This window comes from Streptomyces sp. NPDC001380 (assembly GCF_042895785.1).
In the GTDB taxonomy this organism is placed as follows: Bacteria; Actinomycetota; Actinomycetes; order Streptomycetales; family Streptomycetaceae; genus Peterkaempfera.
In genome coordinates, this window is sequence record NZ_JBIAWP010000025.1 from 4,694 (window position 1) to 62,364 (window position 57,671).

At 75.9% G+C, this 57,671-nt stretch carries 43 protein-coding genes and 3 pseudogenes (1 of these 46 cut by a window edge); 29 read left to right on the forward strand and 17 right to left on the reverse strand.

The features are described 5' to 3' along the window. Nucleotides 1-138: 138 nt before the first annotated feature. A complete protein-coding gene (locus tag ACFY07_RS24560) occupies nt 139-843 on the reverse strand; it encodes a hypothetical protein (protein WP_390871677.1) in 705 nt (234 codons plus the stop codon). 174 nt (nt 844-1,017) lie between these two features. Between ACFY07_RS24560 and ACFY07_RS24565 the strand changes: the two genes are divergently transcribed. Beyond that, nucleotides 1,018-1,314, forward strand: a complete 297-nt coding sequence (locus ACFY07_RS24565) for a hypothetical protein (RefSeq protein ID WP_390871678.1) — start codon at nt 1,018-1,020, stop codon at nt 1,312-1,314. Beyond that, complete coding sequence (locus ACFY07_RS24570; protein WP_390871679.1) at nt 1,311-1,940, forward strand: hypothetical protein; 630 nt, start codon at nt 1,311-1,313, stop codon at nt 1,938-1,940. Before ACFY07_RS24565 ends, ACFY07_RS24570 begins: the two co-directional genes overlap by 4 nt. A gap of 132 nt (nt 1,941-2,072) precedes the next feature. Here ACFY07_RS24570 and ACFY07_RS24575 read toward each other — a convergent pair whose 3' ends face one another. The 3 genes from ACFY07_RS24575 to ACFY07_RS24585 form a co-directional block, all read right to left on the reverse strand. Beyond that, nucleotides 2,073-6,479, reverse strand: coding sequence for an FtsK/SpoIIIE domain-containing protein (locus ACFY07_RS24575; protein WP_390871770.1), 4,407 nt, complete (start codon nt 6,477-6,479; stop codon nt 2,073-2,075). A 78-nt stretch (nt 6,480-6,557) separates the two neighbouring features. After that, nucleotides 6,558-6,851 carry a WXG100 family type VII secretion target gene (locus ACFY07_RS24580; RefSeq protein ID WP_390871680.1) on the reverse strand — a complete coding sequence of 98 codons (294 nt, stop codon included), beginning with the start codon at nt 6,849-6,851 and terminating at the stop codon, nt 6,558-6,560. Between the two features lie 113 nt (nt 6,852-6,964). Continuing rightward, nucleotides 6,965-8,788 (reverse strand): hypothetical protein, encoded by a 1,824-nt coding sequence (locus ACFY07_RS24585; RefSeq protein ID WP_390871681.1) that lies wholly within the window; start codon nt 8,786-8,788, stop codon nt 6,965-6,967. 212 nt (nt 8,789-9,000) lie between these two features. Between ACFY07_RS24585 and ACFY07_RS24590 the strand changes: the two genes are divergently transcribed. From ACFY07_RS24590 to ACFY07_RS24600, 3 genes are all read left to right on the forward strand, one after another. Continuing rightward, nucleotides 9,001-10,431, forward strand: a complete 1,431-nt coding sequence (locus tag ACFY07_RS24590; RefSeq protein WP_390871682.1) for a hypothetical protein — start codon at nt 9,001-9,003, stop codon at nt 10,429-10,431. A 579-nt stretch (nt 10,432-11,010) separates the two neighbouring features. Next, entirely contained in the window at nt 11,011-13,233 is a 2,223-nt protein-coding gene (locus tag ACFY07_RS24595) for a SpoIIE family protein phosphatase (protein ID WP_390871683.1), read from the forward strand. An 806-nt stretch (nt 13,234-14,039) separates the two neighbouring features. Beyond that, entirely contained in the window at nt 14,040-14,462 is a 423-nt protein-coding gene (locus ACFY07_RS24600; RefSeq protein ID WP_390871684.1) for a nuclear transport factor 2 family protein, read from the forward strand. Between the two features lie 172 nt (nt 14,463-14,634). On the opposite strand, the gene ACFY07_RS24605 is transcribed toward ACFY07_RS24600, so the two are convergent. Further along, nucleotides 14,635-15,558 (reverse strand): SDR family NAD(P)-dependent oxidoreductase, encoded by a 924-nt coding sequence (locus ACFY07_RS24605; protein ID WP_390871685.1) that lies wholly within the window; start codon nt 15,556-15,558, stop codon nt 14,635-14,637. Between the two features lie 129 nt (nt 15,559-15,687). On the opposite strand from ACFY07_RS24605, the gene ACFY07_RS24610 reads away from it, so the two are divergent. Next, nucleotides 15,688-16,578 (forward strand): helix-turn-helix transcriptional regulator, encoded by an 891-nt coding sequence (locus tag ACFY07_RS24610; protein ID WP_390871686.1) that lies wholly within the window; start codon nt 15,688-15,690, stop codon nt 16,576-16,578. A 289-nt stretch (nt 16,579-16,867) separates the two neighbouring features. Here ACFY07_RS24610 and gap read toward each other — a convergent pair whose 3' ends face one another. After that, complete coding sequence (gap, locus tag ACFY07_RS24615) at nt 16,868-17,866, reverse strand: type I glyceraldehyde-3-phosphate dehydrogenase (protein WP_390871687.1); 999 nt, start codon at nt 17,864-17,866, stop codon at nt 16,868-16,870. 103 nt (nt 17,867-17,969) lie between these two features. Further along, a complete protein-coding gene (locus tag ACFY07_RS24620; protein WP_390871688.1) occupies nt 17,970-18,926 on the reverse strand; it encodes a GlxA family transcriptional regulator in 957 nt (318 codons plus the stop codon). 253 nt (nt 18,927-19,179) lie between these two features. Between ACFY07_RS24620 and ACFY07_RS24625 the strand changes: the two genes are divergently transcribed. Together ACFY07_RS24625 and ACFY07_RS24630 are read left to right on the forward strand one after the other, a co-directional pair. Then, nucleotides 19,180-19,380, forward strand: a complete 201-nt coding sequence (locus tag ACFY07_RS24625) for a hypothetical protein (protein WP_390871689.1) — start codon at nt 19,180-19,182, stop codon at nt 19,378-19,380. A 134-nt stretch (nt 19,381-19,514) separates the two neighbouring features. Beyond that, entirely contained in the window at nt 19,515-20,417 is a 903-nt protein-coding gene (locus ACFY07_RS24630) for a PP2C family protein-serine/threonine phosphatase (protein ID WP_390871690.1), read from the forward strand. Between the two features lie 123 nt (nt 20,418-20,540). Here the strand turns inward: ACFY07_RS24630 and ACFY07_RS24635 are convergent, their stop codons facing one another. Then, nucleotides 20,541-21,281 carry an SDR family oxidoreductase gene (locus ACFY07_RS24635; protein WP_390871691.1) on the reverse strand — a complete coding sequence of 247 codons (741 nt, stop codon included), beginning with the start codon at nt 21,279-21,281 and terminating at the stop codon, nt 20,541-20,543. A gap of 449 nt (nt 21,282-21,730) precedes the next feature. Between ACFY07_RS24635 and ACFY07_RS24640 the strand changes: the two genes are divergently transcribed. The 8 genes and pseudogenes from ACFY07_RS24640 (at nt 21,731) to ACFY07_RS24675 (ending at nt 29,099) form a co-directional block, all read left to right on the forward strand. Next, the gene (locus ACFY07_RS24640) at nt 21,731-22,558 is read left to right on the forward strand and encodes a helix-turn-helix transcriptional regulator (RefSeq protein WP_390871692.1); all 828 of its coding nucleotides are present in this window, start codon (nt 21,731-21,733) and stop codon (nt 22,556-22,558) included. A 230-nt stretch (nt 22,559-22,788) separates the two neighbouring features. Further along, on the forward strand, nt 22,789-23,085 hold the full coding sequence (locus ACFY07_RS24645) for a hypothetical protein (protein ID WP_390871693.1): 297 nt from the start codon (nt 22,789-22,791) through the stop codon (nt 23,083-23,085). A gap of 348 nt (nt 23,086-23,433) precedes the next feature. Further along, entirely contained in the window at nt 23,434-24,420 is a 987-nt protein-coding gene (locus tag ACFY07_RS24650) for a zinc-dependent alcohol dehydrogenase family protein (RefSeq protein ID WP_390871695.1), read from the forward strand. Between the two features lie 411 nt (nt 24,421-24,831). Next, nucleotides 24,832-25,431 (forward strand): TetR/AcrR family transcriptional regulator, encoded by a 600-nt coding sequence (locus ACFY07_RS24655; RefSeq protein ID WP_390871697.1) that lies wholly within the window; start codon nt 24,832-24,834, stop codon nt 25,429-25,431. A gap of 203 nt (nt 25,432-25,634) precedes the next feature. Further along, nucleotides 25,635-25,889, forward strand: a pseudogene (locus tag ACFY07_RS24660) (Rrf2 family transcriptional regulator); the annotation flags it as partial. A 195-nt stretch (nt 25,890-26,084) separates the two neighbouring features. Then, nucleotides 26,085-26,618 (forward strand): chloramphenicol phosphotransferase CPT, encoded by a 534-nt coding sequence (gene cpt, locus ACFY07_RS24665; RefSeq protein ID WP_390871772.1) that lies wholly within the window; start codon nt 26,085-26,087, stop codon nt 26,616-26,618. A gap of 476 nt (nt 26,619-27,094) precedes the next feature. Beyond that, nucleotides 27,095-27,448: a hypothetical protein gene (locus ACFY07_RS24670; RefSeq protein ID WP_390871699.1), complete on the forward strand. Its 354-nt coding sequence runs from the start codon at nt 27,095-27,097 to the stop codon at nt 27,446-27,448. A 739-nt stretch (nt 27,449-28,187) separates the two neighbouring features. Then, the gene (locus ACFY07_RS24675; protein WP_390871701.1) at nt 28,188-29,099 is read left to right on the forward strand and encodes a 2-dehydropantoate 2-reductase; all 912 of its coding nucleotides are present in this window, start codon (nt 28,188-28,190) and stop codon (nt 29,097-29,099) included. Nucleotides 29,100-29,231: 132 nt separating this feature from the next. On the opposite strand, the gene ACFY07_RS24680 is transcribed toward ACFY07_RS24675, so the two are convergent. Further along, the gene (locus tag ACFY07_RS24680; protein ID WP_390871703.1) at nt 29,232-31,169 is read right to left on the reverse strand and encodes an FHA domain-containing protein; all 1,938 of its coding nucleotides are present in this window, start codon (nt 31,167-31,169) and stop codon (nt 29,232-29,234) included. A gap of 220 nt (nt 31,170-31,389) precedes the next feature. Next, a complete protein-coding gene (locus ACFY07_RS24685) occupies nt 31,390-33,432 on the reverse strand; it encodes a protein kinase (RefSeq protein ID WP_390871705.1) in 2,043 nt (680 codons plus the stop codon). 595 nt (nt 33,433-34,027) lie between these two features. On the opposite strand from ACFY07_RS24685, the gene ACFY07_RS24690 reads away from it, so the two are divergent. From ACFY07_RS24690 to ACFY07_RS24700, 3 genes are all read left to right on the forward strand, one after another. Beyond that, nucleotides 34,028-34,819, forward strand: a complete 792-nt coding sequence (locus ACFY07_RS24690) for an inositol monophosphatase family protein (protein ID WP_390871707.1) — start codon at nt 34,028-34,030, stop codon at nt 34,817-34,819. A 21-nt stretch (nt 34,820-34,840) separates the two neighbouring features. Then, complete coding sequence (locus tag ACFY07_RS24695) at nt 34,841-35,821, forward strand: Lrp/AsnC family transcriptional regulator (protein ID WP_390871709.1); 981 nt, start codon at nt 34,841-34,843, stop codon at nt 35,819-35,821. A gap of 179 nt (nt 35,822-36,000) precedes the next feature. Beyond that, nucleotides 36,001-36,987 (forward strand): zinc-dependent alcohol dehydrogenase family protein, encoded by a 987-nt coding sequence (locus tag ACFY07_RS24700; protein WP_390871711.1) that lies wholly within the window; start codon nt 36,001-36,003, stop codon nt 36,985-36,987. Nucleotides 36,988-37,259: 272 nt separating this feature from the next. Here the strand turns inward: ACFY07_RS24700 and ACFY07_RS24705 are convergent, their stop codons facing one another. Then, entirely contained in the window at nt 37,260-37,901 is a 642-nt protein-coding gene (locus ACFY07_RS24705) for a TetR/AcrR family transcriptional regulator (RefSeq protein ID WP_390871713.1), read from the reverse strand. A 323-nt stretch (nt 37,902-38,224) separates the two neighbouring features. On the opposite strand from ACFY07_RS24705, the gene ACFY07_RS24710 reads away from it, so the two are divergent. The 4 genes from ACFY07_RS24710 (at nt 38,225) to ACFY07_RS24725 (ending at nt 43,531) form a co-directional block, all read left to right on the forward strand. Continuing rightward, on the forward strand, nt 38,225-38,914 hold the full coding sequence (locus ACFY07_RS24710) for an alpha/beta fold hydrolase (protein ID WP_390871715.1): 690 nt from the start codon (nt 38,225-38,227) through the stop codon (nt 38,912-38,914). Between the two features lie 121 nt (nt 38,915-39,035). Beyond that, a complete protein-coding gene (locus tag ACFY07_RS24715; RefSeq protein WP_390871717.1) occupies nt 39,036-40,250 on the forward strand; it encodes an acyl-CoA dehydrogenase family protein in 1,215 nt (404 codons plus the stop codon). A 223-nt stretch (nt 40,251-40,473) separates the two neighbouring features. Beyond that, the gene (locus ACFY07_RS24720) at nt 40,474-41,460 is read left to right on the forward strand and encodes an NADPH:quinone oxidoreductase family protein (RefSeq protein ID WP_390871719.1); all 987 of its coding nucleotides are present in this window, start codon (nt 40,474-40,476) and stop codon (nt 41,458-41,460) included. 283 nt (nt 41,461-41,743) lie between these two features. Further along, the gene (locus ACFY07_RS24725; protein WP_390871774.1) at nt 41,744-43,531 is read left to right on the forward strand and encodes an amidohydrolase; all 1,788 of its coding nucleotides are present in this window, start codon (nt 41,744-41,746) and stop codon (nt 43,529-43,531) included. 95 nt (nt 43,532-43,626) lie between these two features. Here the strand turns inward: ACFY07_RS24725 and ACFY07_RS24730 are convergent. Beyond that, nucleotides 43,627-43,782, reverse strand: a pseudogene (locus ACFY07_RS24730) (TetR family transcriptional regulator); the annotation flags it as partial. Between the two features lie 137 nt (nt 43,783-43,919). Between ACFY07_RS24730 and ACFY07_RS24735 the strand changes: the two are divergent. After that, nucleotides 43,920-45,136: pseudogene (locus ACFY07_RS24735) on the forward strand (aldehyde dehydrogenase family protein). 256 nt (nt 45,137-45,392) lie between these two features. Here the strand turns inward: ACFY07_RS24735 and ACFY07_RS24740 are convergent. Beyond that, entirely contained in the window at nt 45,393-47,621 is a 2,229-nt protein-coding gene (locus ACFY07_RS24740) for a SpoIIE family protein phosphatase (RefSeq protein WP_390871721.1), read from the reverse strand. A gap of 341 nt (nt 47,622-47,962) precedes the next feature. After that, a complete protein-coding gene (locus ACFY07_RS24745) occupies nt 47,963-48,541 on the reverse strand; it encodes a TetR/AcrR family transcriptional regulator (protein ID WP_390871723.1) in 579 nt (192 codons plus the stop codon). Nucleotides 48,542-48,710: 169 nt separating this feature from the next. Between ACFY07_RS24745 and ACFY07_RS24750 the strand changes: the two genes are divergently transcribed. Continuing rightward, nucleotides 48,711-50,093: a dihydrolipoyl dehydrogenase family protein gene (locus ACFY07_RS24750; protein WP_390871725.1), complete on the forward strand. Its 1,383-nt coding sequence runs from the start codon at nt 48,711-48,713 to the stop codon at nt 50,091-50,093. A 224-nt stretch (nt 50,094-50,317) separates the two neighbouring features. Here ACFY07_RS24750 and ACFY07_RS24755 read toward each other — a convergent pair whose 3' ends face one another. Then, the gene (locus tag ACFY07_RS24755; RefSeq protein ID WP_390871727.1) at nt 50,318-50,791 is read right to left on the reverse strand and encodes an SRPBCC family protein; all 474 of its coding nucleotides are present in this window, start codon (nt 50,789-50,791) and stop codon (nt 50,318-50,320) included. 420 nt (nt 50,792-51,211) lie between these two features. Between ACFY07_RS24755 and ACFY07_RS24760 the strand changes: the two genes are divergently transcribed. The 3 genes from ACFY07_RS24760 (at nt 51,212) to ACFY07_RS24770 (ending at nt 53,678) form a co-directional block, all read left to right on the forward strand. Continuing rightward, on the forward strand, nt 51,212-52,186 hold the full coding sequence (locus ACFY07_RS24760; protein ID WP_390871729.1) for a hypothetical protein: 975 nt from the start codon (nt 51,212-51,214) through the stop codon (nt 52,184-52,186). 312 nt (nt 52,187-52,498) lie between these two features. Then, entirely contained in the window at nt 52,499-52,966 is a 468-nt protein-coding gene (locus ACFY07_RS24765) for a DUF1348 family protein (RefSeq protein ID WP_390871730.1), read from the forward strand. Between the two features lie 292 nt (nt 52,967-53,258). Beyond that, nucleotides 53,259-53,678: a CBS domain-containing protein gene (locus tag ACFY07_RS24770; protein ID WP_390871732.1), complete on the forward strand. Its 420-nt coding sequence runs from the start codon at nt 53,259-53,261 to the stop codon at nt 53,676-53,678. A 213-nt stretch (nt 53,679-53,891) separates the two neighbouring features. On the opposite strand, the gene ACFY07_RS24775 is transcribed toward ACFY07_RS24770, so the two are convergent. Then, nucleotides 53,892-55,094 (reverse strand): PucR family transcriptional regulator, encoded by a 1,203-nt coding sequence (locus ACFY07_RS24775; protein ID WP_390871734.1) that lies wholly within the window; start codon nt 55,092-55,094, stop codon nt 53,892-53,894. Between the two features lie 147 nt (nt 55,095-55,241). Here ACFY07_RS24775 and ACFY07_RS24780 point away from each other — a divergent pair, with 147 nt between their 5' ends. Then, nucleotides 55,242-56,798 (forward strand): GMC family oxidoreductase, encoded by a 1,557-nt coding sequence (locus tag ACFY07_RS24780; RefSeq protein ID WP_390871736.1) that lies wholly within the window; start codon nt 55,242-55,244, stop codon nt 56,796-56,798. 707 nt (nt 56,799-57,505) lie between these two features. Here ACFY07_RS24780 and ACFY07_RS24785 read toward each other — a convergent pair. Beyond that, nucleotides 57,506-57,671, reverse strand: the 3' portion of a protein-coding gene (locus ACFY07_RS24785) for a hypothetical protein (RefSeq protein WP_390871738.1). Its footprint extends 137 nt past the window's final position; 166 of the gene's 303 nt are visible here — the last part of the coding sequence; its start codon lies off the right edge, out of view — the gene reads right to left on this strand; it ends in the stop codon at nt 57,506-57,508.

Genomic DNA, 57,671 nt, shown 5'->3' on the forward strand with positions numbered 1-57,671 from the left:
CGGGCGGGCGGGGGGGGGGGGGGGGCCGCGCCCCCCCCCCGGGGGGCCCGCCGCCCGCGCGGGGGGGGGGGGGGGGCGCCCCCGGCCGGGGGGGGGGGGCGCCCCCGGGGGCCGCGTCCCCCGGCCCCGGTGGCCCCCTCAGCCCCCGGCCCTGCCCCCCGCCGGTCCGACGGCGAACCACGTGCCCCCCAGCCCCTGGCCGTTCAGGTCGCCGGGCCGGCTGTCGCCCGCGTACCGGTAGACGGGCCGCCCGCCCACGGTCACCTGCACGCCGCCGTCCTGACGGCGGATCGCCCCGACCTGCCGCGGGTCCACCCCCGACAGGTAGACGTTGCCGCCCTGCCGGACGGTCACGGGGGGCCACTGCACGGCGCAGGCGTCGTTGCACTGCGACCGGCCCGGGGTGGCGGCGTCCCCCTCGAAGCGGTACAGCGTCGAGCCGTTGACGTCGACGAGGTGGGGGGACGGGAGCGCGCGCGAGGTCACCGCCGTCAGCTGGGCCCACTGCGGCGGGTTCACCTGGAGGGCGGCTCCGACGACGGTGCCGCCGGTCCCCGTGAGACCGGCCGCGGCCGCGGTGGTGTCGACGACCTGGAGGCCCGTGTTGCCCGCCGGCGCGCCGCTGCCCGGCGCGGCGCTGCCCGGCGCGGCAGTGCCCGGGGCGGCGCCCCCGGGCGGCGGTGCCGACGCCGCGGTGGCGGCGGGCGGAGCGGCCGCCTGGCGCGGTCCGTCGCTGATCGTGATGGTCCTGCCGCAGGAGGCCAGGGCCGCGGTGCCGCAGACCGCGAGGACGAGGGCGGCGGCGGCACGGCGCGCCCGCCCGCCCGCAGGAACGGTGCGCACGCGTGTGCGAGGGAGAACAGCTGTCACTCCTGGTACACGGACCGGGGAGCCCGGCGGTTCAACGCACCCGGGGATCCGTCCGCCGCCGCGCCCTCCGGCCCGCCGGACTGAACGCCGCGGCCGGTTCGTCCGTGTGACGGGAGGGGGAGTGGGAGCACAGCACGAGGAGGCGGCATGGCCGAGGACATCCAGATACCCGGGGACGAGTTGCAGGAGGCCCAGCGCACGCTGAGCTTCGTCCACGACTTCATCGACATCGGGCACCACACGTTCGACTTCGACGCGGCGTTCGGCCGCGAACTGTCCCGGGGTGCGGCCCAGCACTTCGAGAACAGGTGGGAGGACGGCAGGCACCAGCTCCAGAAGCAGGTGAAGGGGGTCTCGGACGCCATCGGCAGCATCCTCGACGCGTTCGACCGGACGGACCAGGACGCCGTCAGCAACCTCAGCGACGGGAAGGGGGGCCGGTGAACGCCGCGGAGCGCTTCCTGCTCGACGTCCCCGACCTGTGGCGCGAGGTCGACCTGAGCGGGGAGGAGCTGGCCGCCGTCCGCGCGAAGGCGCTGGCCGCCACCTCCGACCCGCGCGAGAAGGCCCGGATCAACGACATGGTCCGCCAGGGCCGCGAGGTGGCCCGCGCCGCCCGCAGGCACGGGGCGCTGCTCGCCACGGGCACGGCCACCCTGTACGACGACGGGCTCTTCCTGGCGTACGGCATGGTCTTCGCCGTGAGCACGCCGCAGGGCTCGGAGCTGACGCTGCCGGTGCTGTCCGCGCAGCTCGGCGCCGGGGGCGACGCTGCCCCGAAGGACCGGGTCGTGACCGCGGTGGAGCTGCCCCACGCGGGGACGGCCGCGCGCGTCACCGGTACCGAGACCGTCCGGCTGACCGCCGACGTCGAGACCCGGCTGCTGACGATGCACACGATGGTGCCCGTGCCGGAGAGGCCCGGCGACTTCCTGGCCGTGACCCTCGCCAGCCCCAACCTGCCGCTCCGGGCCGAGGTCTACGACCTCTTCGACGCGATCACCTCCACGTTCCGCTTCGTGTCCGCCGACGGCGGGGCGGCACCGGAGGGCACCGCCCCCGGCCGCTGAGGCCGGCCGGGGGCACGACGGGGGCAGGAAGGGCCCGCAGGCCGCGACGGCTGCAGCGGCCGCGACGGCCGCGACGGACAGGACGGAGGGCGGCACCGGGACGGGGAGTCCCGGTGCCGCCCTCCGCCGTTGTCAGAACCCGGTCCCGGTCAGCGGCACCTGGACCGACAGCAGCGTCCCGTCGCCCAGGTGCAGCAGCCCCCGGCCCGGCTGGGGGGCCTGTCCGACGACCCCGCGCGTCAGCCGCACCCCGATGACCTCGCCCTCGCCCAGGCCCTGCGGCGAGAGCAGCATGCCGGTGCGGTTGCGCTTGACCTGGCCCATCCACCCGGCCAGCGACAGCGACAGCGACTCCGCGTTGCCGGCCGCCAGCACCCCCCAGCCGTTGCCGGCGCCGCCCCGGGCGAGCAGGGCGAGGTCGGCGTCGATCTCGGCGCCCATGAACAGCTCGGCGTCGTCCACCACGACGACCGCGTTCGCCTCGGGGACGTTCCCCAGCACCTCCCGGAACTCGGCCACCGGGACCTGCGGGTCGGTGAGGACGGCGGCCACACCGGGCCGCCCCTCCAGCTCCCGCAGCGGCGACCGCCGCGGCGCGAGCACCACCAGGCCCGTCCCGACGGCGAGCAGCGAACGGGCCGCCGTGAGCAGCGCCGTGCTCCGGCCGGTCCGCGGCGGCCCCGCGACCACGAACGTCGGGACGTCCGCGAGGTCCGGGCCGAGCGAGGAGAGGGTGTCGCCGCCGACCGCGACCAGCGGCCGCATCGGCCCGCCCTGCGTGTGCAGGGCGGCGGCGTCGTCGTAGGCGATCCGGTCGGGCAGCACGTCCAGCCGCAGCGCCCGGCGCTCCGCCGGGACTCCGGCCTCACGCTCCGCCAGCCGCGCGCCCAGCTCGGTGAGGGCCTGCGCCTGGGCCGTGCCGGACAGGTCGGAGCCGAGCACCGCGATCTGGACCTCGCTGAGGTCCTGCGTCCGCACACCGCGCCCCGGGGCGGGGTCGGCGGGCGCGGACCTGCTCGGGATGCCCACGGAGGAGTAGTCCTGGCGGTCGTTCAGCCGCAGGACGACCTTGTCCTCGGTGGTGCCGGAGAACCGGCTGCCGCCCAGCACGCGGTCACCCGCCGGCACGACGTGGATGCCGACGCCGGCCCCGTCCCGCAGCAGCCGGACCATCCGCTCCATGAAGCTGCCGTTGTCGTAGGAGGTGAACTCCCGCTCGAAGACCTCGAAGCGGTCCACCATCAGCACGATGTGGGGCAGGCGCTCCCCCGGGGCCTGGGCCCTCCGCAGTTCGGCGAGGTCCGCGGTGCCCCGGGTGCCCAGGGCGGCCTGACGGGAGGTCAGCTCCGTGTTGAGCCGGTCCAGCAGCCGGCCCAGCCGCTCCACCTGGTTGCGGTCGACCACCGCGCCGCAGTGCGGCAGCGAGGCCAGCGCGTTGAGCGCGCCGTTGCCGCAGTCGATCCCGTACAGGTGGACGTCGTCGGCGCCGTGCGCCTGCGCCAGGGCGGCGGCCAGGGTGCGCAGCGTCTGCGAGCGCCCGCTGCGGGGCGAGCCGACGACGTGCAGGTGGCCGGCGCGGTCGAGGTCGAACAGCAGGGGGGACCGGCTCTGCTGCGCCGGCAGGTCGACCATGCCGTACGCGACGGCCGGAAGGGCCGCCCCGCGCACCTCGGCGGGCGCGGGCGCCGGGGGCGCGGTCCACTCCAGCAGGTCCGGCAGCGGCGGCAGCCACGGGCTCGGCTGCGGAGGGACGCCGGCGGACCGGGCCGCCTCCGCGACGGCCGCGGCGAGGACCGCGAGGTCGGTGACGGCCTCCGTCGGGGCGCCCGCCGGACCGCCGCGGGACCGGCCCGCCGGCAGCGGGCCGCCGAGGTCCCGCCAGGACACGGCCTCGGCGCGGACCGGTGCCTCCGTGCCCGCCGCCGGGGCGCCGCCGGGACGGCGGCCGCCGACCCGCCCGGCCTGGAAGGGCAGCAGGGCCGACGGCCCGAGCCGCGCGTGGGCGCGGCCCGGCGTGGCCGGGGAGATGTCGCCCGAGTCGGGCGCGTCGATGATGTCGCGGCTCTCGGCGGTGTCGGTGGTGCGCAGGGCGATCCGCAGGTTGGTGTTGGCGCGGATGTCCGGGGTGACCGCCCCGCCCGGCCGCTGGGTCGCCAGCACCAGGTGGATGCCGAGCGACCGGCCGCGCTGCGCGATGTTGACCAGGCCCGGGACGAAGTCGGGCAGCTCGCGCACCATGGACGCGAACTCGTCGACGACCAGCAGCAGCCGCGGCAGCGGCGGCAGTGCGTCCCCGCCGCGCGAGCGCTTGTCCAGGTAGTCCTCGATGTCCTTCGCGCCGGCCTCCGCGAGCAGCGTCTCGCGGCGGCGCAGCTCCGCGCCGAGGGAGACCAGGGCGCGTTCCACGAGGTGCGTGTCGAGGTCGGTGACCAGGCCGACGGTGTGCGGCAGGTCGGCGCACTCGGCGAAGGCGCTGCCGCCCTTGTAGTCGACGAGCACGAAGGTCATCTCGTCGGGGCGGTTGACCACCGCGAGCGAGGCGACCAGCGTCTGCAGCAGCTCGGACTTGCCGGAGCCCGTGGTGCCCGCGACCAGCGCGTGCGGGCCGTCGCGGACCAGGTCGACCGCGAACTCCCCGTCGTAGCCGCTGCCCAGGACGGCCCTGGTGCTGCGGCCCCCGAGCGCCCAGCCGCCCGCCACGGCCTCCGGGGTGGGCGGCTCGACGCCCAGCAGGTCCAGCAGCCGCACGGAGCCGGGCAGGGCGCCCTCGTCGCCGTCCCCGACGCCCCGCAGCGGCGCCAGCGCCCGCGCGAGGTGCTCGTACCAGCCGGACTCCGGCGCGTCGGTCCGCACGCCCTCCAGGGGCGCGCCGCCCCCGGTGCGGACCTGGCAGGAGCCCCCGGCCGGCGACGGGCCGGTGACGACGACGGCGCCGCACTCCTCCGGCAGCAGCCGCTCCTCGCGGTCGATGCAGACGGTGTGCACGCCCACCGAGGGCCCGTCGCGCAGCAGCCCGATCACGCCGGGCAGCGAACGGGCCCGGCGGGCCTGCTCCAGGACGACCAGGACGTCCGGGTAGCCGTGGACGCCGCCCCGCACCAGGTCCGGTCCGGCCGCCAGCCGGGACGCCACGAGCTGGCCGAGCTCCCCGATGCGCCGCGCCAGCGAGTCGGTGGTGCTGCCCACCAGCGCGTACGCGTCCTCGCCCTGCGCCTGGGCGTGCGGCAGCCAGCGGGTCCACGACCAGTCCGCCTCGCCGTCGGGGCCCGCGAGCACCACCAGGCGCAGGTCGGCGGGACTGTGGAGGGAGACGGCCTGGGCCGCCATCCACCCGGCGAGGCGGCTCGCCCCGGGGCCGGCGACGCCCGCGACGCCGACCTTGCGCAGGGGCAGCGCCACGGGCGCCTGGTGCAGCTGCGGCACCGTGGTGCGCCGGTGCTCGTCCCGGGTCGGGTCGTCGACGCTCAGTGACGAGGGCAGGTCGGCGGTGCCGACCCGGACCGTCAGGAAGTCGGGGTCCTGCCAGCGGCGCTCCCACAGCCTCTCGGAGGGCTGGACGGCCGTCAGGAGGAGCGAGGCGGGGTCCGGCAGCGACAGCCGCAGGTTCACCTGCTCCTCGCGCAGGGCGGCGTCGACGTCGGCGCCGACCCGTGCCACCGTCTCCTCGTACTCGGCCTTCTTCTCCAGGTACTTCGCCATGCCCTGCTTCCGGTTGCCGAACTGGCTCACCAGGGCGGCGATCGGCGAGAGCAGGGCGAGGAAGACGAAGGCCCAGTTCTTGGTGACGAAGATCGCGATGGCCGCGCTGCCCGCGGGCAGGAGCAGCAGCGGCAGGAGCGGGACGGGCCGCTTGTCCGGCTTGACCGGCGGCGTGGGCAGCCGGAACCGGGGCGTGCCCGTCTGCGGCAGGAAGCGCGGGGGGCGGTTGAACTCCAGTCCGAGGCCGTCCGGGGACGGCGTCAGGGGCGCCCTGGCCGACACGGCGGACGCCAGCTCCAACAGCGAGTCCCCCACGGCGAGCCGGCTGCCCTCGTGCCAGGGGGACGCCCCCTCCAGCTCCCGGCCGTCGAGCGAGGCCCGTCCGGTCGCGAGCAGGTCCGCGCCGCCGTCGAGCCGCACCCGCACCCGCGCCGCGAACGGCGGCACGTCCTCCCCCTCGGGGAGCCGCACACGGCAGGCCGCGGCACTGCCGATGTCGTACTCGCCCGGCAGCAGGCGGAAGACCGTCCCCGCGCCGGGCCCGGACACGACCCGGACCTCCGTGCGGCCTTCGGGCTCGGGCACCCCCGGTACGGGGGAGCCGAGCCCGAGGGCCATGCCGTCCCTCACCCCGGCCGCCTGGAGGGTGGCCTCGGGGTCGACCGGCCGCGGGCCGACGTACAGGGCCGGCCCGGGGCCCTCCGCCCCGCCCGCTCCGGGGGAGCCGACGGCGCGCGCGAGTTCCGCCGCGAGCCTGCCCGCCCGTGCGGAGGGCTCCGTGTCGACCACGACGGCCGTGGACACCCCCTCGGCATGCGGGTCGGGAACGCTGACGTTCAGTCGCACGGCTTGTCGTCCTTCTCGTGGGTGGGAAGTGGGGAGGGCGGTGCGGGCCCGCACGGGGCGGGCCCGCGGGGGTCAGCCGAGGTTGGAGCCCAGCTGGTCGTCGGTCTGGGAGAAGGCGTCGCCGACGGACTTCACGTACTGGCCGATGCCCTGCAGGCCCAGGTTGACCTGGTCGAAGCCCTTGGCGAACTCGTCGAAGAACGGCGAGAACTTCTGCTGGGCGGCGGGCGTGCTGTAGCCGTTGGCGAGCAGGTTGCTGATCTTCCCCTTGACCTCGGTCAGCTTGTCCTGCAGCTGCGAGAAGTCGTTGAGGAGGGCCTGCGAGGTGGAGGCGGTCTCTTCGGAGTTGACCCTGTAGTCGGGCATGTCGGTGCTCCTTGCTGGTGATTCACGGTGTCCGTCCGTGTGCGGACGGAGGTCTGAGGGCCGGCGCGGCTCCCGGGCCGGCCGTCCCGGGAGGGGACGTCCCGGGAGGGGGCCTACCGGTCGGTGCCGCCGCCGGGGCCGGACGTCTCCCGGCTCTGGGGTCCGGACTCCTGGCCGCCGGTTCCGCCGCCGTGGGTGTTGTCGACCTGGGGGGAGGTGGGGGACGGCTGGCTGCCCCCGCTGCCCGACGGATCGGGCAGCGACCCGCCCCCGCCGGCCGGAAGCTCCGTACCCGCCCCTCCGGTGGAGGTGGTGGGGGAGGGCGGCAGGGGGATGTCCGCGGGGTGGGTGGAGGTGGTGGGGGAGGGCGGCAGGGGGATGTCCGCGGGGTGGGTGGAGGTGGTGGGGGAGGGCGGCAGGGGGATGTCCGCGGGGTGGGCGGTGGTGGTGGGGGAGGGCGGCAGGGGGACGGCTGCGGGGTTCGTGGGATGTGCGCCCCCGGCCGTGCCGGATCCGACGGACCCCTTGATCGGGATGTGGTCCGCGAGGCCGTCGATCTGCCTGCCGATCCCGCCCTTGCCCACCGGGCCGGAGCCGAGCTTCGAGGCCGAGTTGGCGATCTCGCCGGCCGCCACCTCGTTCAGGTCGCCACCCTGGGCGACCCCCACGCCGATCTTGGTCCCGAGCGTCGCGCCCTCCTCCACGAAGTTGCCGACCTGGTCGGACGCGCGCTTGCCGAGGCTGTCGTTCGCCGCGCTCGGCGTGGTGTCGCCGAACCGGCCGCCGACACCGTCCTCGGGCTTCGCGTTGCCGCGGGCAGGGCCGATCTTCCCCACACCCCCGCGGAAGGCGGTCCCGGCGACCGCGCCCGCGGCGGCTCCGGCGAACACCCCGGCGGCGGTCAGCTTGTCGTGGTTGGCCGCCTTGGCGGCCGCCTCCAGCGCCGAGTTCACCGTGAACTTCCCCGTGATGTCGACGGCCGTCTTGCCGACCGGGTTGGACAGCACGGCGCTGACGGGCTTGGACGAGAGGGCCGACTCGCTGATCTTCGTCAGGCTGGCACCGCCCTTGGTGACCAGGGCCGAGTTCTTGACCGCGGCCACGGCCGCGGGGGCGATCGCCTTGATCGCCTTGCCGCCCAGTCCGAGCAGCGCGGCGCCGGGGACGATGCCGAGCAGTCCGGTGATGAAGTCGCCTGCCTTGATGCCGCCCGTATGGCCGGCCACGACTTGGTTGAACACGAAGAGCGCCCCGGCGAGCAGCCCGCCGACGACCGGGAAGAACACCGCCGTGATGGCGATCGCGATCGCGATGAGGATCTGGACGAACGGGAACTCCTTGAAGAAGTCCGCGATCTTCTGGAAGACGTTCCGTGGCGGGATGGCCTCGCCCGCCGCCCTGTCGAGGACATCCGAGCAGGAGCGCTGCGCCGACTCCCGCATGCTCTTCGCCTGCTCGGCGAGGCTCCGGGCCGCGCCGAGCTCGGCCCGGCCCGCGTCGACGGCCTCCTGGGCCCTCTGCGCGTCGGCCTTCTCCTGGTCGGTGGGGTTGTCGCCGAGCGGCTTGGGGGTCTGGTCGACCTTGGCCGACGCGTTCCGGGCCTGCTCGACGGCCTTGTCGAAGGTCTCCTGGGCCTCCCGCAGCTTCGGGATGTAGTCGGCGTAGGCCTGGGCGGCGTCGTGGTAGGAGTTCACGGTCTTGGCGAGCTTGTCGGGAAGGTCGCTGCCGATCTTCTCCTTCAGCTTCTCCATGGCCGAACCGCGGCCGCGGGAGACCGCGCCGTCCTTCTTGAGGACGTTCAGCGCCTTCTCCGCGGCGTCCCCGATGTCCCTGTACCGCTGGACGACGCCCTGGATCAGGTCCGGGTCGCCCGGCGTCGGGTCCTGGTCCATCCCGACCAGGTGGAAGTCCGCCGGACTTGAGTGCTGCCGTGCCATCCGGTCCTCTGCTGTCGTCTCTCCGATGGGGTCCGCCTCCTACACGGAGCCGCGCGCTCCGAGGTTCAGACCGTCCTCGCACTCGAACCGCTTCCCGCGCGCGGCCGTGTAGGGAGTGGGGCGCGGGGGATCCGGACGCCCCTCCCTTCCACGCAGGGGCCGCCCGCACCCCCGGCAGACGGGGCGCGCGGCGGACGACACGGACGGAGAACATGAGCAAGCCTTCCACCGCCACGGCCCGGTCCGGGCCGGGAGGGGCGCCGGCGCACCGGCCCGCGCGGGCCGCCGCCCGCGCCCTCGCCGCCGTCCTGCTGGCGCTCTGCGCGGCGTTCACCGGGGCCGCGACCGCAGAAGCGGCCGACGGCGGCCTCGTCAAGGTGTTCGTGGTCCAGGACCCGGCGCGGACCGGCGGCCGGCTCGCCACCCTGGAGTCCGTCGCCGCCGCGACGCTCGGCGACCCGGCCCGCGCCGGCGAGGTCTTCGCCCTCAACCGCGGCCAGGCGCAGCGGGACGGCGGCGCGCTGAACAGCCCGGCGGACCTGCTGCACCCCGGCTGGATCCTGCGCCTGCCGCAGGACGCCTCCGGAGCCGCCGTGCAGCTGGCGCGGGACACCGCCGCCCAGGGGCAGTCCTCCGGCGGCGCGGCGGGAACGGGTGCGGCCGCAGGCGGCACGCCGGCCGCACGCACCACCGTCCTGACCGTCCCGCTCCCCGCGGCCGCCGCCGTGCTCGGTGCGCTCCTCCTCGCCCTGGTGACGGCCGGCATCGTCGCCAGGCGGCGGCTGCGCCGGATGCTCGGCGCCGGGGCCCGCCTCGTCCACCGCCTGGGCGCGGCGGGCAGGCGGCGGCGGACCCTCCGGGCGAGGCGGTCGGCAGGGAGCGCCTTCGCGTCCGACACCTCGCCCCTCCTGCACGCCCACGCCGTCCTCGCCCGGTTCGAGGCCGCGCCGCACGCCCCCGCGACGCCCGTGCACGCGCTCACGGCCGACCGGACGGGGGTGACGGTGTGGCTGGACGCCCCCGACCTCCCCGACCCCTCCTGGCAGCACCTGGGCGGACCCCGCTGGCACCGCCCCGCCGGCGCGCCGGAGCAGGGGGCCGCGGACCCCGGCGCCCTCAGGGCCGCCGCCGCCGAGGCCTGCCCGGTGCGGGTCGGCACCGGACCCGGCGGCGGGCCGCTCGTCGTGGACCTCAGCCACCTCGACGGTGTCCTCAGCGTGACGGGCGACCGCGCCGTGGCCCTCGACGTGGCGCGCAACCTCCTCGCGGAGGTCGGCCGCAGCAGGCCGGACACCCCGCTGATCGTCATGGCCGGGTCGGAGGGCGGCCCCACGCCCGTGGTCCCGCCCGGCCTCCGGCAGGTCTTCGCGGAGGAGGGGCGGGCCGTTGCGGTCGAGGAGCGCCTCCACGGCCCCGTCCGCGGCGCCGCCTCCCGCCGTCCCGTCAAGGGGCTGGTCCTCGTCGCGGGCACCCCGACCGGGAGCGAGCGCGCCGCGCTCGCCGGGCTCTGCGGCCCGGACGGCAGCGGCTGGACGGGCATCGTCTGCGGCGAGGTGGACGGCGCCCACTGGCGCTGGCACGCGGACGAGGACGGCAGCGCGGACATCCCCGTCCTGGGGGTGAGGACGACGGTTCCGGCGTGAGCGCCGCCGCACGGCGGACCGGCGGGGACCGCCCCGGGACGGCGGCCGCGGCTGCGACGGCCGGGGCCGGGCCGGCGGCGTGCGGCAGCGGGACCGGGGCCGTCCGGGCCGCCTTCCCGCGCTCCCCGCCCCGCCCCGCCCCGCCCCGGTCCGGCCGGCGGGCGGGCGGGCCGGCGGGCGCACGGCGGGCGGCACCGGAAGCAGCCCGCTGTCGCCGCAGCCGCGGCCGCGGCTCCGGCCGACCAGCCGGCGGCAGGCGCCCCGGCAGGCAGCCCGAGGACGGGGACCCGGGGCCGCCGTGCGTGCCGCGGCAGGCCCGGGCAGCCCTGCAGGTGGCGTGTGCCGGGGCCGGCCTGGTTGCGTGGGCACCTCTCCCGTGTTTCTGTGGAGGCGGGTCCATCGTGCTCTCGAACACTCCTCGCCCGTCGTGACGGGGTCGACCGCAGTCGGGCAAGACCTCCCGCTCCCCGGAACCGGCGGGCAGCGGCCGGGCGGGCGCGGTCCGGTGCGACGGGGCACGGTCCGGGCGGGACCGTCGGGATCCCGGCCACGCGGGCCCGTTCCTGTGGAGGGTCGGCTTTGGACGACAACTGCCGTGAAGACACCGCACAGCGCCACGGGGCCCCGGAGCCGGAGGCCGACGCCTGGGACCTGGCCCTGACCGAGGTCCTCGCCGAGCTGTGCGACGGACTCGGCGCCCATGCGGCCTCGGTGCACCTGGCCTCATCCGGAGGTCGGGACCTGGTCTCCGTGGCCATCGCCGGCACACCCCTCTCGGTCTTCACCGTCCCCGAGCGCACGTCCGCCGACGGGCCCCACACAGCGGCGATCGCCTATCGCAGCGGCCTGCCGGCCCGCCTCGCCTCCGACGACAGCTCCTCCCCGGGGCCCGTCCGACTGCTCCCCTCACCCTGTTCGGCCGTCTCCGTGCCGCTGACCGTCCACGGGAGGGTCCGCGGCGCCCTGACCGGACTGTGGACGCCCCCCAGGCCCGAGGCCGAACTGGTCGGGCTCCAGGTCCTCCTGGCCCTGCTCGCCGACCGGCTCGCGGCCTCGTGCGCCGGGTCCGGGCCGCCGGAACCGGAGGCCCGCCCCGCAGGGTTCCCGGCCATCCTCCCGACGCGGGGGTCCCGGACCCCGACCCCCTCTTCCGCAGGCACCGGCTGGGGCCTGACCACGGTGCCCGCGTCGCGCGGGCTCTCCCTCATGTACCAGCTCCACAAGCTCTCCATGTTCCTCAACCTCGCCACGGCCACGGAGGACGTGGTCCGGGCCGCCTTCGACCACATCGCCACGCCCTTCGGGGCGGACGGCTGCGTGGTGGCGCTCGCCTCGGAGTGCGGGCTGCGCGTGGTCGGCCGCAGCGGGGCGCGGGAGCTGGCACGCACCGTCGGCGCCGAGCGTCCCGACCGGGGGCTCCCGGGTCTGCTGGCCGCGTACGGCGGGATGCCCCTCTTCCTGCCCGACCGCCCTGCGGTGCTCGATGCGTACCGGGGCGAGGAGGTGGGCTCCGCGCAGGCGCTCGCCGTCCTCCCGCTGCCCGGGGGCAGGACCGCCGGGGGGTGCCTCATGCTCGCCTTCGACTCCCCGCACCTCCTGGAGGGCGACGAGCAGGCGACGCTGCTCATGATGACGCAGCAGGTCTCGACCGCCCTCGACAGGGCCCGCCTGGGTGAGGCGGAGCGTGCGCTCGGCGACGCACTGCAGCGGAAGCTGCTGCCGAGGGTCCTCCCGGAGTTCTCGGCGGTCACCGTCACCGCCCGGTACGCCTCAGGCCCGGAGACCTCCGGAATGGGCGGCGACTGGTACGACGTCATCCCTCTTCCGGACGGGCACATCGGCCTGGTCGTCGGCGACGTGGAGGGCCACAGCACCGACAGCGCGGCTGTCATGGGCCAGCTCCGGAACGGCCTGCGGGCATACGCGGCGGAGGGCCACGCCCCGTCCGACGTCCTCGCCAGATCGTGCGCGCTGCTCTCGGAGCTCGACACCGACCTGTACACGACCTGCTGCTTCGTGAGCCTGGACGGCGAGTTCGGCACGGCGGAGGTGGTGCTCGCCGGCCACCCCGCCCCCCTGCTGGTCCACCCCGACGGACGGGTGTCGGCCGTCGAGGCGCCCCCGAACGTGCCGTTGGCCGTCCTGGACGGGCAGCGGTACCTGAGCGGGGAGGCCACCATCGCGCCGGGGACGATCCTGGTGCTGTACACCGACGGGATGTTCGCCCGTACGGACGGTGACCCCGAGGCCAGGGTCCGGGAACTGCTCGCCCGCGACACGCTCCCCGACGGGGCGTCCCTGTACGACACCGCCGACCGGCTGATGGCCGGCACCGCCGGCGGGAGCGCCCTGCGGAGCGATGACGCCGTACTGCTGCTGGCCAGGTACGAGGGCTCCCCCACGGGCGCCGTCCCGAGGATCGGGAACATGCTCGTCCACCGGCACGACCTCCGGAGCGTGGGAAGGGTGCGCCGCTTCGTGCGGGACTTCCTCCACGAGGACGGCCTGGAGAGGCTCGCGGACGACATCGAGATCATGGCCTCGGAGATCACCACCAACGCGCTGGTGCACGCCGACAGCGATGTGGAGGTCTGGATCAGGGAGTACGCCGACCGGATCCACCTGGAGGTCCGGGACGTCGACGTCAGGCGCCCCGTGATCACCTCCGTGGTGGAGGACGACGAGGTCAACGCCACCTCCGAGCACGGGCGGGGTCTGAGCATCGTGGACGTCCTGTCCCTGCGCTGGGGGACCTCCCCCAGCGGTCGCGGCAAGGCCGTGTGGATCGACGTGGCCAAGTGACCCCGCGGGCCGCCGCATCCTGCCGTTGACGACGGACGTCGGGAGGGGCGCCGACGCCTCCAGGGGTTCGGCGGGACCCAGGTCCGGGAAGCGTGCGAACAGCGCCGGGAGCGCGATGTCCGCCTCCAGGAGCCCGAGGGGAGCGCCGATGCAGTGGTGCACGCCGTGGCCGAAGGCCGTGTGGTCCGTGTCGGGCCGGTGGACGTCGAATCCCCCGGCCGCCGCACCGCGCCGGCGGGGGGCGCGGCCGCCCGTGTCTGCCGCCGCACCGCTGTCGGACCGGTCCTTTCGGCTCTGTCCTGGAGTGAGGAGTTCCCCGGACGGAAAGGCGGATGGCCCGCCTCGTCCTCGCCTGCGGCCCCCAGGGGGCGCCTCTGAAGGAGCGTGTGCCGGCCGGCCGCTTCGGCGGCCGGCCGGTCCGACCGGGGCCGAAGGCTCCGGTCGCCCGTCTGCCCGTGCGGTCGCAGGCCGGACAGGCCGGCCTCCCTGGGGGCCCCGTGCAGCCGCCCCGTGCGGGAGGCGGAGGCATCGGGCCCTCCGTGCGGGTGCGCCGCCTGCACGGCGGGCCTCCCGTCCGGGTGCCCGGCGCCGACCGTCACGGAGGTCCCGTCCACGCCGGACCGGTGACGTCCGCTTGCCGCTGCACCGCCCATGTGCGTGCGGTGTGACGGCCGTGGGCCGGACCTCCGCCCGTCCCGTCGGCGCGGGCGGTGCGGCGGGCGGTGCGGAGGGCGGTGCGGAGGGCGCCGCGCGACGGGTGCGCACGACGGGGAACAGCCGGCTGCCCGACCGTATGAGGAGTGTCCATGTCCCAGCCCTCGACCTCCGGGAGCATGAGCCCCCGGGAGACCGTCATGGCCATGTACAACGGCCTGCTCACCTCCGACCGCGAGGTGCTGCAGGCCGTCACCCATCCCGACATCGAGATCCACGTGACCGAGGAGCTGCCCTACGGCGGCGACTACCGCGGGCTCGCCAACTTCCAGGACCTGTTCAGGAACACCTTCGGGCTGATCAGGAGCACGATCGAGATCGAGAACGTCTTCGACGCGGGGAGCCGCGTCGTCGCGGTCGGCCGCACCCGCGGCAACGGCAACGCCACCGGGCAGTACTTCGACTCCGCGATCGTCCACGTGCTCACAGTGGAGAACGGCATGATCGTGCGCTTCGACGCCTTCGTGGAGGACGCCCCCATCGCCGCGGCGATCCACGGGACCCCGGAGGGGTAGGGCCCGGTACGGGCCCCGCCGCACGGCGGGACGGGGGACGGGCGGGTCCCGGCCGCCGCTCCCGCCGGGAGCACGCCGTTCACACGCCGGCCCGCTCGCCGGCGGCCTCCTGATCGTCTGCCCGGTCGAGAGAATCGGTGGGGAAAAGGGGGGGCGGGGGTTCTTCCGCCGTTCAGCGGACGATGTCGGCGGTCAGCTCCCACAGGCGCTCGGCGTTCGCGGGGTCCAGCGCGTAGCGGGCCACGCCGGGGACGCCGAGCCGGGTGGGGCGGGCGTCGACGAGGGGCGCCTGGTTGACGTCCTCGAAGTAGCGGCCGCCGACCCCTTCGACCAGGGGCGACGCGGCGAGGAACACGGTGGTCGCGGCGCCCTGCTCGACCGTCTTGCGGTACGGCTCCGGGGTCCGCAGGCCGCCGGTGTGGCGCTGCAGGCCGGTCGCGATCGCGCCGGGGTGCAGGGCGTTGGCCGTGATGCCGTCGCCGGCCCAGCGGCGCTGGGCCTCGACGGCCAGGAGGACCTCGGCGGTCTTGGACTGGCCGTAGGCGGTGAGGGCGTCGTAGGGGCGGAAGCGGAAGTCGATGTCGTCGAAGACGACGGGGGAGAACAGGTGGCCGCTGGAGGAGACCGAGACCAGGCGGGCGCCGTCGGCGTCGGCGAGGGCGCGGTGCAGCCCCAGGGTCAGGGCGAAGTGCCCCAGGTAGTTGGTGGCGAACTGCTGCTCGTGGCCGGCGATGCCGCGTTCGAGCTCCGGCGGCATCATGATTCCGGCGTTGTTGACCAGGATGTGCAGCGGGCCGTGCCAGGCGGCGGTGAACGCGCGGACCGACTCCAGGTCGGCGACGTCCAGGCGGGCGACGTGGATCGCGTCGTTCCCGGTGGCCTTGCGCAGGTCGGCCGCGGCCTGCTCGCCGGCGTCGGGGCGGCGCACGGCGAGTGTGACCTCGGCGCCGTGGGCCGCCAGGGCGCGGGCGGTCTCGACGCCGATGCCCGAGTTGGCCCCCGTGACGACCGCCCGCCTGCCGGACAGGTCGACGCCGTCGATCACCTCCGAGGCGGTGCTGTCGCGGTCGAACGGGGTGGTGAAGAGCTGGGACATGGGTGCGTTCCTTCGCTATCCGGACGGTTCGGCCATCGTGCGCCGACGCGCCGGAACCAACCAGGACCGGATGAGACCGGGACCGGCAGGGCCACCCAGGAAACCGGAATGCCTTCGTACGCTGGGAGCATGACCGCCACCGGAGACGCCAACGCGCTGGGCCGCTACCTGCGCGCCCGCAGGGAACTGGTCCGGCCCGAGGAGGCCGGGGTCCCCGACCACGGCAACCGGCGTGTTCCGGGGCTGCGCCGCGAGGAGGTCGCCTTCCTCGCCGGGATCAGCTCCGACTACTACAACCGTCTGGAGCAGGGCCGGGACCGCAGCCCCTCGGAGCAGGTCCTGCGCAGCATCGCCCGCGCCCTGCGACTGGACGAGGAGGCGGCGGCGTACCTGCTGCAGATCGCCGCGCCGAAGGGCCCCCGGCGCCGGCGGCCCCGCAGTCCGGAGAGGGTCGGCGACGGCATTCGCACCCTCATCGCCTCCTGGCCGCTCACCCCGGCGTACGTCCACGGCCGGTACATGGACGTCCTCGCCGCCAACGATCTCGCCGTCGCGCTCTCGCCGTTCAACGCCCCCGGCCACAACGGCATCCTCGCCGCGTTCCTGGAGCCGGAGATGCGGGAGCTCCATCAGGACTGGGACGACATGACCGCCCGGGTCGTCCCCTACCTGCGCTCCGTCGCCGGTGCCGACACCGATGACCCGCGGCTCGTCGAGATCGTCGGGGAGCTCTCCCTGCGCAGCGAGCGCTTCCGTACGCTGTGGGCCCGCCAGGACGTGAAGCACAAGACCACCGGCACCAGCCTGCTCCGCCACCCCCAGGTGGGCCCGCTGGACCTGCGTTACGAGAAACTGCTGGTCCCGGGCACCGGCGGGCAGACGCTGGTCACCTACCACGCGCAGCCGGGCAGCCCCTCCGAGGAACGCCTGCGCCTGCTCGCCAGCATGCACGCCCCCGATGCCGCCGGCGGTGCACGGGCCGCGGCGGACCGGCCCGCGCCCGGCCGGGGCATGCCGTAGGCGGGATGCCCTCCCCGTGCCCCGGCGGTACGGCGAGGAGCGGTCCCACCCCCGGGGCGCGGAACAGCCCCCTGCACCCGCTCCCCGCCCCCGGTCCGCCCCGCCCGCCCCACCCCGGTGCGGGACCCCTCGGCCACGGACCTGCCCGCGTCCGGGCTCCCCGCGGCGGCCGAGCCCTCCGGACGGCCCACCGGTGCGCCCTGCGCGAGGAGGCCGTCGCCCTCGCGGCAGCCCGCTGCTCCCGGCCGGTCGGCGGGCGGGGGCGGGGGCCGGCGGGAGGGGCGCCGGGTCAGCCGGCGGCGAGGAGCTCCAGCGTGTCGACCACGCGGTTCGAGAAGCCCCACTCGTTGTCGTACCAGGCGACCACCTTGACGTGGCGTCCGTCGACGCGGGTGAGGGCCGAGTCGAAGATCGACGAGGCCGGGTTGCCCGTGATGTCGGACGACACGAGCGGGTCGTCCGAGTACTCGAGGATGCCGGCCAGCGGCCCCTCCGCCGCGGCCCGGTACGCCGCCAGCACCTCGTCGCGCGTCACCTCGCGGGCGACCGTGGTGTTGAGCTCGACGATCGAGCCCACCGGGACCGGTACGCGGATCGAGTCGCCCGACAGCCTGCCGTCGAGGTTCGGCAGCACGAGGCCGATCGCCTTGGCGGCGCCCGTCGTGGTCGGCACGATGTTGACGGCGGCGGCGCGGGCGCGGCGGGGGTCGCGGTGCGGGCCGTCCTGCAGGTTCTGCTCCTGCGTGTAGGCGTGCACCGTCGTCATGAAGCCGTGCTCGATGCCGGCGAGCCCGTCGAGCACCGCGGCCAGCGGTGCGAGCGCGTTGGTCGTGCACGAGGCGTTCGAGACGACCGTGTGCACGGCCGGGTCGTACGCGTCGGTGTTGACCCCGAACGCGAGCGTGACGTCGGCGCCGTCCGACGGCGCCCCGACGAGCACCTTCCCCGCTCCCGCGTCGAGGTGGGCGCGGGACGCCTTCGCCGAGGTGAAGCGGCCGGTCGCCTCGAGCACGATGTCGACGCCGAGCTCCGCCCACGGGAGGCGCGCCGGTTCGCGCTCGGCGAGCACCCTGATGCGGCGGCCGTCCACGACGAGGGCGTCCCCGTCCGCGGCCACCGGGCGGCCGAGCCGGCCGGCCGTCGTGTCGTAGGCGAGCAGCCGCGCGAGGGTGGCGGGCTCCGCGAGGTCGTTGACGGCGACGACCTCCAGGTCGCTGCCGCGTTCGAGCAGTGCGCGCAGCACGTTGCGTCCGATGCGGCCGAATCCGTTGACGGCGATGCGGGTCATGAGCGGTCTCCTTCCGGTTCACCTCCAGGTTCGCGCGCGGCCTCCGCCCGTGACAGCGGCGTGTGCGCCCCGGTCCGCAAGGATCGCGCCACGCGGCGGCGGGCTACTCGCCCCGGGTGAAGGTGCGCCGGTACTCGCTGGGCGTGGTGCCCAGGATGCGCTGGAAGTGCAGCCGCAGGTTCGCGCCGGTGCCGAGGCCGGCGTCGGCGGCGATCTGCTCGACGCTCCGCCCCGAACGCTCCAGCAGCTCGCGGGCCATGTCGATGCGGGCGCGCAGGACCCACTGCATCGGCGTGTACCCGGTGTCCTCGACGAAGCGCCGCGAGAACGTGCGCGGCGACACCGCCGCGTGCCGGGCGAGCACCTCCAGGGTGAGGGGCTCGCCGAGCCGGTGCAGCGCCCACGCGCGGGTGGCGGCGAACCGCTCGCCGAGCGGCTCGGGCACGCTGCGCGGCACGTACTGCGCCTGGCCGCCGCTGCGGTAGGGGGCTGCGACCAGGCGCCGGGCGGCGTGGTTCGACGCGGCCACCCCGAGGTCCCCGCGCAGGATGTGCAGGCACAGGTCGATGCCCGAGGCGGCGCCGGCCGACGTCAGCACGCTGCCCTCGTCGACGAACAGGACGTTCTCGTCCACCCGGACGAGCGGGTGCCTCGCCGCGAGCGTCCGCGCGTAGTGCCAGTGCGTCGTGGCGCGCCTGCCGTCGAGCAGGCCCGTGGCGGCGAGCGCGAAGGCCCCCGTGGAGATGGCGGCGAGCCGCGCGCCCCGGCCGTGGGCGGCGGTCAGCGCGTCGACGACGGACTGCGGCGGGTCCTCGCGGTCCGGGAACCGGTAGCCGGGGACGAAGACGATGTCGGCCCACTCCAGTGCGTCCAGGCCGTGGGCGACGTGGTACGACAGGCCGTCGCCGCCGGTCACGAGGCCGGGCGCCGCGCCGCACAGCCGCACCTCGTACGGCATGCTCGCGCGGGTCGTGAACACCTGCGCGGGGATGCCGACGTCGAGCGGCTTCGCCCCCTCGAGCACGAGGACGGCGACGCGGTGCAGGCGGGAGGGCGGCACGGTGAACAGCCTACGCAGGCGCTCGACGGCGCGGTCCCTGCAGTCCGGCCCCTCCGGGCCGGCCCGCCCGGAGGGGGCGGGGCCGGGCGGCCCCCGGGTCCCGCACACCCGGTCCGGTTCCGGCTCCGCGGAGTCCCGGAACCGGCCGGGGCTGACCCCGCCACCCGTCGCCCCGTGGAGCCGGAACACCGCGGAGCGCCGTTCCGCCGGGCGGCGGGCGGGCGACGCGCTCCTGGCGGAGGCCTCCCTGCGGATGGGCTCCTCCCTCGACGTGGAGGAGACCCTGCACCGGGTGGCGCGCATCGCGGTCCCGGCGGTCGCGGTCGGCTGCCTGGTGCACCTGTACCGGTCCCGTGAGCTGCGCAGCTCGGCGGCGGTGCACGCCCACGACCGCCACCGGCCCGGCCCGGCCTCGCCGAACTCGGCCGCTCGGACCCGTGGCTCGCGGACCTGACGGCCCTCGCCCTGAGGAGCCCCCGCGGGCTGCGCCTGCGCGGTGCCGCCCTCGCCGGCGGACCCTTCGCACCGCCCGGGGGCCGGACCGGGACCGGCGGCGGAACCGGGACCGGTGGTGCGGAGGTGGAGGCGGTGACGGTGGACGTCCTCAGGGTCCGCGGCAGGGTGCTGGGCACGCTCACGTTCCTCTACGGACGGCAGGGCCCCCGGACGCCGGACGCGCCCCTTCCGGAGGGCCTGGCCCACCGGGCCGCCCTGGCCCTGGACAACGCGACGCTCTACGACGAACGCCGCCGGCACGTGCTCTCCCTGCAGCGCCACCTCCTGCCCGCGGCACTCCCGGACCTCGACGGACTCGACCTCGGGGCCGCCTACGAGGTGGGCGACCCCATGCTCGAGGTGGGCGGCGACTTCCACGACGTGGTCCCCCACGACGGCGGGACCTCCCTGGTCGTCGGCGACGTGTGCGGACGCGGGGCCGAGGCCCCGGCCCTCACCGGTCTGGCCCGCCACACCCTCCGCACCCTCCTGGAGGACGGCACCGCGCCCGACACAGCCCCGGCCCGGCTCAACGGGACCCTCCTCCGGGAAGGGGCCGGCCGCTTCGTCACGGGCACGATCGCGCGCCTGGGCCCCGACGACGGGCGCGGCAGGACCCTGCACACCGCCAGCGCGGGCCATCCGCCGCCGCTGGTCCTGCGCGCGGACGGGACGGTCGAGACCGTCCCCGCGTCCGGGATCCTGCTCGGCGTGGTCGACCACCCGCAGTACGAGGTGGCACGCACCCGGCTGCGCCCGGGGGACACGGTCGTGTTCTGCACCGAAGGCCTCAGCGAGTTGCGTGCGCACGACGGCACCTTCTTCGACGGGCTGCTGCCGCAGGCCCTCGCCGGCCTGCGGGGGCGCAGCGCCGCGGAGACGGCGGACGAACTGGCCCGTCTGGCGATGGAGTTCCGTGCCGCCGGGGCCGACGACATCGCGGTCCTGGTGGCCGCGGTGCCCGCCCGCGGGCACCGCGCGCCGGTCCCGCAGTGACGGCCCCGCAGTGACGGGCGGCGCCCGTGAGGACGGCGTCCGTCACCGCGACCCGGGCGGGCGGCGCCCGGTGCCGGGGCGGTGTGACGCCCGGCACCGGGCCGCGCCGGCCCCGCCCTGCCGTCAGCCCTGGGCGGTGGGACGCACGATCAGCTCGTTGACGTCGACGTTCGCCGGCTGGTCGACGGCGAAGGCGATGGCGTCGGCGATGGCCGAGGCCGGGATCGCCAGCTGCTCGGCCGCCGCGCGGGCGGCGGCCTGGGCCTCTGCGGAGCCCCCGCGGTGGGTCAGCTCGCTCTGCGTGAAGCCGGGGCTGACGACGGTGACACGGATGTCCCGGCTCTCCTGCCGCAGCCCCTCCGACACCGCCGCCACGGCGAACTTGGTGGCGCTGTACACCGCGGCCGTCGGATCCACCCGGTGCCCGGACACCGAGGACACGTTGACGATGTGCCCGCCCCCCTGGCGCTGCATCTGCGGCAGCACGGCGGCGATGCCGTAGAGCACGCCGCGCAGGTTGACGTCGATCATCTGCTCCCACTCGGCGACGTGCAGGTCGGCCATCGGCGACAGCGGCATCACCCCGGCGTTGTTGACCAGCACGTCGATGCGGCCGTACTCCTCCAGGGCGGCGGCGGCGAAGGCGCGCACGGAGTCGAGACTGGTCACGTCCAGCTCGCGGTGGGTGGCCGTCGCCCCGCTGCCGCGCAGCTCCTCGACCAGCGAGTCCAGGCGTTCGGTCCGGCGGGCGCCCAGGAGCACGCGGTGGCCGAGCCCGGCCAGACGGCGGGCGGTGGCCTCGCCGATGCCGCTGCTGGCGCCTGTGACGAGGACGGTCTTCGATTCTGCTGCGGACGTGGTCATGCGTGCTCCTTCGGAGTTTCCGGCGGCGGTCGCCGCCTCCTGCAACTCCAGTCCGCCGGGACGGATCCGGGAAGGGAGCGGGTACCTGGGTGTGCGGCACCCAGGTACCCGCCCCTCCCTCGTCGCAGGAGGCGGGCGGACGCCGGCACTGCCGGCGGACGCCCGTGGTGCCGGCGGCCCGAGGGTGCCCCCGCCCCACCGCCCGCACAGCCCCACAGCCCCACAGCCGCACCGCCCGCGGTGCCGTCGCGGCGGACCGTGCCGGGCCGGTGGACCCCGCGGCCGTCCGCGGACGGGACCGGCCTCGCATGCCGGCAGGACAGGGCGACGGCCGACGGCCCGGCTTGCCCCGGCTGCGACGAGCCGGGCAGGGGAGCAGCGCGACCACGCACCCGGCCGCCCCGGACCACCGGAGGGCGCAGCCCGCGAGCGCGACTAGCATCGGTGCCATGACAGCACGCGACAACGAGCTCGGCGCGTTCCTCCGCGCGAGCCGCGCCCGTGTGCAGCCCGCCGACGCCGGGCTCGCGGGCGGCGTCTCGGGGCGGCGCGTCCGCGGCCTCCGCCGCGAGGAGGTCGCGGTGCTCTCCGGGGTCAGCGCCGACTACTACGCCCGCCTCGAGCAGGGGCGCGAGCGCAACCCCTCCGCCCAGGTGATCGGTGCGATCGGGCGCGCGCTCCGCCTCGCCCCCGATGCGCGCGAGCACCTGTACCGGCTGGCGGGGCTGAACCCCGGGCTCGGGCCGGACCGCTCGCGGGATCTCGTGCACCCGTCGCTCCTGCACCTGCTGGAGGCCTTTCCCCGGGCGGCGGCCTACGTGCTCGGCCCGGCCTTCGACGTGCTCGCGGCCAACCCGGTCGCCGACGCGCTGCTGTCGCCGTTCGGGGACGAGCGGAACATGCCGCGCATCCTGTTCACCCACCCCCGGGGGAAGGCGGTGTTCGCGGAGTGGGAGCTGCTGCAGCGCAGCACCGCGTCCGCGCTGCGCCTGAACGCCGGGCGGTTCCCCGACGACCGGTCCATCGCCGGTCTCGTCGCGGAGCTCGGGAAGGCCTCACCGGAGTTCCGCGCGCTGTGGGACGCCCACGACGTCGGAAGCCTCACCCGGGCCTTCAAGGTGTTCGTCCACCCCGGGGCCGGGCGCATCGAGCTGACCTACCAGACCTTCGACGTGGTCGACGCCCCGGGGCAGCTGCTGCTCGTCGGCACCCCGGAGCCCGGCAGCCGCAGCGAGGAGGCCGTCGCCCAGCTGGCCTCCGGCGCGGAACCGGCCTGACCTGCCCCGTCCCGCTCCGTCCTGCCCGGCCCTCCTCCGTTCCGCCTCGTCGCGTCCCGCTCCGTCCTGGGCGGACCACGGCCGCTTCCCGGGTGCCGCACACCCAGGAAGACGCTGCCTTCCCGCCCGCCGGCCCGCGCCGCACGCTGGAGGGGCAGCCGGCGGGTGAGACCCGGCCGGCCCACGACCACCCACCATCGGAAAGGGCCCCCATGGCCGAGATCCTGGAAGTGACCAGCCTCCGACCCGCGCCCGGCCTCACGCCGGAGGACTTCGTCGCTGCGAACGCGGACATCAACGAGTACCTCAGACGCCGGCCCGGCTTCGCGTGGCGCCGTATCGTCGTGCAGGACGACGGCACGATCCTCGACATCGTCGCCTACGACAGCATCGAGCACGCCCGCTCCGGCGCCGCCGGGATCACCGGCGAGATGGCCGGCTCGCCGGTGCACGACGCGATCGACCACAGCACCGTCGACTGGCAGTTCACCACCGTGCTCCAGCACGTCGAGCGACACGAACCCTGACCAGCGGGAGGAGGCGGTCGCGCCCTTCGCCGACCGCCTCGCCGACGCCCGCACCGCACCGCACGGCGCCCGGCCCGGGCCGGGCCGTCCGCACCGCGCGCCTCCCGAAGCGGAACCCGTCCGCTGCGGGACTCCGCGGTGCGTCCGGTGCCGCGCCGGCGGCCGCCGCGCATCCGGGGCCGCCTTCCCGGGAGCGGCGGCGGGTCCGGTTGCCCCCCTTAATCGAACGTACTAGTCTGTTTTTTTAGTGAGGGTGCCCGTCCCGCGACCCCTTTCCTCACCGGCTCGGAGGCCGTTCGGGACGGGCCCGCCGACCAGGAGACGACGACCCGAGATCGAGGTGGCGCCATGCGTGCGGTGATTCTGGAGGAGTTCGGGAGGCCCTTGGTCCTGGGGGAGCTGGACAGGCCCGTCGCCGGCCCCGGGCAGGTGCTGGTGAGGGTCGAGGCCAGCGGTGTGAACCCGCTGGACATCAAGATCGCCGCCGGGCAGGCGGCGCACGCGCGGCGCAGCCTTCCCGCCGTGCCGGGTCTGGACATGGCCGGTGTGGTCGAGGAGGTCGGGCCGGGGGTGGCCGGCATCGCCCCGGGTGACGAGGTGTACGGGATGACCGGCGGTGTCGGCGACCTGCAGGGGTCGCTCGCGCAGTACGCCGCGGTGGACGCCCGGCTGCTGGCGCGCAAGCCGGCGTCGCTGGGCATGCGTGAGGCCGCGGCGCTGCCGCTGGTCGTCATCACGGCCTGGGAGGGCCTGGTGGACCGGGCGGGGGTCCGTGCCGGGCAGAAGGTGCTGGTCCACGGCGGTGCCGGTGGCATCGGCCACGTCGCCGTCCAGATCGCGCGCGCCCGCGGCGCCGAGGTCTTCGCCACCGCCTCGCCCGGGCGCATGGACGTCGTCGAGAGCCTCGGTGCGACCCCGATCGACCGCACCGCGACGTCGGTGGAGGAGTACGTCGCCCGGCACACCGGCGGCGAGGGCTTCGACGTCGTCTTCGACACCGTCGGCGGCGCGGTCCTGGACGCCTCCTTCGCCGCGGTGCGCACGTACACCGGCCACGTGGTCAGCGCCCTGGGCTGGGGCACCCACAGCATCGCGCCGCTCTCCTTCCGCGGCGCCACCTACTCCGGCGTCTTCACCCTGCTGCCGATGCTGACCGGCCGCGGCCGTGAGCACCACGGCGAGATCCTGCGCGAAGTGGCCGCGCTCGCCGACGCCGGGGCCCTCAGGCCCCTGCTCGACCCCCGGCGCTTCACCCTGGCCACCGTCGCGGACGCCTACGCGGCGGTCGAGAGCGGCACCGCCGCCGGCAAGGCCGTCGTCGACGTCGAGCACTGACCCCCGGCGGCGGCCCGTCCGCCGCCTGCGACGGCGGCGCCCGGGAGGACCGGTCCCTCCGGGCCGTGCGGAGACCCGGGAGGGCGCGGGCGGGGTGCCCCGCCGAAGGGCGAGGGGGTAGGGTCGCACCTTCGGTCCGTGCCCGGCCCGGGGGGCACCCCCTGCGGGCAGGGGGTGCGCGCCGCAGCCGCGGAGCCTGCCGGCGCGACGGTCCGTCCCGCAGGGGCCGAGGTGTTCCGCGGGGCCGTCCGGGATCCGGTCGAGCAGCCCCGCGCCGGCGGTCGGCGCACCGGAGGCCGTCCCTGCCCGGTCCGGCCCCCTGGGCGGGGGCGGCGGGCGGGGGCGGCCTGCCGGTCAGGATTGCCCTCCCTAATCAGACGTACTAGTCTGTCTGATTAGGGAGGTGCGGTGATGGCGATGAAGATCCGCAAGACCAGGTCCGAGGAGAGGATCCTCGCGGCCGCGGCCGAGCTCTTCTACGCCCACGGTCTGCGCGGCGTGGGGATCGACCAGGTCATCGAGGCGTCGGGCGTGGCGAAGTCCACGCTCTACGCGCACTTCCGCACCAAGGAGCAGCTCGTCGGGGAGTACCTGCGCAGGACCGACGACTCCTGGATGGCGCAGCTGTCCGACGCCGCCGAGCGGGCCGGGGACGACCCCCGCGACCGGCTCGTGGGCCTCTTCGACGCCCTGACCGGCGCCTTCGACCGCCACGGGTTCTTCGGGTGCCCGTTCGTGAGTGCCGCGGTGGAGGCCGAGACCGGCTCCGAGGCGCGGGCCGTGACCGAGGAGCACACGCGGCGGCGGCAGGCCTGGCTGACCGAGCTGAGCGCCCGTGCCGGAGCGGCCGACGCCGCAGCCCTGGCCCAGCACATAGGACTCCTGATCGACGGGGCTCTTGCGTCGGGGCGTCTGCTGCAGGACCGCGCCGTCGTCGACCAGGCCAAGGCCGCGGCGGCGCTGCTGGTCCGCGCCCACACCGGCGACCGCGCCCTCGCCGGCGGCGGCTGACGCCGCCTTCGCCGCCGAGCGGGCCCGCCGCCTTCTCCTGCGTCCTCCGGCCCTGAACGCCGTGCACTGAACGCCGGGTGCCGGGCCCGGCGGAGGGCCGCCCGGCCGCCGGCCGCGCCGCGGCGGAGCGCCGGCGCGCGGCGGCACCCGTCTCCGCGGTGCCGGCGCCGCCCGGGTGTCGGGTCTTCTCCGTCGTGCCTCTGATGGTCCCGCTGGTGCGCGACGGACTGGTCGCCTCCATCAAGGGCCGGTCCGGCGGCGTCCGTCTCGGCCGGCCCGCCGAGCAGATCACGCTGGAGGAGATCTACCGCTCGTCCGTCGGGGGCAAGGCGCTGTGGGCCCCCAGGCCGGGAGGGCCGCGGGTCTGCCTGGTCACCATGCACGCCGCCGAGTACTTCGCCCACCTCACCGGCGAGACCGAGGCGGCGGTCCTCGGCGTGCTGGGCCCCCACACCCTCGCCGACAGCCTGGACGACCTGCGCGCCCTCGACCGGGCCGGCGGCCCCCGTCCGCCGCACCCCCCGGCCGTACCGCAGCCCGACCCGCCTGCCGCCCAGGGCTGCGTCCGGGAGGGCTCACCGGGCTGCGGCGGGCGGTGCGGCATGCGCGGAAATCCGTTCCGCGTGGTGCTGCGCTGCCCCTACTGTGGCGCGGTGACGACTGACGTGATCGTTCTCAACGGCGGCTCCAGTTCGGGCAAGTCCGGGATCGCCCGGTGTCTGCAGGCGGTCCTGCCGGATCCGTGGCTGGCTCTCGGGGTCGACGCGCTGGTCGAGGCGGTGCCCGCGTCCGTGCGGGCATCGGATGCCGGGATCGGGTTCGCTCCGGACGGGCAGGTGGTCGTCGGACCGGAGTTCCGGATGCTGGAGGCGGCATGGATCGAGGGGGTCGCCGCGATGGCCCGTGCGGGTGCCCGGATCATCGTCGACGAGGTCTTCCTCGGTGGCCCGGACTCGCAGGAGCGGTGGCGGAAGGCTCTGGGCGACCTGCGGGTGCTGTGGGTCGGCGTCCGGTGCGACGGTGCGGTCGCCGCGGGCCGTGAGGTCGCACGGGGTGATCGGGTCGTCGGGATGGCGGCGTCCCAGGCGGATGCGGTGCACCGGGGGATGGTCTACGACCTGGAGGTGGACACCGCGCATGCCGAGTCGATGGAGTGCGCACGGGCCATCGCCGCACACGTCGACTGATCGGCGGTCCGGCTGTCTGCCGTTGTGACCGAGGCGCCGGGACGGTCGGCGCCGGGACGGGCGGGCCGCTGCGGCGGGTCCGTCCTCCCCGGCGGACGCCCTTCCCGCCGCGGATGCGGGCGCGCCCTCGCCGGGCGCGACCCGGTCCTCGCCCGGCGACGCCGGGATCTCCGTGGGCTGAGCCCCTCCGGGGCCGGTGGGCGGACGTGCACCGTTCCACGCGTGACGGACGGCACCCGTCCCGTCCGACCCGTGAGTCCGGCCTCCCCGCGCTCCGGGAGGTGATGTCCGACTCCCGGGGAACGGCTTCCGGCGGGAATGCCCCGGCGGGCCGCGGCGCGGTCGACCCCATCCCTGTTGCGGGCAATTTGCTTGTGTGAAATTTTTATGTGCACAGTGGTGTCCGTCCGGCTCCCGGCCGGCGTGCTCAGACCACGGCCGGGAGCCGGAACCAGCGCCTGCCTCCTGGAGGAACGATGAACCGCACGTCCTCGCGCCGTGCCGCCTGGACGGCTGCCGCGGTCCTCGGCGCGGCCGCCGTCGCCGCCGCCGTGGCCAAGACCACGTCCGCCTCCCCGGCCCGCCCCGCCGCCGCGCCCGGGCCCACCGTGGTCCCGGTCCACGGCGCATCCGCCGGCTCCTCCAGCCGGAACGCCGCCACCGCCCGCCTGCAGCACGACCCCCGGGTCATCCACGCCGCCCAGCGCTTCATGGCCCGCCGCGCCCACGCCCGCACCGTCGAGGCCGACGCCTCGCACGCGGCCACCGTCTCCCGGCCCGCCACCGTCACCCGCCTCGTCGAACAGGCCGCACGCATCACCACCCGCTGACCCCCGCCCCCACCCGGCCGGGAGGGGCCGCGCGGACATCCGTACGGCCCCTCTGCCCGGCGGACGGCGGACCGGGACGGCGCCGCGCCCGGCAGCCCGCTCCGCATCCGAGAACCCGTGTGAACCGGTCCGGTCCGGCGTCCGTGCGGTGAGTGACCGGACCTGGCCGTCAGGACCGGCCGACGCCGGAGAAGCCCATGTCCTGCACCCCGTACCTCCCGGTGATCCGGCGGCGGTCGGCTGCGCCGTGCGGACGGTCCGCCGCCCGCGGCCCCCGGCTCGCCGTGGACACCGGGTCCGGTGCCGCCTTCCCCCGGTGAGCAGGCAGGACGGGCGCGGCGTCACTCCGCCGAACGGGGGAGCGCGGGCACTGCGGGCCGGTCGGCCGGGCCTCGGCGCCTGCAGACCGGGGAGGCCGCCCCGCAGCGACGCGGACACCGCCGGCGACGCCCGGGCGCCCTCCGCCGCGAACGCCGCCCCGCGTGGCGCCGGGGACACCTCCCGGCGGGCCGTCCGACGAAGGTGCGCGGACCCGGCCCGTACGGGTGCGGCTCCACCGAGGAGGGCCCTCGGGGCCGCCGATCTGCGGGCCGTGACCGTCGGCCCGTGGCGATCCGGGACGTGGCCCGCGACCGGGCCTCCCGCTCCGGGAAGCCCGACCGGGCCGCATCCCCACGCCGGGGCCGCCCACCGTCGGCGCCCCGGCAACGACCGCAACCCCACGCACGAAGGAACACGCATGAAGTCCGATACCGTCCGTCCCTCCTCTCCGGTCCGCGTCGCCGTGATCGGCGGCGGGGCCATCGGCGGGGTCCTGGCCTCCTCCCTCCACCGGGCGGGCCACGAGGTGCTGCAGTGCGTCAGGTCGCCCTTCGGCGAGCTGGTCGTCGAGGAGCAGGCCGGGGAGCACCGGGTGCCGGCACGGATCGTCACGACCCCGGAGGGCCTGGCCCCGGTGGCGTGGGTCTTCCTCACCGTCAAGGCGCACGACACGGGGAGCACCGAGCCGTGGCTCCGCGCCCTCGCCGGAAGCGGCACGACCGTCGTGGTGGCGCAGAACGGCATCGACCACGTGGAGCGGGTCCAGCCGCTCGCCCCGGAGGCCGAGATCCTGCCCGCCCTCGCCCTGATCGCCGCCGAGCGGGTGGCGCCCGGACGGGTCAGGCGCCACTTCGGCGGCGCCCTCGTCGTCCCGTCCGGCCGCGCCGGCTCGGCCCTGGCGGCCGTCCTCGACGGCGGCGGCCTGGACGTCCGGCTCGCGTCCGACTTCACCACCGAGGCGTGGCGGAAGCTCCTGAGCAACGTCGCCGCGAACCCGATCACCGCCCTCACCCTCCGCCGCATGGACGTCTTCGACGACCCCGAGGTCAGGAGCCTCGCCCAGGCCCTGGTACGGGAGGCGGCGGCCGTCGGCGCCGCCGCCGGCGCGGACGTCGGGGAGCAGGACGTCCGGGACGTCTTCGCCCTCAGCGGGCTCTTCACCGCCGACAACGGGACCTCCATGCTGTACGACCGCCTCGCCGGGCTTCCGCTCGAGCACGACCTGATCAACGGGGCGGTCGTCCGGACGGCGGAACGACTCGGGGTCCCGGCGCCGCTCAACCGGACCATGCTCACCCTGGCGCGGGCGGTCCGGGCGGACGCGGCCTGAGCCCCGGTACCCGGCACACCCCCGGACGCGGCCGCCCGCCCGGGCCGGCTCCCCGCCACCCCCACCCCCCTTCCCCACGGCCGCGACGGCCGTGGGGAAGGGGGCGCGGTCACGGGACGGACCGCGCACGCCTCACGCCGGGTCCAGCGCGCCCGTCCGCGGCGGTTCCGCCGTCCGGCCGGCCAGGCGCGGATCGACGGGCTGGGGGATGTGCACGGGGATGTCCGGCTGGTAGAAGATGTCGATGTCGGCCTCCTCGCCGCCGACGACGAGCGTGTCCCACGCGCCGCTCTCCTGCAGGGTCCGCAGGGTCGACGGGGCCAGGGCCGACAGGTGGCCGCGCAGTTCCCCGTCGTCCGGCATGCCGGGGAGGCGGGGGGCGAGGCGCTCACGGATCGCCCGCATGCGGTCCAGCAGGACGTCCAGGTCGGACGGCCCGGTGCCGGGTCCGGACACCCGGCCCTCCTCCGTGCTCCGGGCGATGACGTCCTTGACGGCGCGGGTCACGCCCTCTTCGTCGGTGGTGACCATGGCGTTCCAGGCCCGGCTCTTGTGCCGGTACTGGAGCATGGACATCGCCGCCTCGTGGCGGATGAAGTCGGCGTCGCGCAGCGGACGGCCCCGCCAGGTGCGGCCGAGCGAGCGGGCCAGGGAGACCGCCGAGGCGAGACCGCTGTTGAGGCCGCGTCCGGGCCAGAAGTGGATGGCGTTGGCCGCGTCGCCCAGCAGGAAGCCGTACGTTCCGGGGCTGGTGGCGGTGGGGCGGGTGAGCTGCGCCGTGAACCGGGGGCGCTGCACCATGTCCAGCCGGAACGAGGTGACGGCGCTCAGGTCCTCCTCGGCGACGCCGAACAGCCTCAGACCGTCCTGGATCCGCTTCCACAGCGGCGAGCTGCGCAGCAGGGCGGGCAGGAAGAGGGTTCCGTGGGTCGGGCAGACGAACTCGTTGTCCTCCTGACGGCTCATCACGCAGGGCCGGGCCGCGATGCACTCCTCGAAGACGTGCCGGACGGGGTCGATGCCGATGACGTCGCGTGCCTCGTCGCGGGTCAGCCGCATGTTGAGGAAGCCCTCGCCGTTCAGCGAGTTGAGCAGGAAGCGGTTCTGCGCCACGGTGAGCAGGACGCTCATCGGATCCGGGAGCCGGGACTTCACCCGCAGTCCCAGCACGACGTCCTGCAGGTGCTCCCCGTCGAGGGAGTAGATCGAGGCGTCGGACGCGCCGAAGCGGTCGACGAAGTGCTCGCGGGTCCGCGACCGGCCGCCTTCGCAGATCGCCAGGACGTGCTCCCGGGACAGCCGGTGCCGGTGCTCCGCCGCATCGAAACGCTCCGGTACCAGGCGGATGGCGGGACTGGCGTTGGCCAGTTCCAGCAGCTTGTCCTCGATGTAGGCGATCCGGATGTTGCGGGGCGGCCGGCCGTCCACGGAGTCCGGCCCCACCGGCCACATCTCGGAGTACTCGCCCGCGTCGAACAGGGCCGCCTGCATGGCGTCGGTCAGGGCGAGGTACTGCCGGCTCTGGACGGTGACCACCTGCTGGCGGCGGACGTTGCCGTGGGTCTCGTCCTTCCAGACCACGGTCGGGCCGTTCCTGGTCCACCGGCCGTCGTGGACGGTGACGGCCACCCTTCCGGGCAGCGCGGCCTCCAGCAGCAGGGCGAAGGCGAGCCCGACCGGGCCTCCTCCGCTCACCGTCACCCGCAGCTCGTCCGGGTTCTCCGGGGCGTCGGCGCCGGGCAGGTCGAGCTGGGAGAGGGCCATGGCCGTCTCCATGGCCTCCTGCGTCTCGAACAGGAACGTCTCGTCGCCGATGCTGATGCGGTCGCCGGGCACGAGCACGTGGCGGGTGATGCGCCGGTCGTTGACCCGGGTCCCGTTCCGGCTGTCCCGGTCGTAGAGGACGGCCGCGCCGTCCTCCGTGACGATCTCGGCGTGCAGGCGGGACGCGCTGGCGCTGACGAGGACCACCTCGTTGTCGCTCCTGCGCCCGAAACGGATCGGAGCGCCGCCCACGACGAGGCTCTGACCGGCGAAGGGACCGGTGTGTCCCACGATGACCGACGACAAAGGAACTCCTTGCGAAAGTCCGGGTGTGCGGGGGAGGGGACCGCACGCTGAAGGTGAACCACTGAGGACTGAGGGGGGACGGGCCCACGTCGCTGCGGGACGGCCCGTCATCGGCGCCCGCGGCGCCGGTCGGGGCCGGATCCGGCCGGAGGCAGCCCGCTCGACGCACGACGGACGCCCGGGGACGGCCCGGGCTGACGGGGAGACCCCGCCGAACCGTCTAGCCGCCCGTCGTCAGGCACGTGACCGAGAACGGCACCGGGTCGGACACGGCGTGGAACGGCGACCGGATCTCCACGGCCATCGCGCTGCGGAGCGTTCCGGCCTGCGCGTACGTCGACAGCCGCACCGTCTCCCGGTGGGTGCGGGGCCCGCCCTCCGGGAACGACAGCGTCCGCCACTGCCGGTCGACCACGGAGCCGTTCGCCGAGACCCACCGGTACGAGAACCGGACGGGCACCTCGGACACCGTGAAGGTCGCCGTGAAGGCGGGCCCCGCGGAGCCGGCCGGGGGGCAGTCCCCGACGTACGTGGTCGCGTCGCCCGTCACGGTGACGGCGACGCGCTGCGCGGCGGTTCCGTCCTGCCCGTCTCCCACCGCACCGTCGGCAGCGCTCTGCGTCCGTCCTGCGGGCTGGTCGCCACCCGTCCGGTCCTCGCGGTCGCCCCCGACGAGGGCATGGCTCAGGCCGCCGGCGAGCAGTGCGGTGACGACCACCGCCGCGGAGACCAGGTACCCGGTCCGCCGGCTCCGCCGCGCGGAGCCGGAACCGGACGCCCCGGTGTCCGGGGGCTCGGACGCCGCGGCAGCGGCCGACGGCGCGGCGACGGGCGCGGGCCCCGCCGGGTCCGCTCCCACGGCGGGGGATCCGGCGGTGCGCGCGGCCGGGGACGGTGCCGGCGCTCGGCGTGGCGCGGCGGAAGGCGGCGCGGCGGAGGGCGGCACGGCGGAGGAGGGAGGCGCACCGGGCACGGCCGGGCTGTCCACGGCGGGTGCGGAAGCGGCGTCACCAGGCGAGCGGGGTGCCGGGACGGCGGTCCCGGCGGCGGCTGCCGCCTGTCCGCCGGCGGACACCTGCTCCGCCGTGGCGGTGGGACCGCCGAGGGGGGCGTCGACCGTGGGTGTGCCGACCGTGGCTGTCGTCATCGGCATCGTCATCGCCGCCGTCCGTGCTGCGGAGGGGCCGGGGACGCCGGCGGCGGTCCTCCCGTCCCCCGGAGCGCCGTGTCCCTGCGCCGTGAGCGCGTCGACCGTGGGGGCGTCGACCGTGGCCGCCGTGGTCCCGGCGTCGGGACCGCCCCCCGGGACCGGCGACGGCGCCGTGGCGTCCGGCGCGGCCCTCCCGGCCAGGAACTCGAGGGTGGCCGGCCCGTCGGTGACCGCTGCGGGCGGCGCGGCCGGACCGGCCCCCTCACGTCCGGCGGCCGCGGCCAGGCGCAGCTCCCGCCCGGCCTGTCCGGCCGTCATCCGCTCGGCGGGATCCTTGCGCATCAGGCTCTCGATGACGGGCGCGAGGGGGCCGGCCCGGTCCGGCGGGGGAACGTCCTCGTCGACGACGGCGCGCAGGGTGGCCAGGGGGGTGGTCCTCCGGAAGGGCGAACGCCCCTGGACGGCCGTGTAGAGCAGGGCGCCGAGGGACCACAGGTCCGATGCGGGGCCGGGGGTCCGGCCCAGTGCCCGCTCCGGTGCCACGTACTCGGGGGAGCCGACGACCTCTCCGGCCATCGTCAGCCCGGGGTCGCCCTCGACGCTGGCGATGCCGAAGTCGGTGAGCACCACCCTGCCGTCGTCGGTGAGCAGGACGTTGGCCGGCTTCACGTCGCGGTGCAGCACCCCGGCGTCATGGGCCGCGCACAGCGCGGCCAGCACCTCGGCGCCCACGCGCGCGGCCTCCCGCGGCGGGAGCGCCCCCCGGGCGGCGAGCACATCGGCCAGCGACCGGCCGCGGACGAACTCCATGACGATCCACGGCCGGCCGTCGTGGGTGGCCACGTCGTGGACGGTCACCACCCCCCGGGCGCTGATGCGCGCCGCCGCCCAGGCCTCCCGCTCCAGGCGGGCGTACATCTGAGCGACCCGGTCGGCCGCCAGTCCGGCGGGGGTGCGCACCTCCTTGACGGCGACCTCGCGGTGCAGCACCTCGTCGCGGGCGCGCCACACGGTGCCCATGCCGCCCGCACCGAGAACGGACAGCAGACGGTAACGCCCCGCGATGAGCCGTTCGGCGCCCGTGTCCGCCGACGCCGTGTCATGGTCGTGCATTGAGGCCCTACTCCCTGTCTTCTGCGGGCGGCCGCGGAGTGGCGGCCCGACCCTCCGGTCGGCGGCCTTCCGCGCCGTCCTCCAGGCCCCTCGCGGACGGGCCGGTCCGGCGCCGACCGTTCCGCCGGACCGTCGGTCGAGTGCTGTGACGGGGGCGCGCGAGGTCGCGCACGTCGTCCGCGGACGGGATGCCCCTCCGGTCCGGCCGCGGACGGACGCGTGCCGCCGGACCGCCCCGTCCCGGAGGAGGGCAGGCACCGGCGACGGTCCCGCTCCGCGGCCGCGGAGGGAACACGCCTCCGACAGTATGATCAAAAGCTCGTTGAATCGTGAAATGCGGTACCGGGCCGCGTGGGCGGCGGCCCTCGGCGCACAGGCCTACCGTCCTCGTGCGGGCGCCGGGCCGTGCACGGACCGCCACCGAGGCCGGCCGGGACGGCAGGAACGCTCACCACGTCGGCCGATCACGCGGGATCCGACCGCGAACGGGGCCGCAGGCGGCCGGTACGGCCCGGGCGGCGGCAGGCTCGTTCCGCAACCCCGCAGTGCACCGGCAACCCCGCAGTGCACCGACCCGGACCGGAGGACCCCCGTCATGCCACCCACGGACCACCAGCTGCTCGGCCCGATGACCGAAGCCGTCCACGCCGTCGGCGCGCTGCTGCGCACGCTCGACCTCCCTCCCGAGCCGGCCCGGGACCGCGACGAGTTCCTGCTCCGCTTCTCGGCCGTCGACGGGCCCGCGCTGGCCCTGATGCACGAGCGCCTCGGCCCGCTGCGGCCCGCAGCCGTGTGGGCCGACGAGCTGGACACCCGGCTGCCCGAGCACGGAGAGGTGTGGCTGGCCGACGCCGTGGACGGCGCGGTGCAGCTCCTCCAGGGGCTGCCGCAGTGGTGCGTCTCGCTCACCCTGGTGCGCGAGCGCCGGGCGGTGGCCACGGTCCTGCACAGCCCGTTGCTCGGCGAGACCTGCACCGCGACGTCCGGCGGCGGCGCCCGGCGCGACGGGAGGCCGATGCGCCCCTCCGTCAAGCGCACGCTCGACGCCGCCCTGCTCGGCACCAGCCAGCCGCCCGGGATCGCCCGCGAGCCCGAGGCGGTGCGGGGCGCGGGCCGGTCGCTGAGCGCGCTGCTCCCGAAGGCAGGTGCGGTCCGCAACCTCGGCGCCACCTCCTGGCAGATCGCCGACACCGCGGCCGGCCGGCTGGACGGCTTCTGGCAGTACGGCACCGACGACGCCAACCTGACCGGTCCCGCCCTGATCGCCGCGGAGGCCGGCCTCGCCGTCACCGACCTCGCCGGACGGCCGTGGCGGGTCGGCGCCGACGGCTTCCTCGCAGCCCCGCAGCCACTGCACTCGCTGATGCTCGCCGCGATCCGCGACTGACCCTGCGCCACACTGCACGGTGTGAAACACAGCGAAACCGGCCGCGGCGGCGTCCCCGGTCCCGGTGGCACAGCCGTCCTGTCGGCCGCCGACCAGCGCCTGGTCGCCGCCCTGCAGTACGACGGCCGCGCGGCCGCGGAACGGCTGGCGCACGTACTCGGCATGAGCACGCACGAGGTGCACCGGCGGCTGCGGGCGCTGACCCGTGACGGCACCGTCCGCATCCGCGGCCGCCTGGAGCAGCCCGGGGACCTGGGAGCGGTGCAGCTCCGCATCCGCGTGCTGCGCGGCAGGCTCGAGCAGATCGCCGCGGTGCTCGCCGCCCGCGAGGACATCCCGTTCCTGGACGTGTCCGCCGCGGGCGACGAGATCCACGCCGTCCAGTTCACCCGCGGCGCCGCCCCGCACAACCGCCTGCTCCTCCAGCAGCTGCCCGCCACCAGCGCCGTCACCTCGGTGGAGGCGCAGACGGTGCTGCACGTCTTCCGGCAGTCCGGCCAGTGGCGGCTGGACGTGCTCGACCCGGCCGAGCGGCAGGCCCTCACCCCGGCTCCCGCCGCCGCGGCGCGGCGGGAGCCGGACGAGGCCGACCGGGCCATCGCGGCCGCCCTGGCCGAGGACGGCCGGCTGTCCGCGTCGGGCGTCGCCGAACGCACCGGCCATCCGGCCTCGACGGTCCGCCGGCGGCTTGCCGCCCTGCTCGCCGACGGCCTGCTGCGCACGGAGGTCCTGGTCGATCCCCGGCGCCTGGGCCTGCACGTCGACGCCAACGTGTGGCTGCAGCTCCCGCCCGACCGGCTGGACGCGGTGGGCCGCACCCTCGCCGCGCACCCGGCCGTGCACGGCGCACTGGCCGGCACCGGGCGCAACAACCTCTTCCTCGCACTGTGGCTGCCGGACACCGCGGCCCTGTACCGCTTCCTCAGCGAGGACCTCACCGGCCTGGGCATCACCGCCGCCGAGACCTTCCTGGTCGGCCGCGCCGTCAAGCGCCCCGACTGAGGGCCGCGCCGCCCGTGCGCCCCGGCCGCCCCGAACCCGCCCGGCCCTCCCGGGCGGTCCGTCCGGCGGCCGCTTGCCCTCCTTAATCAAACGAACTAGTCTGTTTGATTAAGGAGGGCCCAGCGGTGCTGAACGCCCCCGACACGTGTTTTCGGCAACGCACATCCGAAGGTGGCACCATGCGTGCAGCAGTCCTGGAAGAGTTCGGCACCCCGATGGTGCTCAAGGAGATCGAGAAGCCCGTGGCCGGCCCCGGCCAGGTGCTGGTGCGGATCGAGGCGAGCGGGGTCAACCCGCTCGACCTCAAGATCAGCGCGGGTCAGGCCGCGCACGCCGAGCGCACGCTCCCCGCGGTGCTCGGCCTCGACCTGGCCGGCGTGGTCGAGCAGGTGGGCGAAGGGGTCACCGGGTTCGCCCCGGGCGACGAGGTCTACGGCATGACCGGCGGCGTCGGCGACCTGCAGGGCTCCCTCGCCCAGTACGCGGCGGTCGACGCCCGGCTGCTGGCGCCCAAGCCGGCGTCCCTGGACATGCGCGAGGCGGCCGCGCTGCCGCTGGTGGCCATCACCGCCTGGGAGGGCCTGGTCGACCGGGCGCAGGTGCGCGCGGGGCACAAGGTCCTCATGCACGGCGGCGCCGGCGGCGTCGGCCACGTGGGCATCCAGATCGCCCGTGCCCGCGGCGCCGAGGTCTTCGGCACCGACGCCCCCCACCGCCTGAAGGCCGTCGAGGAGTTCGGGGCCACGGCGATCGACTTCACCGCCGAGACGCCGCAGGAGTACACCGAGCGCCTCACCGGCGGCGAGGGCTTCGACGTCGTCTACGACACCGTCGGCGGGCCGGTCCTGGACGCGTCCTTCGCCATCGCCCGGACCTACACCGGACACGTCCTCAGCTCCCTCGGCTGGGGGACGCACAGCATCGCTCCGCTGTCCTTCCGGGGCGCCACGTACTCCGGGGTCTTCACCCTGGCGCCCATGCTGACCGGCCGCGGCCGTGAGCACCACGGCGAGATCCTGCGCGAGATCACCGCCCTGGCCGACTCGGGCCGCCTCAGGCCGCTGCTGGACCCCCGCCGGTTCGGCCTCGCCGACGTCGCGCACGCGCACGCCGCGGTGGCGGACGGCACCGCCACGGGCAAGGTCGTCGTCGGCATCGACCACTAGCCGTGTCCGGCCGGTCGCGCACGGACCCCTCCTGCCCGTCGACGGACGGGAGGGGCCGGCGCGGTGCACCGCACGTCGGAGGACCGGCCCCGTGCCGGACGGACCCGGCCGACTCCGACAGCACGGCGGGGTGGTGTGCCCGGGGGCCCCTCCCGGACGGGGTCCGGGGCGCCTGCGCCCCCGTCGGGCGGCCCGCCGCCTCCCGGGGCGCCGGGATCATCCGCGGGAGGCGGTTCCTCGCCCGGGACCGCACCCGCCGGCGCCGCCGTGCGTCAGCCGGCGTCCGGGCCGGACGGGCGCCGGTACACGCCGTACCAGTAGCAGGCGGCCAGTTCGCGGGCGACCGCCGCATCGCCGGCGGTGTCGCCGTCGAGCACCTGCCGGGCGATGACCTGGGCGCCCCCGGTGACGATCAGCCGGGCGGCGAGCAGGGGGTCGACGTCCGTCGGGGTCCGGCCGCCCTGCCGCTCCTCCGTCAGCAGCGTCTCGGTCTTCCGGACGAAGTGGTCCTGGTGGGCCGTCCAGGCCTCGCGCACGGCCGGGTCGTACGCGGCCACCTCGCTGATGGCCGCCAGCAGCGCCGCGTGCCGGCGGTAGTGCGTGATGATGCGCAGGTAGACGCGCGTCAGGCCGTCGGCCCCGCCGTCCGGACCCGAGGGGTGCCACGCGTCGACGATCGCGTAGCTCTCCGTCTTCAGGGCGGTGCTGAGCCGCAGGAGCACGTCCACCTTGTCGCGGAAGTACAGGTAGAAGGTCGAGCGGGAGATCCCCGCCGCGTTGGCGATCTGCTCCACGCTCAGCTCCGTGTAGCCGGCGCCGCCGCCCAGCAGGTCCCCGATGACGCCCAGGATCCGCTTCTCGAGCGCGGCCCGCCGGTCCGCTGCGGCTGAGGGGCGTCGGGTGGTCGAAGGCATCGCGTCGTCCTCGGAGGTGGGGCGGGGATCCCGGCCGCGGGAACACCGGGGCTCCGACCGCGGGCGGGGGAGGGCGGCGGTGCGGACCGCCGCTGCGAGGAGGCTATGGGGGCGTGGACGCGATGTCCAACCATGCGACCGGCGTCCGGAGCGCCGCCGGAGGCCCGGTCCGGAGCCGTCCGCCGGTGTCCGCGGTCCCGCACGCCGGGCCGCGCCGCTGGACAGTGTGTCGGACGTTACGTTGGACGGCATGTCCAAACCCTCTTAGGCTTCTGGCGCGGCCTCTCGAACGCCTCTCCCCCACCACGATTAAGGACACTGCCGTGACTGCTGACAACTCCCGCCCGACCCTGCTGCTGGTGCACGGTGCGTGGCACGGCTCCTGGTGCTGGGACCGGGTGAGGCCGCTGCTCGAGGACGACGGCTGGACCACCCGCACCGTCGATCTGCCCAGTGCCGGCGGGCCCGACGCCGGCCTCCACGACGACTCCCGGGCGGTGCTCGCGGAGGTGGAGCGCATCGACGGCCCGGTCGTCGTCGTCGCGCACTCCTACGGCGGCGCCCCGGTCAGCCAGGCCCTCGCCTCCGCCTCCGGCGTCGCGCACGCGGTCTACGTGGCGGCGTTCCAGCTCGACGCCGGGGAGAGCCTCCTGGGCCAGTACGGCGCGCCCCTCCCGGAGGAGCCGCACGGCGTCCAGCCCGTGCCGGACGACCCGGTCCACCTGTTCTACGGGGGCGTGCCCGCGGCCGAGGCGGAGGAGGCCGCACGGCGGCTGGTGCCGCAGAGCACGAGGTCCTTCGCCGAGACGCTGACCCGGGCGGGATGGCACACCGTCCCCTCCACGTACGTCGTCTGCGAGCAGGACCGGGCCCTGCCGCTGCAGAACCAGGAGGCGATGGCGGCCCGGGCCGGGGCCGTCCACCGGCTTGCGAGCCACCACTCGCCCTTCCTGTCCGCCCCCGAGGAGTTCGCCGCCCTCCTTGCGAAGATCGCTCTCGACGCGGTCGGCTGACCACCGCCGGCCCGATCCCGCCGGACGGGGTTCCCCGTCCGCGCACACACGTCCGGCCGTGACCGCGCACCTCCGTGACCGCGGGACCCCGCCCGGAGCACCGAACCGTACAAGGAGAACCGTGAACATCACCCTCAGCGACGACGCGTCCGGAACGCCGGCCGGCGGCGACCTCAGGAAGGAGCTGGTGGCGCGTGCGGTCGCGCTGCAGCCCCTGCTGCGGGAGCACGCCGCGCAGGGCGAGGCGGACCGCGCGGTACCCGGGGAGGTCGTCGACGCGCTGGCGCGGGCCGGGGTGTTCCGGCTGCTGACCCCCCGGCGGTACGGCGGGCACGAGACCGACCTGCGCACGCTGACCGAGGTGTCGGAGGCGCTCGCGGCGGGCGACGGTTCCGCCGCGTGGGTCGGAATGATCATTTCGGTGACCAACTGGCTGGCGAGCCTCTTCCCCGACCAGGCGCAGGAGGAGGTGTTCGGCGCCGACCCCGATGCCCGCGTGACCGGCGTGGCGGCGCCGACGGGCATGGGCGAGCGGGTCCCGGGCGGCTGGAGGGTGAGCGGCCGCTGGTCGTACAACTCCGGCTCCGCGTACGCCACCTGGGCGGCCGTCGGGGCACTGCTGAAGAACGAGGCCGGGGAGGTCGCGGACCAGGCCCTGGTCCTCGTTCCCGCCCGCGAGCTCGCCGTCGAGGAGACCTGGTTCACGGCGGGCATGAAGGCGACCGGCAGCAACACCCTCATCGCGGAGGACGTCTTCGTGCCCGAGCACCGCGTGCTGTCGGTGCCGGCGGCCGCGGAGGGCGTCTACCCGCGCTCGCCCCGGGACGAGGCGCTGTACGGCGCGTCGTTCGCCCCGATGCTGCTGCTGTGCCTGGTCGGGCCGCTGCTCGGGCTCGGAAGGGCGGCCCTGGACCTGGTGGTCGAGGCCGCCGCCACCAAGCCGCTGTCCTTCACCGTGCACGGCCGGCAGGCGGATTCGGTGGGCTTCCAGACGCAGGTGGCCGAGGCCGCGCTGAGGCTGGAGACGGCCCGGCTCCACACCTACGACGCGGTCGCCCAGGTGGACCGGGCCGCCGCCTCCGGCCCCCTGGACCACGGGACGCGCACGTCCGTCAGGGCGCGGGCCGGGTACGCGGCCCGCGAGGTCGTCCAGGCGATCGGCATTCTGCTGGACGCGTACGGCTCGTCCGCGTTCGCCGACTCCGACCCCCTGCAGCGCATCTGGAGGGACGCCAACACCGCGGCACGCCACGCCGGCCTGGTCCCGGCGGTCGGCCTTGAGGTGTACGGCAAGTCGCTCCTCGGCGTCGACGAGCGGGTGAGCCTCATGGTGTGACGCCCACGGTGTGACGCCCGTGGTGCGACGCCGCCGGCCACGTCCCCGAGGGGGCCGGCGCGGCGGTGAAGCGTCCTGCGGACCGGTCCGGGCGGGGGAGGGCAGTCCTCCCCGGCCGGACCGGTCCGCGATTCCGACGGCACACGCGTGCCGGAGCAGTGAGCGCTCCCGCCGGCGGCACGCCCGCGGCGGGGGCGCGACGAACAGGAGAGGAGGGCCGGCTGTGTTCTCCGGTCGTGCATGGCGGTTGGTGGCGTTCGGCGATCCCGAGGAGGGGATCGAACTCCAGGAGACGGTCTGGGCCGAGCCGCCGCCCGGACAGCTGCTCATCCGGGTGCGGACCGCGGGTGCCGGCTTCCCGGACGTGCTGATGGCGGCAGGCCGCTTCCCCCTGCTCGGCGCCCCTCCGTTCGGCCTGGGGGAGGAGGCGGCCGGGGAGGTCGTCGCCGTGCCGCCCGGCTCGCGGTTCGCGGTCGGCGACCGGGTGGCCGGCATCACCGCGTTCCTGGAGGGGTGGGGCGGGTACGCCGAGTACGCCTACCTGCGCGAGCACTCCACCGTCCGCATCCCGCCGGGCATGACGGACGAGCAGGCCGGCGGCTTCCCGATCGGCTTCCGCACGGCGTACGCCGCACTCGTCGAGCGGGCCCCGGTCGAGCCCGGGCAGACGCTGCTCGTCCTGGGCGCGGCCGGCAGCACCGGCGCCGCTGCCCTGCAGCTGGGCAGGGCGCTGGGCGCGACGACGATCGCGGTCGCGGGCGGCCCGGAGAAGCTCGCGTTCTGCGCACGCCACGGCGCGGACCACGTGGTGGACCACCGCGCCGGCGACATGACCGCCCGGATCGACGCGATCACCCAGGGGCGCGGTGTGGACCTGGTCTACGACCCGGTGGGCGGGGCCACCGCCGCGACGGCGCTCAGGAGCATCGCCCCGCGGGGACGCATCGCCGTCGTCGGCCTGGCGAGCGGGAGCCCCGTCCCCCTCGACCCGATGGACATGCTGCTGCGCAACTACACCGCCGTCGGCGTCCTCGCCACCCCCGGGGAGCCGGCGGCCGAGGCCGCCGTGTGGGACCGCCTGGCCGACCTGGCGGCACGGGGGGAGATCACGACGCCGGTGGGCGCCGTGCACGGCTTCCACGACGTGCCGCGGATGATCGCCGCGCAGGCCGCCCCGGGGCCGGGCAAGTCGGTGGTGCGGGTGGCGTAGGGGTGCGGAGGGGGGACGGAGGGGTGCGCGGGCGGGACATGTCCGGTGCGCTCCCGGACAAAACGGAGGGGCCTTCGGCGCCTGGCGTTCCTGTCGTGCGGCCGGCGCGACCACCCCTCGGGGTGGCCGCCCGGCCGCCGAGGTCCCCGGATCCACCGGTGCCGTCCAGCCCTGTCCGGGCGAGCGGCGCAGGGGTTCCGCGGGCCCCACCGCCCGGCGCCGATGCCGGGGGTGGCCGGAAGCGAAACCCCTCTCTCCCCCCGGAGGTCTCCAGGTGCCCACGATGCCGGTCGGCGGATTGGCCCCCCGGGCCGTCGACGACGCCGCGGACGTGATCGTCCGCAACGCCAGGGTCCACACCGGGGATCCGGACCGCCCGCAGGCCGAGGCGGTCGCCATCCGCGACGGCGTCGTCACCGTCGTCGGCCACGACGCGGACGTGGCCCCCCACGTCGGCCCGGGGACGAGGGCGGTCGACGCGCTCGGCCGCCGGGTCGTCCCCGGCCTCAACGACTCGCACCTGCACGTCATCCGGGGCGGCCTCACCTACGTGCTGGAGCTGCGCTGGGACGGGGTCCGGTCCCTGCGCCAGGCCCCGGCGATGCTGCGCGAGCAGGCCGCCCGCACGCCGAAGGGGCAGTGGGTGCGCGTGGCGGGAGGGTTCTCGGCCGAGCCGTTCGCCGAGCGGCGCCTGCCCACCCTCGCGGAGCTGAACGCCGCGGCGCCGGACACCCCGGTGTTCGTCCTGCACCTGTACCAGTCCGCCCTCCTCAACCGGGTGGCGGTCGAGGCCGCCGGGTTCACCCGCGACACCCCGGACCCCAGGGGCGGACAGACCGTCAGGGGCCGGACCGGCGAGCCGACCGGCATGCTGCTGGCCGCCCCCAGCGCCCTGGTCCTGTACTCCACCCTGGCCAAGGCCCCGGTGCTCGACGGCGAGCACCGCAAGACCTCCACCCGGCACTTCCTCCGTGAGCTGAACAGGTTCGGGCTGACGTCGGCCGTCGACGCGGCCGGGGGGTTCCAGAACTTCCCCGACGACTACGGCACCATCACCGAGCTCGCCGAGGCCGGGCAGCTCACCCTGCGCATCGCCTACCACCTCTTCCCGCAGACCGCCGGGCAGGAGCTCGACGACCTCGCCCGCTGGATCGGCATGGTCCGCCCCGAGGACGGGGACGCGTGGCTGCGCCTCAACGGCGCGGGCGAGAACCTGGTCTGGGCGGCGGCGGACTTCGAGAACTTCGCCCAGCCCCGCCCGGAACTGGGCGACGGCTACGCGGAGTCCTTCGAGAAGGCCGTGCGCCTGCTCATGGAGAACGGCTGGGGCTTCCGCCTGCACGCCACCTACGACGAGACCATCCGGCGCGACCTCGCGGTCTTCGAGAAGCTCGCCGCCGAGGGCCTCTTCCCGGCCGGCGACAGGTGGCTGTTCGACCGCGCGGACACCGTCTCCCGCAGCAGCCTGGACCGCATCGCCGTGCTCGGCGGCGCGATGTCCGTGCAGAACCGGCTCTCCTTCCAGGGCGAGGCGTTCGTCCGCCGGTACGGGCCCGGACCCGGCGCACGGGCCCCGGCCGGCACGCACAGGGCCGCGCCGGCGGGATCCGTCTCCCCGCTCCGACCAGCCAGGCAGCGGACCGCCCCGGTCTCCAGGCACTCAGCAGGCAGAAAACGCCGAGGCGGGCACGTGCACCCGCCGCCGGGCGGGACCGGGACGGCGCCGGGCGGGACCGGGACGGCGCCGGGCGGGTCGTCCTCGAAGGTCCGGGGGTCGTCTCATCCCCGGCCCACCCCCCGCAGGTACGTCTCCACCAGGACGTCGGCCGCCTGCCCCGCGTCGAGCTCCGGCAGTTCCGCCGTGGCCAGGTGCAGGAGCTGGCGCAGCAGCGCGCCCGCCCATCCGGCGGGCAGGTCGCTCCGGAGCAGGCTCTCGTCGGCCGCCCGCCGCAGGAAGGCGTCGACCCGGTCGATCAGGCGGGCACGGCGTTCGCGGATCGTCTCGTCGGCGTGCATGCGCCCCAGTTCGACGGGCCACGTCCGGTTGACGGCGATGACGCCCTCGGCGTAGCGGTGCAGTGCGACCGCGACGGGGGCGGTGGCCAGCCGGGCGGCGTCCACGGCGCGTTCGACCGCGTCGAGACGGGCCTGGTAGACGGCCGCGAGAAGGTCCTCGCGGCAGGCGAAGCGCCGGTAGACGGTGCGGCGGTCCACCCCTGCGGCGGCTGCGATGGCGGCGATGCTCGTGGACGGGTCCTGCGCCAGCAGGCGGGCGCCTGTGGTCAGCACGTTCTCCAGATTGCGCGCGGCGTCTGCTCTCACCGGCCCAGTCTACGCATGCATGCGGCACATGAGGCCGGATGGGTTGCTCTCAAGTGGCGGAAGGTTCAGTAAGTGCTGCATTGAAGTGGCACTTATGAAGCAAGGTGCTGCCTTGGCGATCGTGAGCGGAGAAAGAAATGATCATTCACGACAGGCTCTTCATCGGCGGCGCCTGGACCGCGCCGAGCGATCCCGCCCTCACTCTGGACATCCGGTCCCCGCACGACCGCTCCGTCATCGGCCGTGCCGCGCAGGCCGCCCCCGCGGACGTCGACCGGGCGGTGGCGGCGGCCCGGGCGGCGTTCGACCGGGGCCCGTGGCCGCGGACCGCACCCGCCGAGCGGATCGCCGTCGTCCGCCGCCTGAACGCGCTGCGCGAGCAGCGTGCGGAGGAGATCGCGACGCTCGTCTCCGCGGAGAACGGCTCCGCCCTGTGGTTCACCCGGGCCGGGCAGCCGGGGCTGACCCGGCAGGCCGAGGCCTACCTCAGGGCCGCCGAGGAGTTCGGCTGGGAGGAGACGTTCGAACCCTCCGACCCCGCACTGCCCTTCCGCAGCGTGCTGCGCCGTGAGCCGGTGGGCGTGGTGGCCGCCGTGATCCCGTGGAACTCCCCGTTCTCCGCCGCGCCGGCCAAGCTCGTCCCGGCGCTGCTCGCGGGCAACACGGCCGTGCTCAAGACGTCCCCGGAGAACTCTCCCTCAGCATGAACCTGCTCGCCGAGCTCCTCGACGCCGCCGGACCGCCCGCCGGCGTGGTCAGCGTCCTCCACGCCGACCGGGAGACGAGCGAGCACCTGGTCTCCCACCCCGGGGTCGACAAGATCTCCTTCACCGGGTCGACCCGGGCGGGCCGCCGGATCGCCTCGATCGCCGGCGGGCAGCTCAAGCGGGTCAGCCTGGAACTGGGCGGCAAGTCGGCGGCCGTCCTCCTGGAGGACGCCGACCTCGCGAAGGCCGTCCCGGGCCTGAAGTCCGCCGCCCTGCTCAACAACGGCGAGTCGTGCATCGCGCAGACCCGGGTCCCCGCCCCGCGGTCGCGGTACGAGGAGGTCGTCGCCGCGCTGAAGGAGCTCGTGGAGTCCCTCCGGGTGGGCGACCCCGCCGATCCGGACACCTTCGTCGGCCCGATGGTGCGGCCGGACCAGCAGCAGCGGGTCCGGGACTGCATCGAGCTGGGCCTCGAGGAGCGGGCGCTGGCCGTCGCCCGGCGCGTCCGGACCGGCACGGTCACCGTCAACGGCGCCCCGATCGGCTTCGACGGGCCCTTCGGCGGGTTCAAGGCCAGCGGCGTCGGCCGCGAGTACGGCGCCACGGGACTGGCGACGTACGTCGAGTACAAGACGATCACCGTCTGAACGCCCCGCCGTGCGCTCCCCGCCGGAGGGCGGCGGCCCGGACGCGGCGAGGGCCGCCCGCCCGGACCGGACACCCGGCGCGAGGCCGCCCGCCCGGCCGCCTGTCCGGGGCGTGTCGCGGCCCGTCGCCGGCCGTGGCCGAGCGGCCCTCGGTGCCGCGCTCGCGCGCCCCCGCGCACAGCCGCTCCCTCGCGGGTCCCCCGGGCCCGCCGGGGGAGGACCGGCCGCCGCGCCGCGCGGCGTGTGCCGGTCGTGCTCATTTGGCGAGGTCGGCCCAGACCGTCTTGCCGCGTCCGTTGGGGGAGCTGCCCCAGGTGGTGGAGAGGTACTCCACGATGCCCATGCCCCTGCCGTGCTCGGCGACGGCGTTCGCCTCGTCGGAGTCGGTGACGGACGTGGGGATCGGCGGCTTGGCGTCGGTGTCGCGGACCTCCAGGTGGATCCGGTCGGGGTACTCCCGGAGCCGGACCTCCACCTCGCTGTCGGCGTGGATGAGGGCGTTGGTGACGGCCTCGGACGCGATGACCTCCAGGTCCTCGGTGAGCCGGGAGAGGCCCCGCTTCGTCAGGTAGCCGCGGACGAAGCGCCGTGCCGCCCGGACGCCCTGGATGTCGTGGCGGGGCACGGACATCCGGTCCACCCGCTGCACCGGCCCGAGGGGGCTCCCCTCGAAGAGCGCGAAGAGCAGGGCGGTGTCGTCGGCGTGGGGCCGGGAGCGTCCCGCGGTGCCCGCGGCGACGATGTCGGCGAACCCGTCCAGCGAGCAGCGCTGCGCGCCGTCCGCCGACTCCAGCAGGGCGCGGGCGTCCGCGACCGGGTCGCAGCCGATGCCGTTGGTGTAGAGCATCAGCAGGGTTCCCGGGAGGACCGGGACCTCGGCGGTGGTGTAGGTGTGCCCGTGCGTCACGCCGAGCGGCAGGTTGGGGGGCGCGTCCGGGAGGACCACGCACCCGTCGGGTCCGCGCAGCAGGGGCGGCGGGTGCCCGGCGAGGGCTATCTCGGCGACGCCGAACTCGAGGTCGATCCGGACGAGGCAGCAGGTGGCGTACAGGTCGGTGTCGAGCTCGGCGAGCAGGGCGTTCGACCGCGCCAGGACGGCCGCGGGGTCGTGGCCCTCCGTGGCGTACGCGTGCAGGCCGCTGCGGAGCTGGCCCATGATCACCGCGCTGTCCGCGTGGTGGCCCTCCACGTCGCCCACCACCAGGCCGACCTGGCGCCCGGGGAGCGGGATGACGTCGTACCAGTCGCCCCCCATCCCCGAGGCGCTCGGCGGGGACAGGTACCGGGCGGTCGTGGCCATCTCGGACCACTCGGGCAGGATGCGGGGGAGGAGCTTCTTCTGCAGGGCGCCGGTCAGGGCGTGCTCCGTCTCGCTCAGCTGCTCGCGCTCCAGTGCGCCGCCCAGGCGTTCGGCCATCATGAGCAGCAGGGTCCGCTCCTCGGCCCCGAAGTCGCGCTCGGTGCCGAAGCCCAGCATGAGGCTCCCGACGACCTGCCCGCTGCCGGTGGCGGGCAGTACCGCCATGGCCCTGAGGTCGCCGACGTCGTCCTCGGAGTAGGACCCGAGCAGGGTGCCGCGGTCCGGGAGGAACAGGGGCTCGCCGCTGCGCTGGACGTCGGACGCCGGGATCCTCCGGTCAAGGGGGGCGCCGTGGATGCCGCCCACGAGGCCGGACGCGCCGCTGTGCCCCACCACGCGCAGCCTGCCCGCCGCCGCGACCGTCACGACGAGCGTGTCGGCGCCGAAGGACTTCGTGATCCACTCGTTCGCCGTCCGGACCACGTTGCCGGTGCCGGACGCCCTGTTGAGCGCAGCGGACAGCTGGTGGAGCTGGAACATCTGGGAGAGCGCCGAGGACCCGGGGAGGTCGGGCAGCCCCCAGCGGTGCGTGGACGCACCCGCCGCCTGCGGGCGGACGCCCGGGCCGGGGTCGAGCACCGGGACGATCATGGGGGAGGTCCTCGTCCCGGCCCCGGCCGGGAACCGGCCCAGCCGCGCCAGGCCGGCCGTGAGAGCCTCCCCTGCCCCTGTGAGGCGTTCCACCAGCCGTGGCAGCTCGGACGGCCGCGGCGGCATCCACACGGCGCTGAGCACCCCGAAGCAGTCCTTCCCCAGGGGCAGCGGCACCGAGGCGACGGAGTACGGGTGCGGGATGAGGCTCACCGGGGCCTCCTCGCCCGGCGTCACGAGGGGAAGCCCGGAGCTGACCGGACGGCCGGTGCGCCAGGCGGCTGCAGAGGCGTACGGGCTGTCCCGCGGAATGCAGTTCGGCGTGGTGAAGATCTGGGGCGGTGTTCCGCCGATGGCCTCCACCGTCAGGCACGTCCCGTCGGGTCCGGCCCGGTAGACCATGGCGAACAGGGCGCCGGTGCTGCGCACGACGCGGCGGAGCGCCTCGGCGAGGAGTCGGTCCTGTCGCACGTCGACCGGCTCCTGGACGCCGTCGACCCGCTCTCGGTCTGCGATCGTGCGCTGCTCTTCCACGCCTCCCCCTGCCGTGAGGGCCACCGCGTCCGGGTGGGTCGAGGATGTGATCCCAGCATTTCCCATTCCGGCATATCGGGCAAATCTCCCCACGTGCCGGGATGCCCCCTCCCGGCCCGCCGCCTTCCCCGGGGGTCCTGCACGCCGCCCGGCGGGGGCGCGGCCGCCCTGCTGAAGCCGGGAGGGGGGAGCGGGCGGCGGGAAGGCGGCGCAGGGGCCTGCGGCACCGGGACGCCGACCGGGCCCGCCGGGGAGCACGGCGGCCGGCGCCCCGGCCGGGAGCGCCGCCGGTCCGTCCGGCCTCCGCGCGCGCCGCCGACCGCTCCGGCGGCCCCGCCGGTTCAGTCCCGGAGCGCCTGTGCCACCAGGTCGGCGGCCATCCGCCGCGCCTCCCGGATCGGCTGCGCCGAGCGGGTGATTTTGGAACCGGCGAGGCCGCCGTCGTACAGCACCGCCAGCCGGTTCGCGGTGGCGGCGGGCTCCTCCACGCCCAGGGCGCCCAGCTCGGCCGTCCAGGTGCGGACCAGCCACTCGCGGTGCCGCTCCACCGCGGTGTGCACGGGGTGGCCCTCGTCGGGGAACTCGGTCACGGCGTTGAGGTAGAGGCAGCCCCGGAAGTCCCTCCCCGGAGCCGCGCGGGCGGCCAGGTCGAAGGCGAGCAGGATGCGGTCGCGCGGGTCGTCCGTGTCCGCCGCCTCCTGCTCGTAGGCCTTGCTGTCCTGCTCGTGGCAGCGCTCGACGTAGGCGACCACCAGGGCGTCCTTGGAGCCGTAGGTCTGGTACAGGCTGGCCCGCGCCGCGCCCGCCTCGGACAGGATGCGGTCGATGCCCACCGCCCGGATCCCCTGGCGCAGGAACAGGTCCGTGGCCGCCTGCAGGAGGCGCTCGGCGGGCAGCTGGTCGCTTCGTGTGGCGGTCATGCCCCCATGGTAGACGCGCAGACCGACTGGTCTGTCTGTTAGCGTGGGGAGGCGGACTGCGGTGGAGGAGTGCACGCGGGTGCCCCTCGGGGCGCACACGCGCACACGCGCAGCACCGCGGCGCCGGCCCGTCCGGGCGGGGCGCTCTCGACGTGCAGGGAGGCCGGTCATGACGGGCAGCACTGAGGACTTCGACCTGCTGGTCGTCGGCGGAGGCAAGGCGGGCAAGACGCTCGCCATGGACTGGGCCAGGAGCGGCAGGAGCGTCGCCATGGTCGAGCGGGGCATGATCGGCGGCACCTGCATCAACGTCGCCTGCATCCCCACCAAGGCCCTCGTGGCCAGTGCCCGCGCCGTGCGCCGCCTGCGCCGGGCCGACGAGCTCGGACTGGCGTCCCCGCCCCCGCAGGTGTCCGCCGAGTCGCTGCTCCGGCACAAGGCCGGGGTGGTCGACGGCATGGTGGCCCTCAACCACAAGCAGTTCCTCGACTCCGGCATGGACTTCGTGCTGGGGCAGGCGCGCTTCACCGCCCCCCGCACGGTCGAGGTCGCGCTCGACGGCGGCGGGACCCGGGTGCTGCGCGGCGCGCAGACCGTCGTCAACACCGGCACCCGCCCCTTCGTCCCCCCCATCCCCGGCCTGGCCGACGCCGGCGCCCTCACCAGCAACTCCCTCCTCGACCTGGAGCGCCTGCCCCGGCGGCTGGTCGTCGTCGGCGGCGGCGTCGTCGGGCTGGAGTTCGCCCAGATGTTCGCCTCCTTCGGCAGCGAGGTGTCCCTCGTGGAGGCCGGACCGCGGCTCCTGCCGCGTGAGGACGAGGACATCGCCCGGGCCGTGGCCGGGTTCCTGGCCGCCGACGGGATCCGGGTCCTCACCGGGGCCTCGGTCGCCTCGGTGCGGCGCGACGCGGGCGGCGAGGTCACCGTGGCGCTCTCCGACGGCACCTCCCTCACCGGGGACGACGTCCTGGTCGCCACCGGGCGCGAGCCCGTCACTGCGGACCTCGGCCTGGACGCGGCCGGCGTCCGCACCGACCGTGCCGGGTTCGTCGTCGTCGACGAGCACCTCGCCACCACGGCGCCGGGCACCTGGGCCGCGGGGGACGTCGCGGGGAGCCCGCAGTTCACCCACGTCTCCCTGGACGACTACCGCATCCTCAAGCAGAACCTCGCCGGCGGCTCCCGCAGCACCCGGGACCGCCTGATCCCCTACACGATCTTCCTCACCCCCGAGCTCGCCCGGGTCGGCCTGACCGAGGCCCAGGCGCGCGAGGCCGGACACCAGGTGCGCGTCGCCAGCCTCCCGGTCGCCGCCATCCCCCGGGCCCGCACCATGCGGGAGACCGAGGGCCTGTGGAAGGCCGTCGTCGACGCCGGGACCGACCGCATCCTGGGCGTGTCCCTGCTCGGACCGGAGGCGGGCGAGGCCGTCACCACCGTCCAGACCGCCATGCTCGCGGGACTCCCCTCCACCGCCCTCCGCGACATGATCATCAACCACCCCACCATGACGGAGGGGCTCAACCTCCTCTTCGGCGCCCTGCAGGACTGATCCGCCGGTCCCGCCCCCGTCCGCCCTCCGGGGAGTCTGCGGACGGGAGGCGGGTGCGGCGGCAGCCCTCACCTGCGGGCCGACCGGACCCGTCCCGGGCCGCCCCGGGGCTCCGGGCCGCCGCCCCGGGGCGGCCCGCGTCCCCGCCTGCCGGTGACGCGGCCGGCGGGCGCACAGGCGGCCCATGTATCCGGTCGCGCCGTAGATCAGGGCGGTGCGGGGCGTCACGTCTCCTCCTGGGCGGTGCGGACCAGCCCCTCCAGCCAGTGCTGGTGCTGGACGAGCAGGCCCCGCCGCATCAGCGGGGCGGCCAGACGGGCGACCGGGCCGCGCTGCGTCTCCTGGGTGACGACGCGGCAGCCGCCGCCGGGTGCGGGGTGCAGCTCCCAGCGGTGGTAGCCGGTCGAGCCGAGCGCGGAGCCGTCCCAGGCGAGCAGCCGGGCCGGGACGAACTCCCGGACGGTGCTGGAGACGCGCAGTCCGAACGTGGTCCACCGAAACGCGGTGCCCTCGGCGAGGCCTGTGCACCCGTCGGGCAGGCTGACCCGGCGGGCGTTGGCGTACCAGCGCGGCCAGTCGCCCGCCCGCAGCAGGACCGGCCACAGGCGCTCGGCGGGCAGGCAGGTGGTCAGCTCGTTGTGGGCGAAGACGGCCGCGCTCCCCGGGTCGAGACCGGGAGGCCATGCGGGGGAGGTCATGCGGGTCCTCCCTGCCGCGGGTGCCCGGGGGCGGTGCGGGGGCGGCGGGCGCCCGGGGGAGCGCCGGTGGCCGCCAGGGGGCCTGCCGCGGCTGCTCCGCCGGGTCGCGGCGGTCGCGGACTGCGGCCCCGTCGCTCTCCCGCGCGGTGCCGCCCGCCGGCGCCCTCCGTCTCTGTGCCGGGTGGCGCGGCCGTGGCCGCCTCCGGGATGTCCGGGGCGCAGCCGCCCTCTTCCGTGTTCGACATGCTGACAATATGTGCATTGAATGTCAGCATGTCAAGCGGCGGGATTTCCCCGTCGGCCGGGGCGTGCGGCATCCGCCGCGCTCCCCGGCCCGGGGCTGAACCGGTCGAGGCCGTGGCCCGTGTGCAGGGCGAACGGGCCCGGACTCCCCGGGTCCCGCCCAGCTCGGGAGAACCGATGTTCCGCACGTACGCCATGCCTCTCGCCGTCCTCGTGACCGTCGGCACGGCAGCACTGTCGGCCTGCAGCTCCACCGCCGCCCCGGCGGCTCCGGCCGCGTCCGCCGCCGTGTCCGCCGCCGCCCCCGCCCCGGCCGGTGCGGGCGGGGCCCAGGACGGTGCGGCGGCGCTGCTGCAGGGCAGCGCGCAGTCCAACAGCGCCCCCGCGGGGACGGGCGACTGGGCGCTGCCCGGCGGGGGCGTCGCGACCGGCGCGGCCCTGCAGAAGGCGCGGAACTGGGTGCAGCTGACCGCGGGCAGCGCGGGCGCCCTCGACCCCGTGGTGGTCAACGGCGCGGGGCTGACGCTGTACCGGTTCGACAAGGACACCGCCACCCCCTCGCGGTCGAACTGCAACGACGCCTGCGCGGTCACCTGGCCGCCGGTCACCGTGCGCCCCGGCGGCAGGGTCTTCCTCGACGGCGTCGACGGCTCCCGGGTCGGGGTGGTCCGACGCGCCGACGGGGCCCTGCAGGTCACCGTCGGCGGCTGGCCGGTCTACCGGTTCGCCAAGGACGGCAGGCCCGGTGACACGTTCGGCCAGGGGGTGGGCGGCACCTGGTTCGGTGTCACGCCCGACGGCGGCAAGGCGGGTGGCGGCACGGGCGGCCCGGGGGCTGCGGGCCAGGCGGCGACCGGTCAGGGCACGTCCGCCCAGGCGGGCGGTGACGCCGGCCAGAGCGCCCCCGCGACCAGCGCGACCCTGTTCGACGACCCCCGTTTCAGCGACAGCGGGCCCTCCCAGGGGGTGGCCGGCCAGGGGTGCGCGAACCTCACGCGTCCCGGGGTGGCCTCCTCGCTGTCGGCCTCCGGGACCCTGAAGCTGTGGTCGCAGCCGGACTGCACCGGCCGGTCCGTGGTGGTCTCCGGGGACGTCGCCGACCTGTCCTCGGTCGGCTTCGACAACACCGCCGCCTCCGTCCGCCTCGGCTGAACCGCACCCGCGCCACGGGCGGGAGGACGGACTCCCGGCCGTACCGCAGCCCTGCGGAGGCGGCGGCGGGGAGAGACACCGCCGCAGCCGACGGCCCCGTCCCCGGCGGGGGCCGGCCCGCCTCCGTCCCGGCGGTCGCGCCCTCGGGGGGCCGAGCCTATGGTGAGAAGGGCGTCCGGCCGGTACGTGAGGCCTCCCACTGTTCCGTCGGCCTGCGGAGGGCGGTCGCGGCCCCGGGCGTCCCGGTCCGCACGCCGGTCACCGCCTCCAGGAGGCCGGCGCTGCCGCAGGGCCGTCACGAAGGAGATCCCCATGCCGGCCAGACCCCCCGTCCCGCCCTTCACGTACGAGAGCGCCGTCGAGAAGGTGCGGCGTGCCGAGGACGCCTGGAACTCCAGGGACCCCGAAAAGGTCTCCCTGGCCTACACGCCCGACAGCCGCTGGCGCAACCGCGCCGAGTTCGTCCACGGCAGGGACGAGATCGTGGCCTTCCTCACGCGCAAGTGGCGCAGGGAGCTCGACTACCGGCTGGTCAAGGAGCTCTGGACCTTCAGGGAGGACCGGATCGCGGTCCGCTTCGCCTACGAGTCGCACGACGACTCCGGCAACTGGTTCCGCTCGTTCGGGAACGAGAACTGGGAGTTCGACGGGGACGGGCTCATGCGGACCAGGCTGGCCTGCATCAACGACCTCCCGATCAGCGAGTCGGAACGGCGCTTCCGCTGGCCGTCGGGGCCGCGCCCGGACGGCCACCCGGGACTCACCGAGCTGGGCTTCTGAACGGGCCGCCGCCGGCCGGGGACTCCGCCGGCGCGGTGCGGCGGCACCCGTCCGGGGCCGGGCCCGGCCGCCCGGTCCGGTGTGCCGGGAGGCCGCTCCGGACGTTCCGCCGCACGCTGCGGCCCGTTCTCCGGGCCGCTCCCCCTCCGGCGGGCGGCGCCGGTACGGGGCGCTGCCGGGTCCGGCCCGGGGCGGCGGTGTACGGGCGCGGGTACCGGGGAGGCGTGCCCGGGGAGGGCGGGCGCGGGCGCGGGCAGCCGCCGCGCGCCGGACACGACGAAGGAGGCATGCCGTGCATCTCGTGCGCGATGCGATGACGACCCGGCTGGTCACCGTTCCGCCCTACACCTCGCTCACCGACGTGGCCGCCTGCATGCGCGACGCCGACGTCGGCTGCGTCCTGGTGACCTCCGACGGTGTCCTGCACGGCGTGGTCACCGATCGCGACATCACCGTCCGCATCACCGCCGAGGGCCTGATCGCGGGCAGCGCCACCGCGCACCAGGCGGCCTCCGGATCCCTGGTGACCGTCGGACCGGACGCCACCGTGTGCGAGGCGGCCGAGCTGATGTGCGCCCACGCCCTGCACCGCCTCCCCGTCGTCGACGGGGAGGGCCGCCCGGTGGGCCTGATCTCCCTGGGGGACATCGCCGGCACCCCCCACGCCCAGGAGGTGCTCGTCGCCCTCGGCCGGGCCCAGGCCAACCACTGAGGCGCCGCCCGGACCCCGCACCCTCCCCCCTGCGGACCGGGCAGGGGCCGGCCGGTGCGCGCCTGCGGGCCGCGCCGGCCGGGAGCCGGAGGGGCGGCGACGGCGGCGCCCCGGCCGCGGAGTCCCCGACACCGGCTGCCGTCCGCACCGGACCCCGCGCAGGCGCCGTGCGCGGGGCGTCCCCCACGCCCCTTCGGGACCCCGCCGTCCGCTTCAGGCCCCCGTCCCGGAGAGCCTCATCGTGTGCAGGGCGATGTACAGCTCGGCACAGGACCCCGCTGCCGCCGTGCTGCGCCCGGTGAGCTCGCCGATGCGGTTGAGCCGGTACAGCACGGTGTTGCGGTGGCAGTGCAGGCGCTCGGCGGCCCTGGCGGTCGAGCCTCCCTCGGCGAACCACGCGTCCAGGGTGCCCAGCAGGGCCGCCCGCTCCCCGGCCGGCAGTCCGAGGAGCGGGCCCAGGACCGTGCGCGCCACCTCGGCCGCGGTGTCGGGGGAGGCCGCGGCCAGCAGTCCCACGGGGGAGGTGCCGTACACGTGGGTCCCGCTGGTGCCGGGGGGGATGCAGTGGGCCGCGAGCCGCGCCTGCCGGCGCGCGGTCGGGGCCTGGGCCGGGGACGTGAACGGCCGGCTGATGCCGATGCGCCCCCGGGCGGCCGCGTCGAGGTGCCCGTGGGCCGGCGTGACCGCCTGGTCGCCCGGCAGCGCGAGCAGTCCCACCTGGGCGTCCATCTGCTGGATCCATCCGGAGCCGATGCCGGCGCCGCGCAGCCGGTCCTCGACGCCGGGCAGGGGGTCGGCGCCGCCGACGCCCTCCGAGAGGACCACGAGGAACGGCCCGCCCAGGTCGAGCTGCATCGCCCGGAGGATGTCCCAGGCGCCGACGCCGCTCTCGGCGGTGCCGTCGAGCAGGGTCGCCAGCATCAGGCTCCGCGCGGCGACGTCGCGGCCGACCCGCTCCTGCACCGTCGCCTGGTAGGACTCGGCAGCCGCGCTGGAGCACTGGTCGATCACCGTCCACACCTCGGAGGCCTTGTGCAGGAGGACGGCGGAGCGGCCCTCGTCGAGGGCGAGGTCCAGGAGCCGGTCCCAGATGAAGCGTCCGGTCAGCCGGTAGACCTGGAGCAGGGCCTCCAGGGGGATGCCCTGCCGTGCCTTCGCGCGGCCCGCCCTCCGCGGGGCGTCCAGGATTACGGGGAACTCCCCGCGGAGGGCCCCCAGAACGGCCCGGAGGTTGTCGAGCGTCGCGCCGTGCAGTTCCTCCCGGTCGGGGGACGCGTCCTTCGGGAAGGGCCGGTCCCGGTCGAGCAGCTGGGCGGTCAGCTCCGCCGCGAGCGCGTCCACCCCGGCCAGCAGACGGTCGACCAGTGACGTGATGCACGCGCCCCCGTCCGCGTCGTCGTGCAGGCGTCCTCCCATGTCCACCAGGGTACTTTCACCGCTATTGTGCCGCTGCACAGGGATATGGACCGCTTTCCCGCCGGGTGCCTATGGCCCGTCCGCTCCTCACCGGTGACGCTTTTACCTGCACCACCCCACGCGTCACGGCAACACGAGGAGACCAGGATGAGCGCTTTCGACTACGTCATTGTCGGAGCAGGGTCAGCGGGATGCGTGCTCGCGGCAAGGCTGACCGAGGACCCGGGCGTGCGCGTCGCGCTGATCGAGGCGGGCGGCCCGGACACCGCCCAGGAGATCCACGTGCCCGCCGCGTTCAGCCAGCTCTTCAAGACCGCACTCGACTGGGACCTGGACTCGGAGCCGGAGCCGGGCCTCGACGGCCGGCGCATGTACCTGCCCCGCGGGAAGGTGTTCGGCGGATCCAGTTCGATGAACGCCATGATCTACATGCGGGGGAACCGGGCCGACTACGACGGCTGGGCCCGGGCCGGCGCCGAGGGCTGGTCCTACGACGACGTGCTCCCGTACTTCAGGCGCGCCGAGGACAACGAGCGGGGCGAGAACGTCTTCCACGGTGCGGGAGGGCCGCTGGCCGTCAGCGACAGCAGGTCGGACCACCCGTTGACGAAGGCGTTCGTGGAGGCCGGCGTGGAGGCCGGCCACGCCCGCAACGACGACTTCAACGGCGAGACCCAGTTCGGTGTCGGCCCCTTCCAGGTCACACAGCGGGACGGGATGCGCTGCAGCGCGGCGGTGGCCTACCTGCGCGGTGCCCTGGACCGTCCGAACCTCACGGTCCTGGCGGGCACCACGGCCCACCGGGTGGTGCTGGAGAAGGGACGCGCCGTCGGCGTGGAGGTGGCCTATGCGGACGGGGCCGTCGAGGTGGTCCGCGCCGAGCGGGAGGTGGTCCTCTCCGCCGGGGCCTACGAGTCCCCGAAGCTGCTGATGCTCTCCGGCATCGGCCCCGCGGCCTCGCTCGGACCCCTCGGCGTCGAGGTGGCCGCCGACCTCCCGGTGGGACAGGGCCTCGAGGACCACTTCTTCGCACCGCTGAACTACCGCACCGACGTCGAGACGCTGATGACGGCGGCCAGCGCGGAGAACCTGGCCCTCTTCCAGAACGAGGCGCGCGGACCGCTCACCTCCAACGTCGGCGAGGCGGGCGGGTTCATGGCCACGCGTCCCGGCCTGGAGGCCCCCGACGTGCAGCTGCTCATGTCGCCGGTCCTGTTCCACCAGGAGGCGCTGGGCGCGATCTCCGAGCACGGGATGGCCTTCGGCCCCTGCGTCCTGCACCCCACCAGCCGGGGCGAGGTCACGCTGCGGTCGCTGCGCCCGGACGCCGCACCGCGGATCACGCACCGTTACCTGACCACGCGTCAGGACCAGGAGGCGATGGTCGCCGGTGTCCGCATCGCTCTGGACATCGCGGCCCAGAAGGCGGTGCAGGCGGTCGTCACCGGACCGTTCGACGTCCCCGCCTCCTCGTCCGACGAGGACATCCTCGCCTGGGCCCGCAGGGCCGGGATGACGCTCTTCCACCCGACGTCGACCTGCGCCATCGGCTCCGTCGTCGACTCCGACCTGCGGGTCCTCGGGGTGGCCGGGCTGCGGGTCGTGGACGCCTCCGTGTTCCCCGCCATCCCCGGGGGGAACACCAACGCGCCCACCATCATGGTCGCCGAGAGGGCCGCGGACCTCATGAAGGCCGCCGCCTGAGGTCCTCCCCGCACCCGGCGGTGACGGCTCCCTGACTCCGCGGGGGAGGGCTCCGCCGGGTGAACGGGCCGCGGCCCCTTGACGACCCGGCGGCTCCGCCGCGCGTTCCGCTCTCATGGGGAACCCTTCATGCACCCCTCCGCACACCCTTCCTCTCCGGTGCCGCGTGACCGTGCGCACCGCCTGACGTCCGGTGCGGACGCCCGGGGCGGGCAGGCGGGGGCGGGCAGGCGGGGCGGCGGGGCGGCGGGTGGTGCGGTCGGCGGCCCGGGTGGGGTGCCGGTGCGGCCCCCGGCTCGCAGCGCATCCAGCCGGCCCCCCGGTCGGCGCCGATGAACAGCCCCCCGCCCGAGGTGGGGAGGGGGACGCCGTCGGCGACGACCGCGGTGCGGCCGAGGCGCTGCGCCAGCCGGCGGCCGGGGCGCCCTGGCGCGGCGTGCGGCCGAACACGACGCGGTACTCCCGCGGATCGTCCGGAAGCGCCCGGACCACCGCCTCCAGCACGTCCTCCGGACCCTCGGGCAGGTCGACGACCACCACGGAGCGCGCGGGGTCGGCGGCGAGTCCGGCGGCGAAGACCCAGGCCTGGCGGTCCTGGGCGCCGGGCGGACGCAGCAGCCACGCCCGCCCCGCGCGCTGCCGCACCAGCTCTGCCCCGCCCCCCTCCGCGAGCCGCCCGAGGTCGGGGGTCTCTCCGGTCAGCGAGGTCAATGCGCGGTGTCCGTCTGCCAGATGACCGTGCTCCCGCTCTGGATGACGACGTTGCCGTCGCTCCTCAGCACGAGCACGGCGCCGTTGTGTCCCGGGGTGCCGGACGACCACGCCGTACCGCCGTCGGCCCGGTAGACCACGAGGTTCCCGTCGTCCTGGAAG

Coding starts and splice junctions, on each gene's coding strand:
- ACFY07_RS24760 (WP_390871729.1), top strand. CDS start 51,212: ATGTTCCGCACGTACGCCATGCCTCTCGCCGTCCTCGTGACCGTCGGC.
- ACFY07_RS24640 (WP_390871692.1), top strand. CDS start 21,731: ATGACAGCACGCGACAACGAGCTCGGCGCGTTCCTCCGCGCGAGCCGC.
- ACFY07_RS24705 (WP_390871713.1), bottom strand. CDS start 37,901: ATGCCTTCGACCACCCGACGCCCCTCAGCCGCAGCGGACCGGCGGGCC.
- ACFY07_RS24685 (WP_390871705.1), bottom strand. CDS start 33,432: ATGCACGACCATGACACGGCGTCGGCGGACACGGGCGCCGAACGGCTC.
- ACFY07_RS24655 (WP_390871697.1), top strand. CDS start 24,832: ATGGCGATGAAGATCCGCAAGACCAGGTCCGAGGAGAGGATCCTCGCG.
- gap (WP_390871687.1), bottom strand. CDS start 17,866: ATGACCCGCATCGCCGTCAACGGATTCGGCCGCATCGGACGCAACGTG.
- ACFY07_RS24750 (WP_390871725.1), top strand. CDS start 48,711: ATGACGGGCAGCACTGAGGACTTCGACCTGCTGGTCGTCGGCGGAGGC.
- ACFY07_RS24580 (WP_390871680.1), bottom strand. CDS start 6,851: ATGCCCGACTACAGGGTCAACTCCGAAGAGACCGCCTCCACCTCGCAG.
- ACFY07_RS24610 (WP_390871686.1), top strand. CDS start 15,688: ATGACCGCCACCGGAGACGCCAACGCGCTGGGCCGCTACCTGCGCGCC.
- ACFY07_RS24755 (WP_390871727.1), bottom strand. CDS start 50,791: ATGACCTCCCCCGCATGGCCTCCCGGTCTCGACCCGGGGAGCGCGGCC.
- ACFY07_RS24675 (WP_390871701.1), top strand. CDS start 28,188: ATGAAGTCCGATACCGTCCGTCCCTCCTCTCCGGTCCGCGTCGCCGTG.
- ACFY07_RS24605 (WP_390871685.1), bottom strand. CDS start 15,558: ATGTCCCAGCTCTTCACCACCCCGTTCGACCGCGACAGCACCGCCTCG.
- ACFY07_RS24690 (WP_390871707.1), top strand. CDS start 34,028: ATGCCACCCACGGACCACCAGCTGCTCGGCCCGATGACCGAAGCCGTC.
- ACFY07_RS24725 (WP_390871774.1), top strand. CDS start 41,744: ATGCCGGTCGGCGGATTGGCCCCCCGGGCCGTCGACGACGCCGCGGAC.
- ACFY07_RS24565 (WP_390871678.1), top strand. CDS start 1,018: ATGGCCGAGGACATCCAGATACCCGGGGACGAGTTGCAGGAGGCCCAG.
- ACFY07_RS24765 (WP_390871730.1), top strand. CDS start 52,499: ATGCCGGCCAGACCCCCCGTCCCGCCCTTCACGTACGAGAGCGCCGTC.
- ACFY07_RS24670 (WP_390871699.1), top strand. CDS start 27,095: ATGAACCGCACGTCCTCGCGCCGTGCCGCCTGGACGGCTGCCGCGGTC.
- ACFY07_RS24650 (WP_390871695.1), top strand. CDS start 23,434: ATGCGTGCGGTGATTCTGGAGGAGTTCGGGAGGCCCTTGGTCCTGGGG.
- ACFY07_RS24745 (WP_390871723.1), bottom strand. CDS start 48,541: ATGACCGCCACACGAAGCGACCAGCTGCCCGCCGAGCGCCTCCTGCAG.
- ACFY07_RS24700 (WP_390871711.1), top strand. CDS start 36,001: ATGCGTGCAGCAGTCCTGGAAGAGTTCGGCACCCCGATGGTGCTCAAG.
- ACFY07_RS24590 (WP_390871682.1), top strand. CDS start 9,001: ATGAGCAAGCCTTCCACCGCCACGGCCCGGTCCGGGCCGGGAGGGGCG.
- ACFY07_RS24600 (WP_390871684.1), top strand. CDS start 14,040: ATGTCCCAGCCCTCGACCTCCGGGAGCATGAGCCCCCGGGAGACCGTC.
- ACFY07_RS24780 (WP_390871736.1), top strand. CDS start 55,242: ATGAGCGCTTTCGACTACGTCATTGTCGGAGCAGGGTCAGCGGGATGC.
- ACFY07_RS24585 (WP_390871681.1), bottom strand. CDS start 8,788: ATGGCACGGCAGCACTCAAGTCCGGCGGACTTCCACCTGGTCGGGATG.
- ACFY07_RS24775 (WP_390871734.1), bottom strand. CDS start 55,094: ATGGGAGGACGCCTGCACGACGACGCGGACGGGGGCGCGTGCATCACG.
- ACFY07_RS24625 (WP_390871689.1), top strand. CDS start 19,180: ATGGGCTCCTCCCTCGACGTGGAGGAGACCCTGCACCGGGTGGCGCGC.
- ACFY07_RS24635 (WP_390871691.1), bottom strand. CDS start 21,281: ATGACCACGTCCGCAGCAGAATCGAAGACCGTCCTCGTCACAGGCGCC.